This is a genomic window from Salegentibacter sp. BLCTC (genome assembly GCF_015143665.1).
GTDB classification, from domain to species: domain Bacteria; phylum Bacteroidota; class Bacteroidia; order Flavobacteriales; family Flavobacteriaceae; genus Salegentibacter; species Salegentibacter maritimus.
The window spans coordinates 1-57,671 of sequence record NZ_WYEW01000014.1 but is presented as its reverse complement, the minus strand read 5'-3'; the positions used below and the strand labels follow the sequence as shown (position 1 = coordinate 57,671).

Below are 57,671 nucleotides of genomic sequence, written 5' to 3'. Positions count from 1 at the left end.
GAGGCCTTGAAGAAAGTGTAGATGTACTAAATAATGTTGGGATAAACTCTCAGGAGGCATCAGCTCTAATTGTGGTAACCCAACATTACGATACTTTGCAGGCCATTGGTGAAGAAACCAACAGCAATCTTATTTTATTACCTAATTCCCCACAGGCGGGAAGCGATATGCTAAATAATATGGTAGCCTCTTTTACAGCATCTAACCAAATTGGAGAAGCTATGCGCAAGAAAAATGAAGAAATTGAACAGGGAAAAAAGGATCAGGATAATTCGAAAAGGAGATAAATAAAACTCTTCTTACGTAAGTAAAGTACCTCTCAGTGCAAGCCCACAAGGTATTCATTGAAAACAAATTTTTAATTTCTAGGCAAACCTCTGGATATTATACCCTTTGGCGGTACCAAATAAAAAAGGTTTGAAGCTTTATTTTTCTATCATAAGTCAATCTGAATTTATTTCAGAATCTAACTTTTTAGAACTCCAAACAAATTCCGGAGCAGGCTCTGAAACAAGTTCGAGTTGATGGGAAAAATAAACTTTCAAACCTTTCTTCAATATCTATAAGAAGTGGTCTAAGTCTTTACTTTAGCGGTTACTTTCTTTAACCCGGTAATCTTTGTTACGGCTTTAAGTATTAGAGCTTTTTGTAAAATTGATCCAAACATACTTCCGGCAAGGGATAAGGGAGATAGCGAGCTTTTAACCTGCGCTACATTCAATTTTATTTCTTCCTGATCTATTTTTGTTTGTAGCTTCAGAATTTCCAAATCCCTATCTATTTCTTTAAATGAACTGTATTCCTTCATAATAGTTAGTCATTAAAAAATTTCCTTGAAGCCTTTACCAACAGTAATTTTTCAATTGGTTTTTTTCCGAAAAGAAAGATTAATATAAAAATTAAAAAATAGAAACCTCCAACAATAAAATAACCGGCACTGGGAGAACCAATAGCCTGGCTAATTAAAATTGCCAATGCCACGGAAACGAGGATTACGGCGAAAATGAAAAAAATACCCAATAAAATACCAAACACGAGACCTGTAGCCCCTTTCATTGCCTGTTTAAAGAATTGGAGTTTATAATATTCGGAATTGCTATGTGCAAATGCCTTTAAATTATAATTTAACTCATCTATACTATTAGATAGTTTTTCAAAAGCCATAAAAATGTTTCTCTATACTACTGCTTTGTTAGGTTTATCTTTTCCATCCCCGTCTTTCTGTAATTTGGCATTTTGCTTTCTAAGCTCTTCCAATTTAGTTTCCATAGCCGAAAGAATATCATCGGCCTTATGACTTGCTGAGGAAAGGGTTTCTTCTAAACGCGTTTCAAAATCTACACGAGCTTGCTTTGCTTTTTCGGTTAAATTAGAAGAAGTTTCAGCATACTTCTTATTCAGTTTATCCTGAGCTTTTTTAGACTCATCCTTCAATTTTTTACGGGTTTTATCACCGCTATCGGGAGCATATAATATACCTATACCAGCTCCAATTGCAGCCCCGGTAATCAATGCTAATAGTGTATTTCCTGTATTTGCCATAATAGTTTTTTATTAGTTAAGTTAATACTAAATCCAAATATACAAGATGGATAAAGCGAATGCTGTTAATAACCGGTTAATATGTTAAAATGCTTTACTAAATTATTCTTAAAAAGCAACTTAACCAAATCAACACCAACTTATTTCTTTTTTGCCCAGGAATCTCTTAAGCCTACTGTGCGATTAAAAATAGGCTGCCCTTCTTTAGATTCTTTATCTACACAAAAATATCCGATGCGTTGAAACTGAAATTTATCCTGAATCCCGGCCGTTTTTAAACTAGGTTCTACATAGGCATTTATTACTTTAAGAGAATCTGGATTAACAAATTCCATAAAGTCTTTTTCTTTATCGCCATCTGGATTTTCTACACTAAATAAACGGTCGTAAAGCCTTACCTCGGTTTCGAGTGCGTGTTTGGCAGATACCCAATGCAAGGTGCCCTTTACCTTTCGCATAGATTCTTCGGTCCCACTTCCACTCCTACTCTTTGGATCGTACGTACAATGAATTTCGGTTATATTTCCTTCGGCATCTTTTACAACATCTTCGCCCTTTATTATATAGGCATTCTTTAACCTAACTTCCTTTCCTAAGGTTAACCTAAAAAACTTTCTATTGGCACTTTCTTTAAAATCTTCTTTTTCTATATAAAGCTCTCTTGAAAAGGGCAGTTCCCTGCTCCCGGCCGACTCATCTTCCGGGTTATTTTCGGCTTCCAACCACTCTTCTTTAGCTTCGTCGTAATTAGTAATTACTAATTTTACAGGATCTAAAACACCCATAACCCGTGGTGCTGTTTTATTAAGATCTTCACGGGCACAAAATTCTAAATGTGCCACGTCTATCATATTCTCGCGTTTTCCAACTCCTATAGAATCGGCAAATTTTCTAATAGCATTTGGTGTATAGCCCCTTCTTCTTAATCCCGAAATGGTAGGCATTCTAGGATCATCCCAGGATTTTACCACGCCTTTTTCTACCAATTGCATAAGCTTTCGTTTACTTACTACGGTATGGCTTAGGTTTCTTCTTGCAAATTCTCGTTGCTTGGGCTTCAATTCCCCTTCCTTACTAACTTTTTCAATAAACCAATTGTACAATTCGCGATGTGGTAAAAATTCTAGAGTACAAAAAGAATGAGAAATACTTTCAATAAAATCGCTTTCTCCGTGGGCCCAATCGTACATTGGATAAATTTTCCAGTTATCGTTGGTACGATGGTGGTTTTTATGTAAACATCTATACATCACCGGATCCCGCATAAGCATGTTAGGTGATTCCATATCTATTTTGGCTCTTAGAACGTGGCCACGTTCGGGAGTTTCGCCATTTTTCATCTGCTCAAAAAGCTCAAGATTTTCTTCTACAGAACGTTTTCTATAGGGACTTTCCTTCCCGGGTTCAGTAGGAGTTCCTTTTTGCAAGGCAATTTCTTCAGAAGTTTGGCTATCTACGTACGCATCGCCATTCTTAATCATTTCAACAGCCCAGTCGTATAACTGCTGAAAATAATCTGAGGCATAACATTCCTTCTCCCATTTAAATCCCAGCCACAACACATCTTCTTTAATGGCATCTACATACTCCTGCTCTTCTTTGATAGGATTGGTATCGTCAAATCTAAGATTTACGGGAGCATTATATTTTTCTCCCAAACCAAAATTGAGACAAATAGAAGAAGCGTGCCCAATATGCAGGTAACCATTGGGCTCTGGTGGAAACCTGAATTTTAATTCTTCTCTTTTGTGGGTATTTTGAAGATCTTCTTCTATAATTTGCTCAATAAAATTGAGTCCTTTTTTTTCTTCGGCCATAATTTATAATATCAGGAACTTCCGGGTTTGGGAAGTTAAATCACACAATTATTTATAATTTTCTATATCCCTTTTTTGAGGTGATAAAGCGCAAAGTTACCAAAAAATAGATCGCCCGGCCCAAGCTTTCCAAAACAAGAAATAATATATTTATAATCTATAAGAAAAATCAAAAACTTAGTATGCCAGAAATTTTACGTATCATTTTTTATGCGGCTTTTTCCGGAATTACTGTATTTTTTGGAGGGGTATTATCCTATTTCTTTTGGAAGAAATTTTCTAACAATAGACGAACTGAAGAAGTTAATCATTTTGTTATTGCCTTTGGTGGGGGTATTATTTTAGCTGCTCTTGCATTGGTGCTAATTCCTAAGGGAATAGAAGAATTAGAATTAGGGCCACTCATTCTGTGTTTTGCAGCAGGCGCTTTGATTTTCTTTTATCTGGATAAAAAAATAGAACAATCTGGCAGCAGGTATTCCCAACTTATAGCCATGTTATTAGATTTTATTCCTGAAGCCCTTGCCCTGGGAGCTATTTTTGCTAACGATAGAAAAACAGGTATGTTATTGGCGATTTTTATCGGACTTCAAAATTTACCCGAATCATTTAATTCCTACCAGGATCTTATAGCCAATAAATTTGAACCTAAAAAAGCACTTAGCATCCTATTTTTATTAAGTTTTATGGGAATAATCGGCGCTGTTACCGGATTTTATTTACTTCAGGATTTGCCAAAAGTAACTGCAGCTATTATGACTTTTGCCAGTGGAGGAATATTATATTTAATTTTTCAGGATATTGCCCCAAATGTTACATTGAAAAAAACCTGGTTACCGGCACTTGGCGCAAACCTTGGTTTTTTAATAGGAATAATTGGCGAAAAACTTATTCATTAATAAAATTGATAGTATGCACCTGCCAACTTATCTTTGCAAGCTATTCTTGTGTATTTTTAAGAAATAATACGGCATAAAAAACGCCAGTATTCAATAAAAAATAATCTTTTGGGAAGTATAAAATTAAGAAATATTCGGGTTTTTGCCTACCACGGCTGCCTTGATGAAGAAGGGAAAATAGGAAGTGATTATCGTGTAAACCTTAAAGTAAAAGGCGATTTATCTCACTCTGCCAAGACCGATAACCTGGCAGATACCATAGACTATGTACATTTAAATAAGATTGTAAAAGAAGAAATGGCCATTAGATCTAAACTTTTGGAAACCGTGGCCGAACGAATTTTAAATCGCGTTTTAGATGAAATAATACTGGTACAAAAGGTAAAGGTAGAAGTTTCTAAAATTAATCCTCCCATTGGTGGGAATGTGGCTATGGTGAGTGTTATTAGAAGTAAATCCCGTTAGTTTTAGGTTAAAAGCGGTGTAGGAATCATAAAATTTTGACTTAAATTAAGAGTCATTTTAAAATCGCATAATCATCTTGAAGCTGGGAGATAGTTTTATTTTTTAAACTTAAAATTTTTATTACATTTGCCAACCCTTAAACAGGGCATCGTGGCCGAGTGGCTAGGCAGAGGTCTGCAAAACCTTGTACAGCGGTTCGAATCCGCTCGATGCCTCAAAAAAGCTCCTTATTTAAAGGAGCTTTTTTTATGCCTTAATTTTAGTAAACTACCTCTGGGCATTATACCCTTTGGCGCTGCCAAAAAAATTGAATCAGAAAAATTTTATATATCCGGAAATTAGGTTTAATCAGGAATGCTATCGTTTGGGGTAATAGATTCAATTTGATCTTTAATACCATCAACCTGGTTTGGAAATACCCCCTGAAATATAAGAACACCGCCAAATACAATTAGTAAAACACTAATTCCTTTTTTCATAAGATAAATCCTGGTGGGTGTGAGTTTTCGGTTTAATTTTTTGGCTAGTAGAATTTTAAAAATATCCAGTACAAGGTAAGTACCTAAAACACTTCCGAAGAAAACCATTATTCTATCCTGCTCCATATTGAGTTTTGGGCCAAAGACAATAATTAAACCCAACCAGAAACCCAACACGCCTATATTGATAAAATTAAGTAGAAATCCTTTTACGGCTAAGCCAAAATAATCGCTTTTACTGAGCTTTCTTATCTCGGGGGTATCATCGTCCTGCTTAAGTACTTTTTTAGTCTGTACAAAGCTCATAACACCGTATGTAGCGAGAATCATACCGCCAAATAGAAATAAAGCAGGATCGTCTTTAATACGGGAAAGTAATTTTGTAGTACTTAAATAAGCGATTAAAAGGAAAACAATATCGGCAAGAATTACTCCAACATCAAACGCAAAAGCAGCTCTAAATCCTTTAATGGCGGCGGTTTCCAGTAATACAAAGAAAACCGGACCTAATAAAAAAGCTAAAAAAAGACCTAAAGGTAAGGCTGCTAGTACATCCTGAAACATACAATTGTATTATTTTACAAATGTAAACTTTTAGTTTTTTCTAACTACTTTACCGCCAAACAAGGTATTTTGGTCTATGGTTTTAGGATTACCATATACGTTTACCGTGCCTCCTGCCCTCACTTTTGCTTCTACTTTTTCACTAGCAGTAATATCGGCAACTCCACCTGCATTTATACTAATTTCGGTATTTTCAGAAAGTAGATTTTTGGCGTAAAACTTTCCACCTGTATTGATATCTACTTCCTGATCTTTGGTTTTGCCCTGCACTTCTATTTGCGCACCCGTGTTAGCATCTACATACAAATTTTTAAGATTTACATCGGCAAAAATATCGGCGCCTTCTGAGGCATTAAGATGAAGTAACTCCTGCTTTAGTTTAGAACTTATTTCTATGGAAGCGTTTTGACGGGCATCTATTTTCTCTAAGTTTTTAAATTGAATGGTGATTTGAGTATCATCGTTATCTAGAATTTCATCAATACTCATCCTTACTTTTAAAATTCCATTATCAATTTTAAATTTTACATCGGTTCTATTTTCACCGGTAACAGTTGCTTTATTTTGCGAACCTTCTTTTAAAATAACATCCAATCCGTTATAAACTTTAATTTCATTAAAGTCTTCCAAATCCTGCGTTAACTCCTGTGCGCTTAGCATACCAGCACTTAACAAAAACAGTACTAAAAAATAATTTTTCATCTTTATATGTTTTATGTGAAGCTGAAACGAGTTCAACTATTCCTATTTTAATATCAACGAATTAATTTCTAAAATAAGTTTAAGGTGAATCTATATTTTTTTAGTATTCACCTATCACAATCTGCCGGGCTTTTAGGTTTATTCTTCTTTCTTACCAATTAAGGTAAAATCCAGGTGTTTTTTTACTAAATCGGCATTTTTAACTTTTACAATCACCTCATCACCAAGCTGATATACTTTTTTTGTTTTTCTACCAACAATAGCATAATTATCTGCATCAAAATCGTAATGGTCGCCTTCAATGTCCCGCAGGCGAATCATCCCCTCACACTTATTCTCGATAACTTCTACAAAAATACCAAAATCTGTTACTCCCGAAATAACCCCCAGAAATTCCTTATCCTGGTGATCTTGCATAAATTTCACCTGCATATATTTTATAGAATCCCTTTCGGCATTAGAAGAAAGATTTTCCATTTCGCTGCTATGATGGCATTTTTCGTCGTATTCCTCTTCTTTTGCCGAATCCTTTCCGTCTAGATAACGCTGTAACAACCTATGTACCATCACGTCTGGATATCTTCTAATAGGCGAAGTAAAATGCGAATAATAGTCGAAAGCCAAGCCATAATGGCCAATATTTTCGGTACCATAATAAGCTTTACTCATGGTTCTAATGGCCAGGGTATCTACCAAATTCTGTTCTTTCTTTCCCTGAACATCTTTTAATAACTGATTTAAAGAAGAAGAAACGGTTTTTCGGTTTTTAAGGTTTAAACCGTGGCCAAATCTTGATACCAAATTGTTTAAAGAAACCAATTTTTCTTCATCGGGTTCGTCGTGACAACGATAAATAAAGGTTTTCTTTTGTTCCTGTTTCCCAATAAATTCAGCCACTTTTCGGTTTGCCAAAAGCATAAATTCTTCAATAAGCTTATTGGCATCTTTGGCTGTTTTAAAGTAAACCCCCACAGGATCGTTTTCTTCATCCAGTTGAAATTTCACTTCTACTTTATCAAAAGAAATAGCACCCTGACGCATCCTAACCGAACGCATTTTTTTAGCCATCTTATCCATTGTTAAAATTGCTTCAACAATTTCATTTTTAACGGTATAGGCCTTGTCCTGAATAGAAATTTCCTCAGGAATATCCCCTTTGCCGGTTTCAATAATTTGCTGTGCTTCTTCGTAAGCAAATCGGGCATCCGAATAAGTGACCGTTCTACCGTACCACTCGTTTACTACTTTGTTATTTTTATCTATTTCAAAAACCGCCGAAAAAGTATATTTCTCTTCATTTGGCCTTAAAGAACAGGCATTATTAGAAAGCACTTCGGGTAACATAGGCACTACTCGATCTACCAGGTAAACCGAAGTGGCACGTTCGTAAGCTTCGTCGTCCAGTATGGTACCGGGTTGCAAATAATATGAAACATCGGCAATATGAATTCCAACTTCTACATTGCCATTCTCTAATTTTTGAAAACTTAAAGCATCGTCAAAATCTTTGGCATCGGCAGGATCTATGGTTAAAGTCAATACATCTCGCATATCCCTACGTTTTTTGATTTCGTCTGGCTTGATAGAAGTATCTATTTTATTTGCAAATTCTTCTATTTCCTCCGGAAATTCGTGGGGTAAACCATATTGGGCAAGAATAGAGTGAATTTCGGTATGATGTTCTCCCGGTTTACCCAGTACCTGAACAATGTTACCAAAAGGAGAATCGGCCTTTTCGGGCCATTCTTCTAGTTCTACAACTACTTTATCGCCATCTTTCGCCTCACCCATTTTGTTCTTTTGAACAAAAATATCGGTATACATTTTTGGATCTGACATTACTACAAATCCAAAGTCTTTTTGCATTTCAAGAACCCCTACAAATTCGGTTCTTTTTCTTTTTACAATTTTTGTTACCTCACCTTCAGACTTTTTACTTCGCCTTCGGTTATAAATGTAAATTTCTACTTCATCACCATTAAAAGCAGTGTTTAGGTCCCTGGCAGAGATAAAAACATCATCTTCTAATTCGTCTACCATCGCATAGGCATAACCTTTTGTAGTCATATCTATCACTGCACGGTAATAATCGTTACTTTTTGCAATTTTAAATTTTCCGCGCCCATCTTCCTCTATTTGCTTCTTTGCAGCCAATTGGGCTAATTTCTTTATTATATTATTTCTACTCCTGGCGTCGTTAACACCCAGTTTAGCAGCAATTTGCTTGTAATTAAAGGTTTTTCCTGCATCCTTTCTTAGGATATCTAAAATACTTTTGGAAAGATTACCCTGGTATTGGGATTTGTTTTTTTTCTTTTTACTCATTTCAATATTTAAAGTATAAAATTAAGGCTTCTGCATTACATTACAGGTATTTGAGATTAAAGTTTTGTTAAGCAGGCTAAAAATGATCTTTATTTAAAAAAATTCACATTTCATTAACACAGAATAATGACTAAGTGAAAACCCTTAATTTTTGTAAATCAGGAATTAAGAGAAGTGCAAATACTTAATTTTTTCTTAATTTTAATTTAAGCTTAATTACTTGCTTTAGCCCCATCTTTGAAATACTTTTTAATCTTGTTTGTATGAATAAAGCTAAAAGAATATCACTCCTTTTTGTTCTTATTTTTCTCTTTGGATTGATAGGATTTGCTTTATCTATAAATATTTCCTTAAACCGAAAAAACAAAGTTAATATCAAATCTGCCCAACTGTATATGGATCAAACAGTTAGTTATTCTAAAAAACCGGTTTACTATTTAAATTAATTCAAAACACTTAAAAACAGACACTTAAGACCTCTATAAACTATATTTCTACCTACTTTCAGTATAGGTTATTTGTTCGTAGTTCTTTAAGCCTTATACCTCTCTCATCAATTTTAAAAATCAACCAAATTTTATTTTTTAGCATAGCAGTCAATGTTATTAACAATATATATAATTATCTTTTTTTCTTCTTTTTTTAAAAATTAAAACTAATGATTATTATAGGCTGTTAATTTGTGGCATAATTTTTTTGAGCTTTTCTTGGTTTTTAAGTTAGTTAAGTTTGATAACAACTTATTAACATACTTCTAAAACTGTAAGGAACTGAAAATCTTGGTATTTTAATATTTACTTAACAAAAGTTAATAATCGACTCTTAATATCTTATTTGGATAATTAGAAATAAAAATACTGTTTATAACCTGTTTTTATATGCTGATAACTTCTCCAAAAATAACCGACTTATTATTTGATTTACCGGCTAAAATTTCTCTATTGAAAATTAAATTCAATGGCACAAATTAATTTCTAAGTTTCTCATCAATGCTTATCCACAATATAATGTCAATACTAAAGCCTTGATTTATAAGAGTATTTAAAAAGTAATTAACAATTGAAAATAGCGGTGTTACTAAGTGGTTTTTTTACCTTTGCGCAGCTAAAACATTAATTATGAAAATTGCAATAGGAAACGATCACGCCGGTACCGGATACAAGAAAAAAGTTGTTGATTACCTTAAAAACAAGGGGATAGAAGTTATTAACTATGGTACAAATAACGACGACAGTGTAGATTACCCAGATTTTGTACATCCGGTAGCCCACGATGTTGAAAACCAAAAAGTAGATTTTGGAATTATTATTTGCGGTAGCGGAAATGGTGCTAATATGACGGCCAATAAACACCAGGGTGTACGTTCTGCTTTATGCTGGACTGCTGAAATCACTAAACTGGCAAGAGAACACAATAACGCCAATGTTTTGAGTATTCCCGCCAGGTTTGTATCAGAACCCCAGGCAGTAGATATGGTAAAAGTTTTCCTTGAAACCGCTTTTGAAGGTGGAAGACACCAAAAACGAGTAGATAAAATTCCGGTTGAAAACTAGAATTTTTTGTTATAATTGAGACTGTCTGAAAAGTATAATTTCGTCAAGATTAACTTGTTTTCAGCTTCTAACCTGTTTTGAATATCAACAATGTAGGTTCTGAAATGAATTAAGAATGACGATTAAAAAACTTTTCAAACAGTCTCTTTCTTTTATTGTTTTGGAACACATATTATAGGAAAAATATGGAGATTCTTATTAAAGATTTCAATGAACTTAGTCTTGAAGAGCTTTACCAAATATTGCAACTTAGGTCTGAAGTTTTTGTGGTAGAACAGGATTGTGTTTACCAGGATATAGATGGGAAAGATCAAAATGCACTACATATTTTAGGCATTAAGAATGGAAAAGTAGTTGCCTATACGCGCTGTTTTGATAAAGGATTTTACTTTGAAGAAGCCGCTATTGGCCGGGTGGTGGTACATAAAGCTGAACGTGCTAATGCTTACGGCCATCTTATACTAAAAGCTTCGGTAGAAGCTATTAAAGAACGTTTTAACACCGAAAATATCAAGCTTTCTGCCCAAAAATACTTAACCGATTTTTATGAAAGCCATGGCTTTGTTCAAACCGGTGAGGCTTACCTTGAAGATGGAATTCCACATATTGCAATGATAAAATAAATATAATATACTTATAATCAATATTTTAATTTTGTTATTTTAAAACTTGTGAATAGCGTTGGGGGTCGTTTAAAATAGATTTTGCCTCAAGAATTTCAGGATTGTTTTCAACATAATATTTATACAAACCTTCTTTATAGAAATAGCGTTTTATAATTTCATCGGTTAAAATACTTACTATTTCGTGTTTCTTTTCATCTAATTCTTTCATTTTTTCAGCGGCAATTTCAGTTGAAATACTCTTATAATGATTAAGGATATCCTGTTCATAACCTTCTTTGGAAGCAGTGGCAAGTAGTTCTTCAAGTTCCTGTTCTGTAGCGGTTTTATACCGAAAATTTGTACTTTTTAAGAAGCTTTTAAAATTGTTGAAATCTGTATCTGTAAACTTAAAAGATTCAGGAGACTCAAGCTCATTATTATAGTAATAATCTGTCGCGAAATTAAAAATTGCGTTCTCTGCCAGTAAAGCATTGGTAATAGCACTGTATTCTGAAGTTTCCAGTTTTACATCGGGAGAAATGCCACCTCCATCAAAAACACTACGTCCGTTTCGGGTTTTAAACTCATTAAAATCTTTTGCTGTACGTTTTATAGCTTTGCCCTCTTCATCCCTTTCAGCATAGTTTAAAGCCTGTATACAGCGGCCGCTGGGGGTATAATAACGTGAAATGGTAATTTTAAGTTGCGTACCATAGGCAAGCTCTTTTGGGCGTTGTACAAGGCCTTTTCCAAAACTTCTGGCACCAACTACCACTCCCCTGTCTAAATCCTGAATAGCCCCTGCCACAATCTCACTTGCAGAAGCGCTACGCCCATTTACCAGAACCACTAAAGGAATTTGAGTATCTATAGGTTCTTTTTGGGTTTGATAGGCTTTATTATACTTTTCAATAACAGATTTTGTAGTGGTAATTAATTCGCCTTTAGGTAGAAAAATATTGCTCACATTAATGGCTTCTGTTAATAAACCACCGGGGTTTCCACGTAGATCTAAAATAATTTCTTCTGCTCCCTGGTTTTTTAAATCTTTTAATGCCCTAATGGTTTCTGAAGAAGCTTTCGCATTAAAGCGGGAAAGTACAATATATCCTATTTTTTCGTCTATAAGTTGATAAAAAGGAACCGCTTTTATTTGAATAGCACTTCGGGTTAGTTGAGTGGTTTTAATTTCTCCCTGGCGTTTATATTTTAAATTGATTTTTGAATTTGCATAGCCATTTAATAACTCACTAATATCATTCCCATAATCGGCTACTTTTATGCCTTCTACCTCAATAATTTTATCCCCTGCTTTTAAACCGGCTTTATCGGCGGGATAATTTTTATAGGGTTCCATAATTAACAAAGTAGTGTCCATAACCTGAACTGTAGCACCTATACCCGTGTATTCGCCCGAATTACTTATTCTGGCGGCTTCTACATCCTGTTCATTCCAGTAATTGGTATAAGGGTCCAAATCTGCCAGCATAGCTTTTATTGCGGTATCCATTAAAGCTGCAGGATTGGTTTCATCAACATAATTCATATTGATTTCCTTAAAAAGCGTGGTGAAGATTTCAATTTGTTTGGCAATCTCAAAGAAATCAGATTTAAATCCAAAACCGCTGAATATGAGCGTGGCACCCAAACAAATTACCGCAATTTTTTTTGTGAGTTTCTTTTTCATTTTTAAATATTTTCAAGTAAAATTAGGGTAATTAGCGAGCTTTTTTCTCCTGTTCTATAAACCTTTCAATAAGCTTAACCATGGTTTTATTCATTTCCTGGAAACTAATTTTATCCCTGGAAATATAAATAAACATCAAAGCATAAGATTGAGGTAGATTATTGATTACAAGATACTTATTTTTTCTGAAAGCTTCCCGCATCAATCGTTTAATTCGGTTGCGACCCACGGCGGTTTTTACCAGTTTTTTAGGAACTGAAACCCCGGTTTTGCAATGGGTAATTTCAGGATTGGTGATTGGGAGATAAATAAGTTTTAACGGATATTTTTTAACCGATTTTCCCTCCTGAAATAAAATATCTATAAGTTTTTTGCTCTTTAGCTTTTCTTCTTTTCCGAAACTTTCATCCATACGTCAAAAGTAAGCATAGTTTTAAGTTCTCTATTAAAATTTTAAGTGGAAATAAATGGAATAACAAGCTATAAGGATTGAATTATATACATTAACCTGAACTTGTTCCAGAGCCTGCTCCGAAATTTTTCGGAGTTCTAGCAAATTTAGATTCTGAAATAAATTCAGAATGACGATAGGAAAACTGATATAAAAAAAGACCTCACAGGTTTCAATAACCTGTGAGGTCTAAATTCTAATTTAAAAATTATTACTACTCTTCTTCTTCCGTTGTAGAAGCTTCTTCGGCAGTATAAAGGTTGTCGTCTCTATTAACATCGGCCATTAATTGAGATTCGTCTATTTCTATACTTTCTATCTCGCTAAGTGGTTTTTCTATGTTAAGCTTGTAAGTAGGATAAGCCCAGGCCCAATCATCGGCTACGGTCCAGTTCTCATGATCGGCAGGTTTTTCCCAACGCATTAATTGCAAAGGAATATAGATCATTTCTTCTTCCCCATTGTTATAACGCACGGTAACATCTAAGGGCATTGGCATAAGTCCTTTACGCTCTAAAGTAACTGTAGTTGAATTATCACCGCCTTCCGTAACTTCTTTAATTCCATAGTCTATAGTATTGGTAGTGCGCGTCCAATCGTTTAAATACCAATCTAATTCTGCCCCTGAAACTTTTTCGGCAATCCTAATAAAATCATTTGGGGTTGGGTGTTTAAATTTCCACTCGTCGTAATAGCGTTTTATGGTTTTATCTAAATTATCTTTCCCTATTACATACCCTAATTGAGCAAGGAAAACAGCTCCTTTTGAGTAGGCTGAAGCTCCATAAGCAGCATTTAAATTATACCTGTCGGCCTGCGTGGTTTGTGGTTGTTCAACTCCAGAGTTCGCCAATTGTATATATGAACGGTAAGAACCGGTAAATGGGTTTTCGGCATAAGTTTCCATAACCTGGTTCATAGCAGCGCTGGAAATATAACTTGTAAAACCTTCGTCCATCCATTCGTGTTTACTTTCGTTGGTAGCCATTAAATGTTGAAACCAGGCATGAGCCAATTCGTGAGAAGTTACCCCAACAAGGCTTCCAAAGCTGCGTTCTCCCGTTATTAAGGTTATCATGGCATATTCCATTCCGCCATCTCCCCCCTGGGCCACAGTATATTGATCCCAGGGATATGGACCGATATTTTCATTGAAAAATGCTAATAGACCTTCGGTTTTATCCTGAAGATTTTTCCAGTTTTCTTTTATTTCATCGTTGTCTTTATAGAAAAAGTGAAGCACAGTTCCGTCGGCAGCGGTTCTTTTATCATGAATATACTCCGGGTCTGCCGCCCAGGTAAAATCGTGTACTTTTGGCGCTACAAAATGCCAGGTATGGGTATCTCCTTTTGCTTTCACTTCTTTATCGGAATATCCATGACCAATTTCATCGGGGTTTTGCAGGTATCCTGAAGCAGCAACGGTATAATCTTTATCCAGGGTTAATTTTACATCAAAATCGCCCCAAACACCGTGAAACTCACGCCCAATATAGGGTGCTGCATGCCATCCTTCAAAATCATATTCGGCCATTTTAGGAAACCATTGGGTCATAGAAAGGGCTACCCCTTCTGCACTATTTCTTCCAGAACGGCGAATTTGTTTTGGCACCTGGCCTTCAAATTCCATATTGAAAGTAGCTTTTTCTCCCGGTAAAATAGGTTCATCCAGGGTTACTTCCAATACAGTACCAACTTCTTCAAAGGAAAGATCGTTCCCGTTTTGATCCAGGCTGGATACTCTTAAATAGCCCTGTTCTTCTTCACTTAATTTAGAGATGCGATCTCCTACTCTCCTATCGGGATCATTAATAGTCCTGGACCTAACGTCCATTTCGCTTCCCGGCTGAAAAGCATTAAAATACAAATGATAAAAAACGCGGTTTAAGGTATCGGGAGAATTGTTGGTATATACCAATTCCTGAGATCCGGTATATTGAAAATTTTCAACATTCATATCTACCTCCATCTTGTAATCTACGTGTTGCTGCCAGTAGCCGGAGTTGTTTTGAGCGCTGACCAGAGAGGTTGCAACAAGGGCCAGACATACTAATAATTTCTTCATGTTATTGTGGTTTTTATAATCTACTTAAATTTTATTGGCACCGCCAAAGGTTATGATACCCCCAGTCTTGCCTTTAAATTAAAAAATTGTTTCCAACGAATGCCTCGTGGGCTTGCCCCGAGGTAGTTTACTTGGTTTGAGAGGCTAAAATAAGGGCATTGTAAAGGTTTACCATTTTACCTGACTTAGATAATTCTTTAAAGTCTTGCACGTTGTTTCTGTCCCCTCCTACAATTACATCGGCATTAGTAGTTAAGCCACTATCCATAATTATTTGCTTTACCTGTGCAGCGCTTAATTTTGGATAAAAAGAGCGAATAATTGCTGCTACCCCGGCTACAGCAGGTGCAGCCATAGAAGTACCCTGTAGGTATTCGTATTCATTATTTGGGGTTGTAGACCAAATTTTAGTTCCCGGGGCAAAAACATCTACGTTTGCTTTCCCGTAGTTAGAGAAATTAGCCAATAATTGTGCGCCATAATCAAAATTAAGAGCACCTACCGTTAAAAAGTTATTTGCGATTTCCTGAGGGGCTTCAGGGTTTTGATCGTTGGGGTAAACGGTATTTTCATCTAAATTAAGGCTTTCATTTCCTCCGGCATTTACAATTAATACATCATTTTTTTCAGCATATTTAATGGCTTCTATTACCCATTCAGGATTTGGCGAAAAGTATTTTCCGAAGCTGGTATTAATCACTTTTGCACCATTGTCTACTGCATAACGAATAGCCAGGGCAATATCTTTATCGTATTCATCTCCATCTGGCACTGCACGTATAGCCATAATTTCCACATTATTGGCTACCCCGTTTATGCCAATATTATTGTTTCTTTCTGCAGCAATAATTCCGGCTACGTGAGTACCGTGTTTAAGATCTTCTTTCTCTGGATCAGGTCCCATAACATTGCCGTTACCGTATTTGGTATCGGTAATATCGTAAGGATCGTCTCCTACGGGAGCACGGCCATCCAGTTCTAAATTAAAATGGGTGTCTAATCTACCGTCATAATAAGCAATGCCTTCATCTAATTCTTCCAGCGCTTCGGGAATATTTTCATTTACGTTATTCTGAATTTGCTGTAACATAGCTTTGTATTGAGCCATTTGCCCTGTAGCTTGCATGTCATTAAGCTCTTCTATAGTGTAATTCTCTTTACCAAGTTGCGAAGAAACAGCCTGGTGTGCAGCTACCAATTGTTTTTTTATTTGCTCATATTGATTTCTATTTTGAACCGTTTCCTGGTACTCTTTTTCGTACTCCTGTTTAGCTTCCTGGTAGTAGATAAATTCGGCGCGATCTGCTGTGCTTATAGAACTTGCGGTTTTCCCTTCATATTTTGGTTTTAAACGCTTATAAATTCGGGTATATTCCATATTTTCCTCTACGGCATCCCCCAGGAAGTTCCAGCCGTGTACATCGTCTATATAACCGTTGTTATCGTCGTCTTTTCCATTTCCGGGAATTTCATCGGTATTGGTCCAAAGAACACCTTCAAGATCTTCGTGCTCAATATCAACCCCACTGTCTATTACGGCCACAATGGTTTTTTGTCCTTTATTATTTTTAATTATTTCTGAATAAGCCTTTTCAACACTCATTCCGGGAATAGTGTCGGTTACAAGATCGGCACCCCCCCAGCCTTTTAGTTGGGTTTCAGTAAGATCATCTATTTTAAGTGGAATTGAATCTATATTGGCTATTGGGGTAGAAACTATTTTGGGTGAGCCACTTCCGCAGGAAGCCAAAATAAGCGCGCTTCCCATAGCTAATGCAGGTTTTAAAAAAGGTATCTTCATTATTTATATAAATTGTTTAATATTTACTAACGGAATTATTTAATTGAAAAGTTGGTTAAAAGTAAAGCTTTTGTCCAGCCTAACTCCTTTTTCGGTGTTTTTTACAGTGATAATCTCATTATGCGCATCGTGTTCGAGGAACAAATAATACTTTTCATCGGCCGCTTTTTTCAAGAATTTTTCTTTTTCAGACAATGTAAGTAATGGCCGGGTATCATAACCCATTACATAAGGTAATGGTATATGACCTGCGGTAGGCAATAAATCAGCCATAAAAACAAGGGTTTTATCTTTGTATTTAATGTGAGGTATCATTTGTTTATCGGTATGTCCATCTACAAACAATACGCCAAAATTAAATTCCTGTGCTGCCGTAAAAATTTCATTTTCCTTACGATTTAAAAAATGAAGTTGGCCACTTTCTTCCATGGGCAATATATTTTCGGGCAGAAAGGAGGCTTTTTCACGGGCATTGGGTTCTGTAGCCCATTTCCAGTGTTCTTTATTGCTCCAAAATTTCGCGTTTTTAAAAGCTGGTTCATAACCGGTTTTATCTTTGTTCCATTGTATGGCACCCCCCACATGGTCAAAATGAAGGTGGGTTAAAAACACATCGGTAATATCGTCGCGATGAAACCCGTATTTTTTAAGAGATTTATCTATAGAATGTTCGCCCCAGGGATAATAATAACCAAAGAATTTTTCACTTTGTTTATCGCCCATCCCTGTATCTATAAGCGTAAGTTTATCGCCATCTTCAATTAAGAGGCAGCGCGCTGCCATATTTATCATATTATTAGAATCGGCCGGATTTGTTCGGTTCCAAAGGCTTTTAGGTACAACCCCAAACATAGCACCACCATCCAGTTTAAAATTTCCTGATTCTATAGGATATAATTTCATAAGCTTTAATTTAGGTTTTGCAAATTACTAAAAGCAATACACATGCACTGCTAAAATTCTGTTAGCAGGCATGTTTTAAAGCTTAAAGTTAAGAGTAAAACGCATCGCGACAAGATAACGAGTCTAAAACGAAAGTTTTATTGGTACCGCCAAAGGCTACAATACCCCATTGTAAAATTTCAGTTTATTGGCTTACAGTTAAAAAACTATTCTAAATAGATCACTTTTTCACCTTCGGTAATTGTATCGTTGTAATGGAAAGGCCTTATAACACCTTCGGTATTAACTATAAAAAACGGCAAAATAGAATCTTTATCTCCTTTATGTTCTTTAACCCATTGGCGGGTAGAGATTTCTTCTTTAATGGTTAAGGTGTGTTCTTTAAAGTCTCCATTGCTAATTTTTAATGCCCAGGGTTCCAGTTCGGTTTTATTTGCAAAAAGTGAAGTTGCCTTAATTTTGTCTAGCATATTTACATCTGTACCGGTTTCACTGGGAGATACCAAAACAATTTTATTGGGAATATAAAATGCATCATCTGCAAGTTGTGCGGCAAGGTAATTTATTTCACTATTCCCGGTAAGGCCAATAAAGGTACCTTTTTCTATGGCGTTTGCATCTTCAAAGGTTTCTTCTTTTAGAATATTACCATACATACTGTTGAAGCCTTGTTTTTTAGCTTCAGCCACCATTTCCCGGTTAGCATCTATAAGTACCACTTCATTTTTATTCTGAAGTTTTTTTGCCATGTATAATCCAAGCGGGTTGGCACCTAAAATAATATAACCATTTCTGGATTCCTGGTGTACCAATTCGTTTCTACTCCTTAGCCATTTTGTAGTCCAGGTTAATAATAACGGAACTGTTAATGTGGTGAAAATGGCCATAAAAACCAGTATAGAAAAGATCTCACTGTTTATAATACCCATTTGTAAGCCAATACCTGCAATAATAATTTCTACAGCACCACGCCCATTCATTCCGGTTCCTACCGCAATACCTTCGCGCCAGCCATAACCACTGGGAAGGTAAAACAAGGCTGTACCGAATATTTTTCCTACCATGGCCATTAAGGTAACAACAATAAGCATTGCAAGGTCTGTTTGAAAGACCTCCAGGGTTACATTAAATCCTGCGGAAACAAAGAATATAGGAGCCAAAAAACCTATGGAAATATCGTGAAATATGTTGTTAATGTCTTTAGAAATTTGGCGATTAAACACACCATCCCTAATAAACAAACCAGCCATAAAGGCTCCTAAAATACTGTGTAAACCGGCTACTTCAGCTAGTTCTGAAAAACCTAAAACAATAATGAGAATTAGGGTAAAATGAAGTGTACGGCTATTAATTTTGGATTCCATTAAAAACCTACCCAATAATGGTAAAAGATATATCCCTGCCAGTGCTGTAAAAACAAAAAATAAGATAGCTTTTCCTGCAACCCAGGCCAGTCCAAGAGTGTCTATACTTCCTGCATCTACATAACTTATAATTCCGGCAAAAATCACCAGTGCAAGGGTGTCAGAAATAAGTGCCCCGGCCATAAGTACGTATGCTATACGGGTATTGAGTAATTTTAAATCTACTAAAATTCGACTTTTGGTAGCTAAAGAAGTGACTGCTACGGCTATGGCTACAAAAATGGCAGCCATTTGGGTTCCGCCAAAATATATAATAGTGTAATAACCTAATACAAAAGGAACTATAAACCCGCCAATAGCAGCTAAAAGTCCTGGCCAAGAGGCTTTTCCAAGATCCCTAAAATTAATTTCCATGCCTATATAAACCATAAGTAGAATAATTCCTACTTCGGCCAGCACATTAATCATTTCTGAAGTTTCGAGTAGTCCCAACATGGCAGGACCTAACACGATTCCTATGATTAATTCGCCTAAAATAGCAGGATAGCCCAGTTTTTTGGCTGCCGATCCGCCTAACCAGGCACTTGCTAAAATGATCAGTAAATTGAGAATATTTAATTCTTCCATAGAACAAAATTTAGACAATTAAGGCTACAAAATATTACTATTTTCACAATATATAGGTAAATACCTGAAATAAATGGAAGTGAAAATAAAAAAAAGTTTTTTTATTTTAAAAAACCTGAATTCCTTATATACTTGCGGTTAAATCGAGCTATTTTTGTAAATAGCAATTTATAGCTAAAACAGTGTACGCATGTTAGAACTGGCAAGTTTGGTAATATTGGGGATCCTGGCGCAGTGGTTAGCCTGGAAAATTAAAACCCCGGCAATTTTACCACTGATATTAATTGGGCTTTTGGTAGGGCCTATTTCAACATTAATTAGTGAAGATGGAACCAAGTGGGTTGAACCTATTTGGAACGGTACTGAAGGTTTGTTCCCGGGAGAAAGCCTTTTTTACTTTGTATCCCTTGCTATTTCAGTAATTCTTTTTGAAGGGGGTTTAACTCTTAGAAAGAGTGAAGTTGGCAATATTGGTCCTGTAATTTTAAAGTTAATTAGCGTGGGTACCATAGTAACTTTTTTAGGTGCAGGTCTTGCAGCGCATTTTATTTTTGATCTCACCTGGCAAATATCCTTCTTATTCTCGGCGTTGATTATAGTAACCGGCCCTACGGTAATCGCTCCTATCCTACGAAATATTCCTTTAAAAACCCATGTTTCATCTATTTTAAAATGGGAAGGAATACTTATAGATCCCATTGGTGCGCTTATTTCTGTACTTATGTTTGAATTTATTAGGGTTGAAGGTGGACAGGACTTTACACAAACGGCCTTAATTGAATTTGGTAAAATCTTACTGTTTGGCTTTACTTTTGGCTTTACTTTCGCCCATTTATTGGCGTTCTTGATTAAAAAGCAAATTATTCCACATTATTTACTAAATGTTTTTACCCTGGCAACCGTTCTTGGCGTTTTTGTTATGGCCGATATGTTTGCACACGAAAGTGGCCTTTTAGCGGTGGTAATTATGGGAATGGTAATGGGAAATAAGGACCTGCCAAACATTAAAGAGTTATTGTATTTTAAGGAATCCCTTAGTGTTTTACTTATTTCAATTTTATTTATACTACTAGCTGCAAACATTGAAGTAGAGGAGCTCTTGCTTATATTTAACTGGAACTCGCTTATTTTATTTGGAATAGTAGCACTATTGGTGAGACCAATAGGTGTAATTTTAAGTTCCCTTGGTTCTGGTTTAAAAGTTAATGAAGTGGCTTTTATAAGCTGGGTAGGCCCCAGGGGTATTGTGGCCGCAGGTATAGCATCGTTATTTGGCCTGCGCCTGGCTCGAGAAGGTATTGAAGGCGCCGAATATATTACGCCATTGGTGTTTATGATTGTACTTTGCTCGGTTTTATTAAATGCGGCTACAGCAAGGCTTTTTGCACGTTTAGTAGGGGTTTTTATTAAAGATTCTCAGGGAGTTTTAATAATTGGTGCTTCTTCAATTTCAAGATTAATAGGGAAATATTTACAGGATAATAAACGCCATGTAGTGCTGTTGGATAACAATTCAGATAATGTTAAAAAAGCACGGAAACTGGGAATTGAAGCTATTGAGGGGAGTGTCTTTTCAGATGATTTGATGAATAATATCGAGTTGAATGACATTGGTTACCTTATGGCAATGACCGGAAACAGCGATATTAATAAAACCGCCATCGCAAAGTTTAAAAAACAATTTGGTGAGAATGGTTCTTTTAGGCTTATTACTGCAGATGAAATGAATAATCCGGAAAAGAACCCAACCGAAGGCCTGTTTTCACATACCGATGATTATATAAAACTTACGGATGTTTCTAGAAATTATCCAAAAATTCATGAAGTAGCGCTTAATAGTAAGGAGCATTACGAAGGACTTATAGAGATTTCTAAAACCGATACAGATATTATTCCGCTTTTTGTGAAAAGTAAGAATGGAAATTTAACTATTATCCCATCCCACAGCTCTGAAGTTGAAATAGAAGAGGGATATCAATTGGTTTATCTTGGTAAGAAAATTCAAAGAGAAGAGGAAGTTGAAGAGGCTTATGATGAAACGATAGACGATTCAGAGACAGAAGAAGAAATAAAAACAAAGAATGAGCAGGAAAGTAACTAATCTTCCTGCTCTAATTCTGCTACTAACGCATCGGTGATTTCCATATTGTGATAAACATTCTGGACATCGTCGTCGTCTTCAAATTTTTCGGCGAGGCTTAGTATTTTTTTGGCATCATCTATTGGTAATTCTAAGGTATTCATAGGAATACGTTGAACTTCAGAAGATTTAACCTCTATATCCAATTCTTCTAATTTAGCCGCCATTAATCCAAAATCGGTAAAATCGGTATAGATTGTAATAAAATCATCTTCTTTTTCAATTTTTGAAGCACCACCTTCAATAAGTTCCAGTTCAAATTCTTCCAAATCCATTGCTATTTTTTCTCTCTCAATGGCAAAAACTCCTTTTTTGTCAAAAAGAAACTCTAATGAACCGTTGGTACCAAGGTTTCCGCCATTTTTTGAAAATATAGAGCGTACCGAAGCTACCGTACGGTTGGTATTATCTGTAGTACATTCAATAAAAAATGCTATTCCGTTAGGGCCATATCCTTCAAAAGTTACCAGTTCATAATTATCGGCATCAGCTCCACTAGCCTTCTTTATAGCGCGTTCTATGGTGTCTTTGGGCATATTTACACCCTTGGCATTGGCAATGGCATTACGTAAGCCGGGATTAGCTTCAGGGTCTGGCCCGCCACCTTCTTTTACCGCTACACTAATTTCCTTGATTGCCCTGGTAAATTGCTTTGCTCGTTTTTTATCCTGCGCCCCTTTACGGTGCTTTATATTTGCCCATTTACTATGTCCGGCCATGGTATTTGAGTTTTAAATTGGTAGACTTACAAAATTAAGAAAATGTGGAAAATAAAAAACCTCGCAGCAAGTGTGAGGTTTTTATCAATTTTTATAAGTTTTTAAGTTTAATCATTCAGCTTTAAAACTGCCATAAATGCTTCCTGTGGAATTTCAACATTTCCTACCTGTCTCATTCGTTTTTTACCTTTTTTCTGCTTTTCCAGAAGCTTTCTTTTACGGGAAATATCACCTCCATAACATTTTGCGGTCACATCTTTTCTAAGTGCCTTTACCGTTTCACGGGCAATAATTTTAGAACCTATAGCCGCCTGTATTGGAATATCAAACTGTTGTCTTGGAATTAATTCTTTTAACTTTTCACACATTTTCTTTCCAATATCGTAGGCGTTATCTACGTGTAGTAAGGCAGAAAGTGCATCAACAATATTTCCATTAAGTAAAACATCTACTTTTACAAGTTTAGACTGTCGCATTCCTATTGGAGAATAATCAAAGGAAGCATAACCTCTGGAAACCGTTTTTAACCTGTCGTAAAAGTCAAAAACAATTTCGGCCAAAGGCATGTCAAAACTCAGCTCAACCCTTTCAGGAGTTAGGTAAACCTGGTTGGTGATTTCTCCTCTTTTTTCTATACAAAGCGACATTACATTCCCAACATAATCGGCTTTTGTAATGATGGTGGCTTTAATAAATGGCTCTTCTACCCGGTTTAGGGAAGAAGGTTCGGGTAAATCAGAAGGGTTATTAACCAGAATTAGATCGTCTGGATTTTTATTGGTGTAGGCGTGGTAAGACACGTTAGGTACGGTTGTAATTACCGTCATATCAAATTCACGCTCTAATCTTTCCTGAATAATTTCCAGGTGAAGCATTCCTAAAAAGCCACAACGGAAACCAAAACCTAATGCGGCCGAACTTTCTGGTACAAATACTAAAGAAGCATCGTTAAGCTGGAGTTTCTCCATAGAACTTCTTAGCTCTTCATAATCTTCGGTGTCTACAGGGTAAATACCGGCAAATACCATAGGTTTTACATCCTCAAATCCTGCTACGGCTTCGGTGGTAGGGTTTTTGGCATCGGTAATGGTGTCACCAACTTTTACTTCCCGGGCGTCTTTAATTCCGGTAATTAGATACCCTACATCTCCTGTTTTTATTTCTTTACGCGGAAATTGCTTTAAACGTAAAGTTCCTACTTCATCGGCAAAATAGTTCTTATTGGTCGCTACAAACTTTATGTTCTGGCCTTTTTTAATAGAACCGTTAATAACTCTAAAATAAGTCTCAACTCCACGGAAAGGATTGTATACCGAGTCGAAAATAAGAGCTCTTAAAGGTGCATCTATTTTTCCGCTTGGAGGTGGAACTCTTGTAATAATTGCTTTTAAAATTTCTTCAATCCCCAAACCTGTCTTAGCACTGGCGGGAATAATGTCATCATGATCACACCCCAAAAGATCTACAATATCATCGCTTACCACTTCAGGATTGGCACTTGGAAGATCTACTTTATTAAGCACCGGAATAATTTCAAGATCGTGTTCCAGGGCTAAATATAGGTTAGAAATTGTTTGCGCCTGTATGCTTTGTGCGGCATCTACTATTAATAATGCCCCTTCACAGGCAGCGATAGAACGGGAAACTTCGTAAGAAAAATCTACGTGTCCCGGAGTATCTATAAGGTTTAAAACATATTTTTCGCCTTCATATTCATAATCCATCTGTATGGCGTGACTTTTAATGGTAATGCCACGTTCGCGTTCTAAATCCATACTATCCAGTAGCTGTTCCTGCTTTTCACGATCGGTCACTGAACCTGTAAAATCTAAAAGTCGATCTGCCAGGGTACTTTTTCCGTGGTCAATATGGGCGATTATACAGAAGTTTCTTATATGCTTCATCGGGTATTTTTAATAATTGAATTCCTAAATGGCTAATCAATAAATTTAAGTTTACAAATATAGTTTATTTCATAGTCCAAAAAAGAAAGATAGAATATAAGAATTCTAAGAAATTTGAATCCCATACTATAGATTTTGAAATTTATTTAGATAAAAAAATATTGTAACTTTTAGTTAATTATAAAAAAACTTACTTAAGTATACAGCAGTTGTAAAAAAGTTTCTTTTTTTTGTAGGAAACATTTTTGTTATAATTTTCAAAAAAGGCGTTAAGTTTAGCCTAAAATAAATACTAATATTAATTAAGAAACACACTTATGGCTGCTAATACCGCAACTAGTCAACCCAAAAACAACACCAGTAGATCTATTATCATTATTGGGGTTTTATTTTTCATCTTCGGATTTGTAACCTGGTTAAACTCGGTACTTATCCCATTTTTAAAAACTGCCAGCCAGTTAAATAACTTTGAATCTTACCTCGTGGCTTTTGCTTCATATATTTCATATTTTGTAATGGCTATACCTGCCGCCTGGGTTTTAAAAAAGATAGGTTTTAAAAATGGTATGTCTTTAGGATTAGTTGTAATGGCGGTAGGAGCCCTGGTTTTTATACCTGCTGCAATGTCAAGAACTTATGCCATGTTTCTTTTTGGTTTGTTTGTTCAGGGAACCGGTTTGGCCCTTTTACAATCTGCCGCCAACCCATATATCACTATTCTTGGCCCTATTGAAAGTGCGGCCAAACGAATAAGTATTATGGGAATTTGTAACAAGGTAGCCGGAGCTTTGGCACCTATTATTTTTGGAGCCATTTTGCTTAAAAATATGGATGCCGTAGAAGCCAGGTTAGAGGGAATGAGTGCCGTAGCAAAAACAGCCGAGTTAGATAAACTTGCCTCTCTTGTAATTACGCCATACATTATAATGGCCGTAATATTGGTAGGTCTTGCCGTACTTATTTATTATTCGGCTTTACCGGAAATTGAAACCGATGGGGAGGATGATACTGTTGCGGCTGCCAATAAAAATAAAACAAGTGTACTCCAGTTCCCCAACTTATTGTTGGGTACCCTTGCTATGTTTTTGTATGTTGGGGTTGAAGTAATTGCAGGAGATACCGTAATTAGTTATGCAAAAGACGGGCAGGGTATAGCTACAGGAGTAGCTAAATTCTTTACCACCTATACCTTAATAGCCATGATTGTGGGTTATTTAATTGGTACGGTAACTATTCCAAAATACATTAGCCAGCAAAAGGCATTGCAAATTTCAGGTATTTTAGGGATAATCCTTGGTCTATGCGCCATCTATACCGATGGTTATATTTCGGTACTTTGTATTTCCCTTTTAGGTCTAGCCAATGCCCTTGTATTCCCGGCAATTTGGCCTTTAGCGCTTAATGGTTTAGGTAGATTTACAAAAATAGGATCTTCTTTTCTAATTATGGCACTTGCAGGAGGGGCTATCTTACCTTTGGTTTACGGATATTTAGCTGATACTTTTGATCCTCAAGCTGCTTATTGGATTGTGATTCCTTGCTATTTATATATCTGGTACTTTGCTGCCAAAGGACATAAGATAAGATAAAAACTTTTTTATTATGAAAACTTTTAATATCAGGTTTAGTTTAGTGTTTTTAATGTTTTTTCAATTGGGTTTATCCGCACAAGAATCCAATATTGAAAAACCGGCAATCATCCCGCAGCCAGCAGAAGTTGAGTGGAAAGACGATTTTTTTACACTTCAGGAAAGAACAGTGGTTTGTTTTAATACCGGTGCAGAAGCATCGGCTGCCTGGCTGCATAGATTGCTGCAAAATACGTATACGCAAAGCTATACCATGAAAGGAGATAATTGTAACGGTTTTAATTTAAATCTTAACCCAGAACTAGAAGAAACCCTGGGAAAAGAAGGTTACAATTTAGATATTTCTTCAAGTACCGTTAACTTAGAAGCGGCCACAGAAGCCGGACTTTTTTATGCTATACAGACCCTGCGCCAAATCTTGCCTGCCGGGATTGAAAATGAAAAAGTTTTGGAAGAGATTCAACTTCCTCAAGTTTCAATTACAGATAGCCCAAGGTTTGCGTGGCGTGGTACTATGCTAGATGTGGCTCGTAGTTTTTTTGGTCCAGATTATATTAAAAAGCATATAGATCGAATGGCTTTTTACAAGTTAAATAAGCTTCATTTACACTTAACCGATGACCAGGGATGGCGTATTGAAATAAAACAAAAGCCTAAATTAACAGAATTAGGAAGTAAGGGTGCGGTAAAAGGAGGAAGATCTGGATTCTTAACCCAGGAAGAATATAAAGAAATTCAGGAATATGCGGCAGCAAGAAATATTGTAATTGTGCCTGAAATTGATATTCCGGGACATATTTATGCGGCTTTAATGGCTTATCCTGAGCTAAATTGTGATGATTTAAGCAATATTGAACCTAAAAGAGCAACCCCTCCGCAACTTTTCCATGGTTATGAAGTGGGGTGGAGTAAATTCTGTCTCGATAAACCTGAAATTTACGATTTTGTAAGCACAGTATTAGGCGAAGTGGCCGAAATTACTACAGGAGATTACCTACATATTGGAGGAGACGAAATAGAAGATGAACGCTATAAAGAATTTGTAATAAAAGCAGATTCTATTGTACAGGGGCTTGGAAAAACAACTATAGGTTGGGAAGAAGTAACGCAGGCTGCTGTAGATACTACGTTTATTAGTCAGCGGTGGAATGGAAAGACAAAGAGCGTTGTAAAAACCCCAGTTATAGAATCTATTTGTTCAAGTTTTTATTTTGATCACGCCAATGTTCCAGGGCAGAAAATGACCAATAATTGGTGCCAGGAAAGAGGTGTTTCATTAAAAGATACTTATACTTTTAAAGTTACTAACCCAAATACAATTGGGGTAGAGGCTCCGGTTTGGACCGAGATGGTACTATCGGACGAGGCTGCAGACGATAGATTTTGGCCTAGAAGTATTGCCATGGCAGAAGTGGGATGGACTAAGGATGAAAACAAAGATTATAATGGCTTTTTAAAACGCCTGGGCGCACAAGGGCTACGACTTGACTTTATGGATGTAAATTATTTTAGAAGTCCGGAAGTAGAATGGAACAGCGATCCTAAGAAGGGTGTTTTTTCAGATTTTATGCCAGAATCTAAATATTAATTATTTTAGATAATTTTACTGAAAACATAGAACTGTCTGAAAAGATTTTTTCGATAAGCTGAACTTGTTTCTGCTCCTGATTTATTTCTTGTAAGAAGGAAATCTTGAAATGAATTATAGAAAACGATTTAAAATCTTTTCAGGCAAATTCTTTTAATTAAACTTAATCATGGAACATACCAATCCCGATACCGAAAAAACATCTAAGTACAATAATTTAGAAAAGATGAGTACTTCGGCTTTGCTCAGCAATATTAATAAGGAAGATAAAAGTGTTTCAGAAAGTGTGGAGAAAGAGCTTCCTGCCATCGAAAAGTTGGTGGATGCCATTACTCCAAAAATGGAAGCTGGAGGAAGATTGTTTTATATTGGAGCGGGAACAAGTGGGAGACTGGGTGTTTTAGATGCTTCTGAATGTCCCCCAACATTTGGTGTTTCAAATCAGTTAGTAATCGGCTTAATTGCCGGTGGAGATACGGCCTTAAGAAATGCTGTAGAAAACGCAGAAGATGACACACAACAAGCCTGGAAAGATCTTCAGGAGTATAATATCTCAGAAAAAGATGTATTGGTAGGCCTTGCTGCCTCGGGAACCACCCCTTATGTAATTGGTGGAATAAAAGAGGCTCGTGCCAAAGGTATTATTACCGGTTGTGTTACCTGTAGTTCAGGTAGCCCATTGGCGGCAGCTTGTGAATTTCCGGTAGAGGTAGTTACCGGGCCCGAGTTTGTAACCGGAAGTACAAGAATGAAAGCCGGTACAGCCCAAAAACTTGTACTGAATATGATATCTACTTCGGTTATGATTAAGCTGGGGCGTGTAAAGGGTAATAAAATGGTAGATATGCAACTTTCAAATAAGAAACTGGTTAGTCGCGGCGTCCGTATGATTATGGAAGAATTAAATGTAGATGAAGCAGAAGCTTCAAAACTGCTACAAACCCACAAGAGCGTGAGAAATGTATTGGCTCAATATAAGGCTTAAGAAAGCTTTAGTTTTCTAAGGTTTTAATATTTTATTCTACTTTAATATTCCTGGTAAGGTTTTTTTAAAGTAATTCCAGTCCACTATTTTTATATTTTAGTAATTCAGGTGTATTCGGAGATAATTCTGTAATTAAGGAATCTACCTGAAGGGCGTCACATACCTTAAACCTATTTGAAGTATTTAGTTTTTTAGAGATGGTAAGCGACACTAATTTTTTTGAAGATTTTACCATAGCTTTTTTCATTTGGGCCACCTCCCAATCCAACTCTGTTATTCCTTTTTCAATATCCATATAGCCGGTACCCAAAAAACAGATATCGGCGGTAATTTCAGATAACAGATTAATTGCACTGCCACCTGCGGCAAGTTGCGAACCTCTTGAGAGTTTTCCTCCAATGAGGTGTACCTCATCATTTTTAGAAACATTGTTTAACAATTCTACAGCCATAGGAAGGCTGGGGGTGAAGAAGGTTAAATTCATTTTTCTGGGGATTAATTTAGCCAGTTCCAAATTGGTAGATCCACCGCTAATAAGAACTACATCACCGTGATTTAAAAGCTTAATTCCTTTTTTGGCAATAATAGATTTATTTTCATGTTCATAAATCTCCCGTGTATTATCTGAATGTATATTAAACCCATTTGAAACGGCTCCTCCGTGAACTTTTTTAAGTTGTTTTAACTTGTCCAGTTCCATAAGATCCCTTCGTACGGTGTCCATAGATACATTAAGGGTTCGTGTTAAGTCACTTAATAAGACCCTGTTGTGTAAATGCACTTCATCTAGAATAATTTGATGGCGTTCTGCTTTCTTCATATAAAATCTTTTGTAATGGCTTTTACTTAAACAACCTATTGTAAGCCTGTTAAAATGTTAATTTTTCTAAAATAAAACTTGAATTACTAATATTACTTCTTTTATTTTAAATCACAAATATGCGATTAAAAATTGCAAAAAGGATGTTATATGTTGTAAAAAACAGCATATAATGCTAATTAATGCAATATTTAATTGCTATTAATGTATTTATATAATATGTTTGTTTCCTAATCAATTGTTAATGTAATAATATGGAAAAACGATTTCGTAAATTTATTTTGGTGTTGGTCTGTTTGTTTTCAATACAGGCCTGGGCACAGGAGAGAGAGATTTCCGGGGAAATTTTTGATACAGACGGGATGCCACTTCCTGGAGTGAACGTATTTATAGAAAATACGTCTACCGGAACCGTAAGTAATTTTGATGGAGAGTTTTCTTTACGTATCCCGGATGAAAATAGTACCGTGTTGGTTTTTTCTTCATTGGGTTTTAAAGAACAAAAACTTAGCGTGGGGAGTAAAGATTACTTTTCAATTACTATGCAAATAGATACCGAAGGTTTAGATGAGGTAGTTGTGGTTGGTTATGGTAGTCAAAAGCGTAGTAACGTAACTAGTTCAATCTCTACGATAGATGCCGAAGTTTTGGATTCCAGACCAATTACTGATGCAGCCAGGGGGTTACAGGGAGCAAGTCCCGGGATTACCATAACAACTCCAACCGGCCAGATAGGCCAGGATCCTACAATTAGGCTTCGTGGTAATATTGGAACTTTAAGTCCTGGTGGTGGGGGAGCTCAACCATTAATTTTAGTGGATAATGTAGAGGTATCCAGTTTGCAGTCTATAAACCCACAGGATATAGAAAACATTTCTGTATTAAAGGATGCAGCATCTACCTCTATTTACGGGGCCAGAGCCGCCTGGGGTGTTATTTTAATCACTACTAAAAATGGTAGAAGAAGTCAGGCACCCACGGTAAATTACTCTAATAACATTTCCTGGTCTACACCAACAAATACTCCAACGGTAGCACCAGCTGCAGATGGAGCAGAAATGGCTTTTGCCGCTGTAAGAAGAAGAATACCTTCTTTAGAAGCCTTTGGTTTGGTTAATATGTATTTAGATGATACTGCTATCGAAAAAATGCGTGAATGGGAAGAATTATATGGAGATCAAGACTTAAGTGATGAAATGGTCCTTGGCCGTGATTTTGAAATAAGAGATGGGAGGTTGTTTTTTTACCGCCCCTGGAACCCCGAAAAGAAATTTGTTAAAGAATGGGCTCCACAACAAAAGCACGATCTTTCTGTGTCTGGAGGAAGTGAAAAAACTAATTATTATGTTGGCCTTGGTTACCTGGAGCAAGGGGGAGTTTATAAAGCCAACCCAGATGAGTTTGAAAGATATAACCTTAACCTTAGCGTAAATACTTCTATTACTGACTGGATGGACGTTAGGGCGAAAGTATTATATACAAATACAAAAACAACTGAACCGTTTGCATTTGGATCTGCTACTTACGATGCCTGGTATTATACCACTAGATGGCCGGCTTACTATCCTTACGGGACTTATGAGGGAAACCCTTTTAGAAGTCATGTAAATGAAGTTGCTCAGGCAAAAATGAACGAAAATGATAGAGCTTTAACTAGGATAAATCTTGGTACTACTATAAATCCAGTTGAAAACCTGGATATTAATTTTGATTATACGTTTGATGGTGTGGATAGACATGAACACCAGGTTGGAGGATCAGTTTCGGCTTATAATTTCTGGGCCACAGGGCCAGACCTAGTTTATGAACCATATACGAGTCCTAGATATGATAGGGTTGTTTATAACTCTTCCTGGAGTAGGAGAAACACTGCAAAAGCTTTTGCTACTTACGATGTGAATATTGCAGAAGATCACCAATTTGAAATTACTGCAGGTGGTGATGCCGAAGAGTTTGAATTATGGTCACAATATTCTCAACGGAATAATTTATTAAATCCAGATCAAGGTGAGTTAGGTATTGCAACTGGAGATGAATTCGCTGATGGAAGTAGAAATAATTGGACCACTTTAGGTGCTTTTGCTCGAATTAACTATTCTTATAAAGAAAAATATCTACTTAACATAAATGGTAGATATGATGGTTCTTCCAGGCTTTCCTCAAATGAAAAATGGGCGTTTTTTCCATCTATGTCGGCTGGTTGGATTGTTACCAAAGAAGATTTTATGGACGCTGTACCAGCGCTATCTTTCTTAAAACTTAGAGGGTCATACGGATCTGTGGGGAACCAAAATGCATTAATCAGAAATATTTATCGAACTATGTCTTCCTTTGATACGGGTTGGTTAATAGATGGTCAAAATAAGCTGAGCGTTAGTACGCCAGGAGCTTTACCGGCAGATCTTACCTGGGAAACGGTAACTACTTTAGATTTAGGTTTCGATGCGAGATTCTTTAAAGATAAATTAGGGGCTAGCTTTAGCTGGTACGAAAGAACAATTAGTGATATGCATAGTGCTGGGGTTACCTTACCTAATTCATTTGGTACATCCGCTCCAATTAGAAATTTTGGAGAAGTTCAAACCAAAGGTTGGGAACTAGAATTAGATTTTAGTCATACTTTTGATAATGGTCTTAGTATTAACACTAAAGCTAATCTAAGTGACTTTAAAGAAAGGGTAACTAAGTTTGCTAATACTACCGAGGGAATTAATTCTTATTATGAAGGAAAAGAACTAGGCGAAATTTGGGGGTATGAAACCGATAGGTTTTTTACAGAAGCCGATTTCGATTCTGAAGGTAATTTGGCACAAGGGATTCCTTCCCAGGAAATTTTTGAAACCAATGGATGGTTCCAGTATGGTCCCGGAGATATAAAATATAAAGATCTTAACGGAGACGGGGTAATTGACTATGGCTCTAGAACTGTAGGTGATTCTGGAGATATGAAAAGAATAGGTAATTCTACTCCTCGTTATCAATATGGACTCCAAATAGGGGCTAGCTGGAAAGGTTTCGACTTTAATATGTTTATGCAGGGAGTTGGAAAACGTGATTTCTGGGCAAACGGACCGGTATTTATCCCCGGATATCGTTATGGTGAAGCTTGGTACGCTCACCAGTTAGATTACTGGACACCAGAAAATCCTAACGCTTATTATCCACGACCTAACGATCAGCAGCAATCTAATAATGCTATGAACTTTTTACCACAGTCAAAATACTTATTAGATATGTCTTATTTAAGAATGAAAAATATCACCTTAGGATATACTATCCCAACTTCACTAACCGAAAAATTTCAGGTAGAAAGGTTTAGAATTTATGCCAGTGGTGAAAATCTTTTCGAGTTTACCGGCGCTCAGGTTCCGGTAGATCCTGAAGTAGACTATACTTCGGCCGGATTAAATGATACCTCAACCTTTGGTCGTGTATATCCTTTTAGAAGATCATTTTCTTTAGGAGTTCAGGTAACACTATAATTTTAAAAAAATAGTTATTATGAAAGTAACAAATAAAATATTTATACTTTTTTTTCTTGCCCTAGGTATTGCAGGTTGTGAAAAAGATTTTCTCGACACACCACCCCAGGATGTTCTGGTAGACGAAACCTATTGGACTAGTGAGGTAAACGTAAAAACATTTGCCTACGGTTTTTATACATCATATTTTTCGGGCTATGGCTCCGGTTATACCTGGGGAAAGTATTTTTCAGGACAAAGTTTAAACGACGATTTTGCACCTACAAATCCTCCAAGGTTTACCCAACAGGTTCCCACTTCAGGTGGCGGATGGAGCTTTGCATGGGTTCGTAAAGCCAATATTTTTATAGATCGTGTACAGGGGGTAGATATGGAAGAAGAAGCCATTAACCATTGGACTGGAATTGGCAGGTTCTTTAGAGCTTTAGAATATCACGATTTAGTAAAAGATTTTGGTGATGTTCCTTACTACGATAAGGAACTTGCTGAAAATGACAATGAAATGTTATACAGGGAGCGAGATGAAAGAACTTTTGTAATGGATCGTGTTTTAGAAGATTTTCGATTTGCCGCAGAAAATGTAAGGGACAATGTGGAAAACGAAGGTCAGGAGGTAGACAGGAGTGTAGTTCTTGGTTTTATGTCTCGAGTGTTTCTTTATGAGGGTACCTGGCAAAAATATCATGAAAACAATAATGAAAAAGCAGCCGAATATCTAGAAGCGGCAAAATGGGCGGCACAGGAGATAATAGAATCAGGTAATTTTTCTTTAGGAAATTATAGAGAGGTATTTAACTCTTTGGATTTATCTGGAAATCCTGAAGTTTTATTATATCGGGAATATGAGGAAGGAATGGTTACCCACTCCCTTAACAGCTATAACAATAAGGAACCGCAAACAGGTGTTTCTAAAGATGGTATTGAGTCATACCTTGCAGAAGATGGTCTTCCCATTGGAATTTCAACATTATATCAGGGAGATAAGGGCATTGAAAACCTTATGGCAAATCGTGATCCTAGAATTTATGAGACTTTTGTTTCAGATGAATTAAGAATTAATGGAGTAGATCCTAATTATTCAACTACAGGAATAGCTACCCATAAATTCTTAAATGAGGATATTGCCGATGAACCAAGAGGAAGTTCAAATTTAAACCCAACTGATGCCCCTATAATTAGATATGGTGAAATTTTAGTTAATTATGCTGAAGCAGCTTACGAATTATCGACAGTAGGTGGTGCTACTTTTGCACAAGAAGATCTAGATAAGTCTATTAATGTACTTAGAGACAGGCCGGGTATTAATCTTCCGTATTTAGAAGTTTCTGGAGATCAGCCTGCCGTAAATGGACAAGTTTATGATGATCCACAAAGAGATTCGGGGGTTGCGCCAATTTTATGGGAAATACGAAGAGAAAGAAGAGTAGAATTAATGTTTGAAGGGTTTAGACTGGACGATTTAAAAAGATGGAAAAAACTTGAATATATCGATATGGTCCAGTATCCAGATATTAATCGCGGTGCATGGATAGATAAATCCAATTATCCCGATGCCAATTTAGAAAGCCTTGCAGTAACCGGAGGCGGAGATAAGGGATATTTAATTCCGGCATCTGCCGAAGAAGCACTACGAACTTTTGAAGATCCAAAAGTCTATCTTGAGCCCATTCCATTAGATCAAATTACATTATATAGAGATCAGGGAGTGGAATTAGAACAAAATCCAGGTTGGTAATTATACTTATATTTACGAGGTGGAATTAATAAAAAAGTCCTTCAGAAAATATCTGAGGGACTTTTCTTTAATTGCTCTCAAAATCTTCAAACTATGAAAAAAACACTTCTTTCCCTACTTACTTTATGCTTGTTTTTTTATTCCTGTAAATCTACCCGGGAAGTCCCAGAAGCTCCAGAAGAGCCCGCTGTACCCGATACAGAAGAAATAGTTGAACCAATCCCTGAAGAAATTGAGGTTCCAGAAACACTAGACGAAGAAGAGAAAGCCTGGAACCCTAATACACCAAAGAATATTGAAGAATTTCGTGCCGCCTGGATCGCTACTGTTGCCAATATTAACTGGCCCAGTAAACCTGGCTTATCTACTTCGGCACAGCAAAAAGAAGCTTTAGAGCTGTTAGATTTTTTAGAGTCGCACAACTTTAATGCGGTTGTTTTTCAGGTACGTCCACAGGCCGATGCCCTTTATAATAGTGAGATAGAACCCTGGTCGTATTTTCTTACCGGAGAACAGGGAAAAGCTCCTGAACCTTATTACGATCCGCTTAAATTCTGGATCAATGCCGCTCATCAGCGTGGTTTAGAACTGCACGTTTGGTTAAACCCGTATAGGGCACATCATACCACCGGAAAGGAAATCAGTGAAAAATCGGTAATAAAAACCAATCCCGAACTTGTGGTAGCATTAGAAAACGGGATGTGGTGGATGGATCCTGCCCAAAAAGGCACGCAAGACCGATCAGCCGCGGTTGTGATGGATATTGTAAAACGTTATGATGTAGATGGTATTCATTTTGACGATTATTTTTATCCTTACGACTCTTATAACAACGGCAAAGATTTCCCAGACGATAAAAGCTGGAGAGCTTATCAGGCAGCCGGTGGCGAACTTTCACGTGGCGATTGGCGTAGGGAAAGCGTGAATGTTTTTATCAAAAGAATTTATGAAGAAATTAAAGCTGAAAAACCACATGTAAAATTCGGTCTAAGTCCTTTTGGTATTTGGCGCCCGGGCTATCCGGAGTCGGTACAGGGGTACGACCAATACGATAAGTTATATGCCGATGCCAAACTATGGTTAAATGAAGGCTGGATAGATTATTATACCCCACAACTATATTGGAAAATTAGTCAATTAGGGCAAAGCTTTCCCGAATTATTAGGTTGGTGGAAAAGCGAAAATACCAAACAACGCCATTTATGGCCGGGAATGAATGTTGGGGGCGATGGTGACGAGATGCATATTACAGAGGTGATAAACCAAATTATGATTACCCGGGGCATGCTTCCGCAAAGCAAAGGTGCTGTGCATTGGAGTATAGGTCCCCTATTAAAAAATAAAGAGCTTGCAAAGGCCATAAAAGAAGGGCCCTACAGGAAGAAAACCCTGGTTCCGCCAAGTCCCTGGTTAGACAATACCCCGCCCGAAATTCCTAATGTAACCGTAAATGAAAACCTGGATAAAATTGAAATGACCTGGGGCGTTGAAGATGATGCAGATATTAAAAAGTGGGTTTTGTATTTTAAATATGAAACCGGCAGTTGGGATTACAAAATTTTAAATTCCGAAAAAAGAAGTCAGAGCTTACAAAAGGAAGTAGGGAAGAAGAAGGTGCAACTTGAAAAAATAGGGATAACCTCGGTAGACCGAAACGGAAATCAAAGTGAATTTATAGAAATTAAAATAAACTAATCTATGAGCCCACTTCTCGTTTTTGGGGTTATTGCCGGTTATTTTTTGCTTTTAATGGGCATTAGTCATTTTACTTCAAAGCAAGCCGATAATAACACCTATTTTACAGCAAATAGACAATCGCCCTGGTTTCTGGTAGCTTACGGGATGGTTGGTGCTACCTTGTCTGGGGTTACTTTTATATCGGTTCCCGGTGAAGTTGGAAATTCAAATTGGACCTACCTGCAATTTGTAATGGGCAATATGATGGGCTATGCTGTTATTGCCTTTGTTTTAATACCATTGTTTTATAAACTGAAATTAATTTCCATTTATGAATATTTAAAAAATCGGTTTGGGCAGAATTCTTATTATGCCGGCGCTTCATTTTTTTTGATCTCCCAAACCGTAGGCGCCTCCTTTAGATTGTTTTTGGCAGCCCTGGTTTTACAAATTGCTTTTTTTGATGCTTTTGGAATCCCGTTTTGGGTTACGGTGTTAATTACTATTGGTCTAATTTGGTTATATACTTTTAGAGGTGGAATAAAAACTATTGTATGGACAGATACCCTGCAAACCACTTTTTTACTCTTGGCGGTGGTAATAAGTATTTTTATGATTGTAGATCATATGGGTCTTAAATTCACCGATGTATTTGCCACTGTGGCCAATAGCGAAAAGTCTACGATCTTCGATTGGGATTGGCGTTCCAATAATGCATTTTTTAAGAGTTTTCTGGCAGGAATATTTATAACAATTGCGATGAATGGACTCGACCAAAACGTAATGCAAAAAAACCTTACCTGTAAAAGTAAAGGGGAGGCACAAAAGAATATTTTTTGGTTTTCTATTGTATTTTTCTTTTCAACGGTACTATTTCTGGCCCTTGGGGTTTTGCTCTACAAATACGCCGCAGATCAGGGTATTGCCATCCCGGAAAGAACAGACGATCTTTATCCATTACTGGCATTAAACCACTTTGGAATTTTGGCCGGTATTGTTTTCTTATTAGGAATTACGGCAGCCGCTTTTTCCAGTGCAGATTCAGCTTTAACCGCGCTTACTACGTCTTTTTGCGTAGATATCCTGGACATTCAGAAAAAGGAGAAAAATCAGAAAAGAACAAGGATGCTGGTTCATATAGGCTTTACAATCTTAATGTTTTTCGTAATTATTGTTTTTAATGCCTTAAACGATAGTAGTGTGGTAAGTATGGTTTTTAAAGTAGCCGGTTTTACTTACGGTCCGCTGCTGGGATTATTTGCTTATGGCTTACTATGTAAAAACCCGGTGCGGGATAAATGGGTGCCACTTGTTTGTATTTTATCACCGGTAATTTCAGTAATTTTAGATTTTAATTCTGAAGAATGGCTAAATGGCTATGAGTTTGGTTTTGAAATATTGTTGGTGAATGCCGCAATTACCATGTTGGGTCTTTTTGCACTTTACCGCCCAAATACTGATGAGATTTCTATAGAGTAAATTACTTTGGGGCAAGGCCAGGAGGCATTCGTTGGAAACAATTTTTAATTTCGAGGCAAGCCTCGGGGTATTATACCTTTTGGCGGTGCCAATAAAATGCTAAAATAATGGAGTTAAAATTTTATCCATACAACCTGGAACTAAAAAACACTTTTACCATAAGTCATGGTTCACGGGATGTACAGCCAACCTTAATCGTTTCTTTAAGCGATCGTGGGTTTACCGGTTATGGCGAGGCTACGGCAACCTCTTATTACGGTGTAAGCATAGAAAAAATGCAGGCCGATATCCTTAAAATTGAAGACCTTATTGCTAAAAATATCCTGTTAGACCCCGAAGAATTATGGAACCTAACCTATCCTCATTTAAAAGAAAATCCGTTTGCATTATGTGCTTTGGATATAGCGATGCACGACTTGCACGGAAAAAGAAACCGGCAGCCGCTTTACAAATTGTGGGGTTTAACCTTAGATAATATTCCGCTTACCAATTATACTATCGGAATAGATTCTGTAGAAAAAATGATTCAGAAAATTAAAGAATTTCCATGGCCACTTTACAAAATAAAACTGGGGACCAAAGATGATGTAGCCATTATTAGAGAGTTGCGCAAACATACCAATTCAATTTTTCGTGTAGATGCCAATGCCGCCTGGGAGGTAAACCAGGCGATAGAAAATGCCAAAGCCCTAAAAGAATTAAATGTAGAGTTCCTGGAGCAGCCCTTAAAAGCAAACGACTGGGAAGGAATGGAAAGACTTTATAAAGAATCGGTTTTACCACTAATTGCCGATGAAAGCTGTATTGAAGAAAGCGATGTAGAGAAATGTGCGGGCTATTTTCACGGTATAAATATTAAACTTACAAAGTGTGGTGGGCTAACGCCGGGAAAACGAATGATTTTAAAAGGGAAGTCCCTTGGCTTAAAAGTAATGCTGGGCTGTATGACTGAATCTACCGTGGGAATTTCGGCCATTGCTCAATTATTGCCATTGCTGGATTATGTAGATATGGATGGTGGCCTATTAATTAAAAATGATATTGCCGACGGCGTAAAAGTTTATGACGAAAAAGTACATTTTCCTAATAGAAATGGAACCGGAGTTGAATTATATGAGAAATAGAAAAATCAAGTCGTTCTAAACCTGTTTCAGAATCTAAATTTTTAAAAAGTAAAAATAAATACCGATGAAATTAATCACAAAATCTTACCTACCTTTTCTCTTAAGCGTCTTTTTGTTCGCCTCCTGTGAGGAAACAGAAGAAAAAAATGAAGAAACTCCGCTTAAAAGTCAAATTTCGGAAGTGGAAGAGACCTATGCGCCAGATGGCCGGGTAGCGCTTTTTAAAGTTGAAGCAGCTAAAAATGGTGAAGCCTATATCTTAAAAGGAGAAACAAATACTCCCGAAGCAGCAAATGCATTAAAAGAAAAATTGGAGGCTGAAAATATAAAGTTCACCGATAGTATCAAGGTTCTTCCAGATGCTGAGGCTTTAGAAGATAAAGTTCACGGAGTAGTTAAGATTTCGGTGGCCAACCTGCGCGACGAGCCTAAACATTCGGCACAATTGGTAACCCAGGCAACCCTGGGAATGCCCCTTAAAGTATATAAGAAGCAAGACGGCTGGTATTATGTGCAAACCCCAGAGGGATATTTGGCCTGGGTAGACTATGGTGGTATTGAAAATATGACCAAAGAAGAATTCCTTGCCTGGAAATCTGAAGATAAACTTATTTTTACCGAACCAACCGGCAATTCATATTCCGAAGCAAATACCAACTCCCAAACTGTTTCAGACCTTGTAGCAGGGAATGTTTTAGAGCTTACAGGCGAGCAAAATAATTTCTATAGGGTGAAATATCCAAACGGCAAAGAAGGTTTCGTAGCGAAGGCCTATGCGCAGCCATATAGAGAGTGGCTGTCTTCTTTAGAGCAGAATAAAGAAGACCTGGTAGCTACTGCACATAAATTGATGGGTTTACCTTATCTATGGGGCGGAACCTCTCCTAAAGGGGTTGATTGTAGCGGATATACCAAAACCATTTATTTTTTAAACGGAATGGTGATCCCGCGGGATGCTTCGCAACAAATTCATACGGGGGACGTGGTTGATTCTGATAAGAATTTTGAAAATCTTGAAAAAGGCGATTTGCTTTTCTTTGGAAAACCGGCAACCGATTCTACTTCAGAACGTGTGGTTCACGTAGGAATGTGGATTGGAGATAACAAGTTCATCCATTCTATGGGTGAAGTTCACGTTAGTAATTTTGATACCGAAGCCGAAGATTTTGATGAGTATAACTACAATCGCTACCTACGCAGTAAACGTATATTAAACAAAGAAGATAAAGGCTTAATGTACCTTAAAAACACCGATCTTTTTACAACTTCTGAGCCCGAAGAAGTGAAAATGTAAATTGGTTGCCTCCAAAAAAATCCTCATAAGTTCTAAGAACTTATGAGGATTTTTTTTTGAAGAGCGTTATTTATTAACAGGAGGTTATTGGTCTTCTCTTTCATAAAGATAATAACCGCCTCCTTTATCCCAGCTGCAGAAAATTATAGTATTGCCATCCTTAGAAACCCCTATGCCACGAGGTTCGGCGCCATTTACTTCCGGCAGTTCCAACGTCCACATTTCTTGCTTTTCTTCATTTCTATAATGAATACTGGAAGGCGAAATTCCACTGGATCGTACAGCGGTATAAATAGCATCATTTACTACCTGTATTGCACTAGAGCCGGCAGAAATACTGGTAATATTTTCTTGTTTAGTATAATCTTTGGCGTTTTCACTGCTATACACCTGAATTTTAGGGCTACCGGGGTCTGGAAAAAAAAGGGTTTTGCCATCTTTGGTCATATCAAAAGTTCGTGCGAGTTTCCTGCCTTTAAGTTCAATAGTTCTTATGAGTTTAAAAGTATTTCCCTGCTGTTTTAATATATAGTTAGGATCATCGCCAAAGAGAGACATGGCATATATTTCTCCATTTTTGGACGCACGTGGTGCTGTAATTGCCCGTGCGCCTTTAGGTGCTTCCCAAACCGCAATGCCTTTTCCGGTTGTCGCGTTAATTTTAATGAGCCTACGATTAATTCCGGCTAGAATATTTCCGTCCAAATCTATTCCAATACCGTTTACTGGGCTTAAATTAAATTCTTCGCCATTAATTTTTACGGAAGTTAAAGGCGAAAAATCTGTTTCTTTGTTATTGGTGTTTTTAATAATTAAACCTTTGTTATAATCGGCCAGCCAGAGTTTTCCTTCTCCATCCCATTCGGCACCGTAACCTGCACCAGGAGCAGCCAGCTTTCCTTTAAAGACGTAATTTGCAGCCGGTATTTGGGCAAGATCATCCAGGGCTTCTTGAGATTTCATTAAATTTAAAGGGGTAGGAGAAGCATAAGAGAAATTACTTCCGTCTGTGGCTAGAATGCGATGGTAAAAGCTTAGCTGTTGGCCAATATTGGAATCTCCAAGCAATTTAAACCATTGTTTCTCTGTCATTTTTAAACTGGTTTTCCTTCCTGTTTTTTTCTGAAGAATTATTTTAGAAAAATCTTCGGTTGGAGAGACCTGATAAATATAACTAACAAAATCTCCATCCTGGTCTATGGCCGGGCTCCATTTTATTTCATAAAGTGCATCAATATTGCGTATACCATAAGTATTTTTTGGGTAATGTGATACAATTTGTGCTGCTTGTGGGGCTTTGTTTTGTGCCGGTAATAATTGAGATCGTAAACTGCCTGTTTTGGTATTTATTTGAATATAAATTCCCCCAAAACTTAAATAACTTCTAATTTCTTCGGTAAGTTTTAAATGGGTTGAAAATGTTCCATTCTTAGTGGAAGATGACTTAAGTTTTATTTCTTTTAACAATTCCCCGTCTTCGGTATGCCTTCCTTTATAAATTTTTATCGGGCTGCTATTCGAAAATTCTGAAGCTACATTAAAGTAATTCCCCGTGATTTTAAGTTTGTTGTTTTCAATTTTAGCTTTCACCTCTGCTATGCCGGCAATGTCAGCTGTTTTAGTATTTAAACCAGACAAATAAGCTTTAAATTTTTGACTTTTAACAACATCCCGGCGCATTACATAACCGTTTACGCCTATCATGGCTGCAGGTAAAGTTTTTTCGTCAAACAAAGGCATTGCTGCAGCTTGCTTTTTCTTTATATCGTAGGTGCTGTAAATAATGGAATCTTTTGAATTAAAGATATCCATGATTGTTATGGTATTTACCGGTTTTTTACTTTGCGTTAGCCATGAACGGGGCCCAGATCCGGCAGCACCGGTATTTAATAATTGTAATTTTCCTCTTTTACCCGGATAATAAGCGTGTTGATGCCCACTTATATAGGTATGTACTTCATATTTCTCAAGCAGTTTCTGTAGTTCTTTGGCATTTTCTAAAACATTGCCTTTAGAATCCCTTTCCTGCGCTACACTGTAAAGGGGCATATGGCCTATTACAAATCTATAGGTGGATTTTTTTGCTTCAGGGGTTTTAAACTGCTCTTTTAACCATTCCAGGTTTTCTTTGGTGATTTTGGAAGAAGAGGCTTCCCAGGAAACAAAAAAGTTATTTTTTGCAACAAAAGAGTAGTAGTTAGGAAAATTAGTAGCGTCTACAAATTGAAGCCCGGTTTTATATATGTTTTCATTCCAAAATTTTTTAGCAAAGTTATGTTCTATTGTATAATTTCTTGGTCCGTCATGATTGCCCAGGGTAAAGGCAAATGGAATTTTCGCTTTGTGCAAAGGAGCCATGATATGCCCATCAAAACCATCCCACATTTTTTGCAATTGGGTTGTTTTAGAAATTCCCATACCTGCAACCATATCACCGCCACAAATCACTAAATCTGGTTGCCAAATTTTCGGAATTCTATTTATTATGCTATCTACCTGCCACTCGTAATTGGCCGCTCCCAGCCCTGAATTTAAGTCGGAGATTACTGCAATACGAAAATCTCCTCGTTTTGGTAACACAGGAGAATCTTTTTTGGCTACCAGGCGTATGGCATCTACAGTAAATTTTCCTTCAGAGGCTCCAACTATTTCAAGGCTGTCTTTGGGGCCTATTTCAAAATTGCCCAGCACATTCCACTTTCCTACATTTTCCAGGGATTTTTGATTGATACTAAGAGTATCGGTTTTGGCTTCACCATGTAAAATATACAGTACTTGTTCAGAATTTTTCTGCGAGTTTACAGTAAACCACGAAGCTAGTTGGTAATTTTTGCGCGCTATACCTTTAAAAGTATAAAAAGCTTTATTTATCTTGTTTGAAGTAGCTTGCCTGGAGGCACTTTCTCCATAATAATTTACCTGGTTAGAGGTACTCCATATTCCTGCCTGAGAGAAATTGCTATCCTCAGTATCAAAAATTATTGGTTGGGTACGAGTCGAAACCTGAGTTTCAGATATTACTAAAGCCCCGGCATTTTTTCTTAAACTATTTCGGTTTCCTCCGGTAATATCTGTTGGAATATTTACTACCTCGTTGGCGGCAATCATAGCCGAGGACCCTCCGCCATCTAAGTTTACCGCTTCTTTTGCACCAACTTCTAACATTAACTGTGCTAATTCTTCCAAACTCACGCCAACACTGGCCTCCTGCCGTCCGTCTACGACCATCATAATTAAGCTGTGTTTGTTCTTGTAACCAATGGCAGTTCTTGGATGCCGCATCAGGTGGCTACCCGTAAATCCTTCTTCTTTATCGGTTACGTTAATTTTCCCATTTTTCAGTAAAACCGGTCCGCCACCTACTGCCTGACTTACATTCCAAATTTCCGATTTTGAATTGATATCTGGCGAGGCGAATTTCATAGGAATATTATTATTTCCGGAATTTACCCAGGCAACTTCCGGCTTGTTATTCTTTATTCCAAAAGCACCCCTTGCAATTTCAGTATTTGGTCCCGGTGCGATCACTTCTCCATCCTGAATAATTGTGCTTACAGAAGAATTTGCGGCGAAATAACCACCATTTATGGCTAATATTCCATTTCCTCTTTTATAGGTTTCTTTGGTGGTTTCCCTTATGGTATTACTGCCTAAAGAACGCAATTTAAGGTTAGTGTCACGCAAATCTATAATGGCATACATCGCTCTAACCGGCTTATTATCTGGTAATTTACCAAAAGCATCAAAAATCTTTATAGAAGCGGGTAGATTTATATTTAGGTCTTCTCTTGGTTGCCAATTAAGATTTATTTCCTGGCTTTGGAGCGGAAAAATGAGTAAAAGGCCTAAAATATTGATGAATATTTTAGTTAGTTTCATAACAATCTATTTTAGGGGTTATTTTAATTCTGATAGCTTTTGATATAAATTATTCCCGGGACAACTGGTCTCGGCTTGATCTCTGTGGCCGCTAATTGTCTTAGGGGAAATATCATATTCGCTGGAAATAAAGGCGATAAGTTCTTTTAAACTTTCCCACTGTTGAGGTAGAACTTTTTCTTTATTAAAATCTCCTTCTACCACAATTAGTACATGGCCTTCAAGGTTGTAATTGGTATTGGAATCGCCCTGGAAGTTTATATTCCTTCCTTCAGCAATTTTACCATTGGTTGCGATATAAAAATGGTAAGGAACGTCTGCCCAGGCTTTTTTAATGCTCCCATTGGCCATTGGAGAATTTTTTTGGGAGAAATTTTGCAAGGCCTGCAGTTTCTTTTCTATAGAAAGTTCCGGCTTTTGTGGCATCCCTGTGTGGTGAATGGTAATAAATTGCGGTTTATGCAACTTCATTTCCATAACCGCTTTTTTGGCATTCCAGTCTTCCCTTTTAAGAATAACAAAATCTTTTTTATTGCTCTTTTGGGCAGAAATTGAGAAACTCCATAAAAACACAATAAGAGCAATAGACTTGGTAATATAGCTCATGGGATTACCGCATTTAATTTTAAATTGTTCCGTTTTTTAGAAGCAACAATTATTTAAAGATACTTCTTATAAAGCAAATACAGCACTTTTATATCATATGCATTAAAAGGTTGATCCAGGTCTTCTTGAATAAAGTGTAATTTAAAAGCACTTTTTGCTGCCTCCAGGTTTGAAGTATTGTAACCTATAATTTTTAGGGCATTTTCAATATTAAAATCGGCAGGGATTATTTTAGGAAAAACCAATTTATCTATAAAAGGGATGCGGGTAGTAAGCCGGGTATTGAGATTAATAACCAAAGGATTCGGTTTAAAAAACTCGGCTTCAAGTTGTAGGTTTTCTACTTCAGCTTCATCATACCACAGTCCAAAACCTGCGTCAGCTAAGCGTTTCCATGGGAAATAAGCGTTAGGGTCTACCTTTCTGGATGGTGCTATATCAGAATGTCCTATAAAATTTTCTGCGGGAATATTGTATTTTTCTTTAATTTCGTCTAATAACTTTAGCAGACTTGTAATCTGTAAGTCGGTAAATTTTTCTTTTCCATTGTTATCAATTTCAATGCCCAGTGAAGAAGAATTTAAATCGGTGTTGTTGCCCCATTGGCCAATGCCACCGTGCCAGGCCCTAAGATAATCGTTAAGCATATGGTATATTTCACCATTTTTTGCAACAACATAGTGTGAGCTTACCTGTGTTCTGGGAAGTGTGAACGTATTTAAAGTTTGTTTTATAGAGTCTTGCGCCGTATGGTGTAAAACCACGTAATTTGGTTTGCGCATATTGAAGTTAGTAGTTCCTACCCAGTAATCGCCATAATTGAGTGCGGATTCGTTTTGGTTTTCCCGGGTAGGGAACTGCTGTAACTCTTTACTAAAGTTTTTTACCTGCTTTTTATAGATTCTGTTGGTTTTCGCATAGGGGTTAGAACTGCATGAACCAAGTATGCCAAGCATTAACAGACTAATAAAAAGCAGATAAGAACTTTTCATTTTTTAATCAAATTTCCATCTTACAAAAGCCTCCATGGCTTCGTAGTTTGCCAGTCCAAGGGCATGGTAGCTTTCAGAGGTTTCGCGGTTTCTTTCTTCTGCCCGTACCCAAAACTCCCTTTCGTCATCACCTGGGAAAACCGGGGTGTCTTTTTGGGATTGGTGTTGAAAGATAGCCTTTCTTTTGCGTTCAACTTCTTGTGGAGATAGCGGAACTGCCATTTCGATCTCGTGAACAGCAAACTCTTGCCAGGCTCCACGGTACATCCATAACCAACAGTCTTTAGTCCAGGATTCCGTTTTACGAAGCCTGTTAAGTGCTTCCAGAATTATACGGAAACAAACAATATGGGTGCCATGAGGGTCGGCAAAATCTCCTGCTGCAAAAACCTGATGAGGTTTTATTTCGTTCAACAGTTCCATAGTAAGTTCTACGTCTTTTTCGGTTACAGGGCTTTTTACCCGCTTTCCTGTTTCGTAGAATGGCAGCGCCATAAAATGGATGTTTTTATCCTTTAGGCCTGCGTAACGGGCTCCTGCAATAGCTTCAGACTTTCTAATAAAGGCTTTTACGTCTCTAATTTCATCTAAATCTATATCGTTGGGTTGTTTCTTGTCAATAAATGCACGCATCTTTTCATAAGTTGCTTCCAATTTACTGGTGTCTTCTCCGGTACTTCGCTTAAAATCTATGGCAAATTCTACATAGCGCAATACATCGGTATCCCAAACAGCTGTATTTCCTGAAGTTTGATAAGCCACGTGAACATCGTGCCCCTGGTCTACAAGCCTAATAAAAGTACCTCCCATAGAAATAACATCATCGTCGGGGTGCGGAGAGAAAATTAGCGAGCGTTTTTTCTCAGGGCTTTTACGTTCCGGACGTTGGGAGTCGTCTGCCTGGGGTTTACCACCGGGCCAACCGGTAATGCTATGTTGTAATTGGTTAAAAACGTCTATATTAATTTGGTATGCCGGGCCTTGCTCGGTAGCAAGTTGTGCCATGCCATTATTATTATAGTCTTCGTCAGTAAGCTTTAAGATTGGTTTTCCTACTTCGGAAGAAAGCCAGATTACGGCTTTTTTAATAAGGGTTTTATCCCATGCGCAATCTTTTACCAACCAGGGCGTGTCAAATCTGGTTAATTCTGAAGCCGCATCGTTATCAAGTATAAATTCAACATTATCTGAAAGTTGAAGATAGGTTGCCGGAACATTTCCTGAAATCTCACCTTCTACAGCCTTTTTAATAATTGGAGCTTTTTTTCTGCTCCAGGCCATTAAAATAATTTCCCGGGCTTTAAAAATAGTACCTATACCCATGGTTATGGCTTTGGTAGGTACATTTTCTTTACCTCCAAAATCACGTGATGCATCGCGACGCGTTAAATCGTCTAAAGTAACTAAACGTGTACCAGAGTTGGGGGCAGACCCAGGCTCATTAAAACCAATATGTCCCGTTCTACCAATTCCCAGCAACTGTAAATCTAATCCGCCGTAGAACCCAATTTTTTCTTCATAGGCAAGACAATAATCAGTAATTTCATCTTTGTTTAGGGTTCCATCGGGAATATGAATGTTTTGCCTTTCTATGTCTATATGGTTAAAAAGGACTTCATCCATAAACTTAACGTAGCTCTGCTTGGCATCTGGTTGCATTGGGTAATACTCATCCAGGTTAAAAGTGATCACGTTTTTAAAACTTAAGCCTTCTTCTTTGTGCAGTCTAATTAGTTCTTCATAAACTTTAACCGGAGTAGCCCCTGTAGCAAGGCCTAGAACGGCATGTTCGTTATTACCCTGTTTACGCTGAATTAGATCTGCAATGCGTTTCGCTACCTTTCTAGAGGCAATATGTTCATCTTCATAAACTTTTACCGGTAGTTTTTCAAAACGTGTTTCTTCTAAAAGATTTAATCTTGCCATAATTTTAGCTGATTATTGATTTATTATTTAGCTGATATGCGATTTTACCAGGTTTACCTGGTCTTTAAAAATATCTTCCATTACTGCTATGGTGCCCCCGTACAAACTGGAATGTGCACCAAGAGTAGAAAGTTCTATTTTGGTACGTTCTTTAAGTTGCATCATGCAATAGGTATTTATAGATTGTTGAATTGGTGTGGTAATAAACTTCTTTGCTTCGGCAATCTTCCCTTCTAAAATCACCAATTCGGGATTAAATATTTGAATTAGAATCGCAATTCCTTTCCCTAATTTAATTCCTATTTCAGATAAGGCCTGGATCGCGAATTGATCTCCTCTATTTGCTGCCTCTATGATAGTTTCTGGTTCTAGTTTTTCGAGCTCTTCTTTTTTAAGACTATTTAAAACCGAAGTTTGTCCGGCTTTTAAACCTTCTTTTGTTTTTCTAACCAAAGCAAGGCCAGAGGCTTCTGTTTCCAGGCAGCCACGCTTGCCACAGTGACATAACAGGCCATCTTCTGTCATGGGGATATGGCCAAATTCACCGGCAAAACCAGATTCTCCAGAGTGCATTTTGCCACCCATAATAATTCCCAGGCCAATACCCCAATCCATAGAAATCACTAAAACATTGTTTTTGTTTTTGGCTTTTCCATAGCGAAATTCAGCCAGGCAGGCACTTTTAGCATCATTTAAGATAGCTACCGGTTTTTTAAATTTTTTCTCAATTTTTAATTTAAGTGATTCTGGCTCCTGTTCGCTTAAATAATAGGTAAAGTTCTTACCGGCATCGGCAGAAACCAGTCCGGGCATACTTATACCTACACCCATAATTTGGTCTTGCTTTATTTCGGCTTCTTGAAGCAATTCCTGGCTCCATTTATATAAGAGCTCTACAATATTGGTTTCTGAAGAGATTTCTGTTGGCCAGGACTTCTCCTTAATTATTGAATGGTTATTATCAATTATCGCTAATTTAATCCTAAAACGCTCAATATGAACACTTATTACAAAAAACGATTCTTCAATAAGCCCGTAAAGATCGGGCTTCCTTCCTCCTTCAGATTTTCCACGACCTTTCTTTATCACGATGCCTTCTTCAGTAAGTTGGTTCAAAAGAGACATAGAAGTTGGCAAACTTACATTAAAACGTTGGCAAACCTCTGCGTTTGAAGTCTCTCCATTTAGAAAAAGATGCTTGATGATCTTTAATTTCTGAAGAAATTTCTTTCGCTCTACATTGTTTATTGTAGAGAGGTTTTTTTCATCTAGAAAGAAGTTATGTAGGTCTGTCGGCATAAATTTGAGTTGTCTGGATTGTAAAATAAAAGCTTTTGGAAAAATGAATTTATTTTGAATTTAAAAGTAGATAAAAAAATCATTTTTAGAAATACTTTTTCTATTTTTTTATAAAAGATCGGTTATTTAAGCAAATTTTGTATTTTTATATATTTAGTTTAATATACAATTTTTAAATCTATTTTTCTTTAATTAGTATTATAATAAGCAAGGATGGCGCTTACAAACAAATTACCGAAGGAAACAACAAGAGTTAAAAGCGAGCGATATCTTGCGTTAGATGTATTACGCGGATTAACCGTGGCCCTAATGATACTGGTGAATACACCCGGTAGTTGGTCGCACATTTATGCACCATTTAAGCATGCGCCCTGGGATGGATTTACCCCTACAGATTGGGTTTTCCCTTCGTTTTTATTTGTAATAGGAAACGCGATGAGTTTTAGTCTTCGCAAATATGAAAGTATTTCTGAAAGCGTATTTTTAAAAAAAGTTTTTAAGCGGTCTATACTCATTTTTCTCATAGGATTGTTTTTAAATGCATTTCCCTTTGTTTTTAGGCAGGAAGGAGAACTGGTTTTTAAAAATTTAGCAAATATTCGTATTATGGGTGTTTTACAGCGTATTGCCCTTTGCTACTTTTTTGCATCTCTTATTCTTCATTATTTAAAGTTGAAGAAATCGATAATCTTTGGAAGTATTATTTTACTTGGGTATTGGGCAATTATGTGGTTTTTTGGCGATCAACCCAATCCGCTTTCACTAGAGCAGAACGCAGCGTTAAAGTTCGACCAGCTTATATTCAATGATGAAAATCTATATAAAGGCTATGGCTTGCCATTTGATCCTGAAGGTTTATTGAGTACACTTCCCGCTATTGTAAATGTAATTGCCGGGTATGCGGCAGGCGTTTTTATACAAAAATCGGGAAATAACATGGCTACTGTAATCAAGCTTGGTATATATGGTGTTATCTTGTTGGCGGTAGCACAAATTTGGGATATTTGGTTTCCAATTAACAAGCCTATCTGGAGTAGTTCTTATGTGTTATATAGCACAGGTTGGACACTTTTAGTGCTTTCAGTTTTTATATTGATTATTGAAATTCTTGGCCAAAAAAAATGGACTGGCTTTTTTGAAGCTTTTGGCAAAAACCCTTTGTTTGTTTTTGTCATGTCTGGCCTTGTAGTGATGCTTTTAAATGTTATTTATGTTAACGGTCAGGCTCTAAAACCCTGGCTTTACGAAAACTTATATCTTAGCTGGTTGAACAATTATAATGCTTCGCTGCTATTTGCCGTTTCTTATATGTTACTAATGTGGTTGCTTGGTTATTTTTTGCATAAAAAACGTATCTATATTAAAGTATAAAATCAATTTTTGAATAATGGAAAATATAAAAGTTCGCTTGCTTACCTTTATAATGGTTTTTTTAGGCCTAACGCTTCAGGCGCAGGAAAACCTTAAAAAAATACCGGAATTTCTTCAATATACCAATAGTAAATGGGTAGATTCCATTATGCAAGAGCTTACTCCAAAAGAGCGTATTGCCCAGCTTATTATGGTCGCGGCTTACTCTAACCGTGACAACGCACATAAAGAAGAAATTTTAAAATTGATTAATGATCAAAAAATTGGGGGTGTAATATTTTTCCAGGGCGATCCAGAAACACAGTTAACTTTGATGAACGATTATCAATTGGCTTCAAAAGTTCCTTTGTTGGGTGCCATAGATGCCGAATGGGGTCTGGGAATGAGATTAGACAATACCATAAGCTATCCTTATCAAATGGCTTTGGGTGCTATCCAGGACGACAGTTTGGTGTATGAGTTGGGTTGTGAGGTTGCACGCCAAATAAAACGTACCGGCCTTCACCTTAATTTTGCACCGGTGGTAGATGTAAATAACAATCCCAACAACCCGGTAATTAATTACCGCTCTTTTGGTGAAAATAAAGAAAACGTTTCCCGCAAAGGAATTGCTTATATGAGGGGTATGCAAGATGCTAATTTATTGACATCGGCCAAGCATTTTCCCGGACACGGAGATACCGATACCGATTCCCATTATGCACTACCCCAAATAAACCACCCTTTTGAAAGATTAGATTCCTTAGAAATGTATCCTTTTAAAGAATTAATAGACGCCGGAATTGGAGGTGTGATGGTAGCGCATCTAAATATTCCCGCGCTAGATTCTACCGGGGTGCCTTCAACCTTGTCAAAATCTATTATTACCGGTATTCTTAAAGATAGCTTAGGATTTAAAGGGTTAATTGTAACCGATGCCATGAATATGAAAGGGGTAACCGCCGGAAACGAACCCGGTGTTGTAGATAAAGACGCTATTTTGGCCGGAAATGATCTTTTAGAGTTTACCGAAGATGTTCCAAGAGCTATTGAGGAGGTTAGTAAAGCTGTGCAGCAAGGCCTAATTACCCAGGCAGCATTAGATGAAAGAGTGAGAAAAATTTTGGCGGTTAAACAATGGGTTGGCTTAAATGAGTTTAAAGCGCAAAGCCCTAAAAATATTTTGAAGGAGATAAACACTCCTAAAGCAAAATTTTTAAACAGAAAACTGGTAGAAGCCTCACTTACCGTATTAAGGAATAAAAACAGCATTTTACCTTTAAGAAAACTGGATACTTTAAAGATTGCTTCAATATCTTTTGGAGCTTCCGGGCAAACTGAATTTCAGAAAAGCCTAAATCTTTATACCGAAGTAAAAAACTTCCAGTTAAAGGCCGGTGCAAGTGCTTCTGAAGTAGCAAAAATCAAAGAAAAACTTTCAGCATATAACCTGGTTATTGGTGGAATTCACGACGATAGCCGTTTTCCCCGCAATACGATGAAATTCTCTAAACCGGTAAAAGATTTTATTGCAGAACTTGCCGGGGAAGAGCATACGGTTTTTAGCTATTTTAAAAATCCATATTCCTTAAATAAACTTGATGGGATTGAAAATGCTGCCGGTTTGGTTTTAACCTACCAGGATACCAAAACCACACAAGACCTTGCCGCCCAGCTCATTTTTGGTGGGGTAGGAGCCAATGGAAGACTTCCTGTGAGCGTTGGTGAGAAGTTTAAATCTGGAGACGGATTGGATGTTAAGGGGAAAATAAGGTTAAAATATACACTACCTGAAGATGCCGGGATGAATTCTAATGTGCTTTATGGAGGTGTAGATTCTTTAATGCACGAAGCCATAAAAAAAAAAGCGACGCCGGGAGGACAAATTTTAGTCGCTAAAGATGGAAAGGTAGTATTGCATAAAGCCTATGGTTTCCATGAATATAGCGATACCATAAAAGTAAAAAAAAACGATATCTACGACCTGGCTTCGGTAACCAAAATTTCTTCGGCTTTACCGGCTTTAATGAAGTTACACGATGAAAGGAAATTTGAACTTGATGCCGGTATAGAAGATTATTTACCCTATTTTAAGAATTCAAATAAAGCAGAGGTTCCTTTTAGGCAAATCCTTGCTCACCAGGCCAGGTTTAAGCCCTGGATTCCTTATTGGAGAAATACGCTTCGTGAAAACGGAAGTCACAAATGGTTTACCTTTAAAAAAGATTCTTCCAGGCGCTTTCCTGTAAAAGTGAGTGAAGATTTATGGTTACATCGCAATTACCAGAAGAAGATATTTAAAGCTATTAAAAAGTCAGACTTGGAAGACGAGGCGAAATATAAATATTCGGGTCTGGTTTTTTATTTATTGCCCTCAATAGTTGAAGAGATTTCCGGGGAAGATTTCAGAAAATATATCAATGAAAATTTTTATAATAAACTGGGTGCTAAAAGCTTAGGTTATAACCCGCTGGAGCGCTTTGAAAAAAGCCGAATAGTCCCTACCGAACACGATTATTTATTCCGAAAAAAACCAATTCATGGAATGGTGCACGATGAAGGTGCAATAATGATGGGTGGTATTTCTGCCAACGCCGGACTTTTCTCTAACGCCAACGATCTTGCAAAACTGATGCAAATGTACCTTAATATGGGCGAATATGGAGGGGAGCGTTATATTGAAGAAGAAACCTTAAAGGAATGGAGTACAGCCCAGTTTCCCGAAAATAACAATCACCGGGGGATAGGTTTTGATAAACCTTATTTAGAATATAAAGGCGAAAGCAGCAATACGGCAAAGGATGCCAGCAAAGCCAGTTTTGGCCATACAGGCTTTACGGGAATTTATGCCTGGGTAGACCCTGCCGAAGATTTGCTTTACCTGTTTCTTTCTAACCGGGTTTTACCTACAAGGGAAAATACAAGACTATACCAATTAAATACCAGAACTAATATACAGCAGGTTTTATATGATGCTATAGAGGAATAGTGTTTTAAGATTGGTTTATTGGCACCGCCAAAGGATGTAATAACCCTGGGCTTGCCTCGAAATTAATAATTTGTTTTCAACGAATGACTCGTGGACTTTTTTCAAGGTGATTTATTAATAAATATTCTGAATTAAAGAATAGATTCCTTAAACACTTTACATATTATTTAATAAAGTATATATTTGTTTGAATTTTTCGCAAACCATTCGAAGTATATGAACCGTAAATGCCCCCCCATCCTAATTACCCTACTACTTCTATCTTCTAACCCTTTTTTTGCACAAAACAGCTTAAAAGGAAAACTGGTAAATGAAGCCAGTGAACCGGTGGCATTTGCCAATGTTATTTTATTAAATTCACAAGATTCTACTTCTGTCTATAAAGGGGTTATTTCAGAAGATAATGGGGAGTTTTCTTTTAAGGAAGTTCCATCTGATAAATACCTCTTAAAAGTGAGTTTTGTAGGATATGAAGAATATCTACGCGAGATTTCAATAAATTCTGATAAAAAATTAAAGAAAATAATCTTAAAAGAAGCTGCCTCAAACTTAGATGAGGTAACTATTAAAACCCGTAAACCAAATATTACACGAAGCATAGACCGTATTACCTTTGATGTTGAAAACTCAACACTTTCCAGCGGAAACAGCTGGGATATTTTGCGACAAACCCCGGGAGTAATTATAAACCAGGGGCAATTGCAGGTTAGGAATGCCGGGGTAAGTGTTTATATAAACGATAGAAAAGTACAATTAACTGCCGATGAACTACAAAACCTTTTACAAAGTTATTCGGCCGAAAATATTAGTTCGGTTGAGGTAATTACCAATCCGCCGGCACGTTATGAAGCTGAAGGCGGTGCTATTCTAAATATTAATACCACTTCAGCTATATCTCCCGGTTATAAAGGAAGTATAGAAGGAGCATACACACAGGGCATCGTTCCTAAATACCTGTTGGGAACCAGTCATTATTGGAAAGGCGAAAAGTTAAATGTGTTTGCTAATTATACTTTTAGCCCCCGAAAGGAAATAAAGAGGGACGATAATTATATTAATTTCCCCTCTGATTTTGAATTCGATCAAAGATGGCAAACCGATTTTGAAAGAATAACACGTTCCCAGGCGCATAACGCCAATATTATTTTCGATTATGATTTTGATGAAAAGAATAAGTTAAGCTTTTCTTCTAACCTCTTGTTCTCTCCCAATAAGACATTTGATAATTCAGTAAGCACTGATATTGCTACCCAGGCAAATACAGCTTTTTCTAATTTTAGAACCAATAGCGGTGTAACTACCGATGATAGTAATGTTGCATTAGATTTAAGTTATATTCACAGTTTTGAAAATGGGGGAACTATTTCGGCCGGCGCTCACTATACCAAATTTAACCAGGAAAGAGATCAAATGGTGGAAACCAATTATTTCGGAAATGGTGAATTGGTGAATAATATTGCCTTTAGTACCGAAGCAATTCAGGATATCAACATTTTTACCGCCCAAATAGATTTAAGTACGAGTCTTGGGGCAACCGCATTTGAAAGCGGACTTAAATTATCGAGTATAGATTCAGAAAGTGGGATCGATTTCTTTAATGCCGAAAGCCTGGAAGAATTGTACGATAATCTTTCAGACGAATTTCATTACGATGAAAATGTGTATGCATTGTATGCCAGTGCCTCCCGCGACTGGGAACAGTGGAGCGCAAAGTTGGGGCTAAGAGGAGAATATACCGATCTTTTAGGAATGTCTTTTTCAACTGATGAATTAAACAGTCAGGAATATTTTGAATTATTTCCTACCGCTTACCTACAATACCGGGCTTCAGATAATCATAGCTTTACCCTGGATTACAGCAGAAGAATTGAACGCCCACGTTATGAAAGTTTAAATCCATTCCGCTATTTTCTAAATGAAAACGATTTTAATGCGGGAAACCCGAATTTACGTGCTGCAATTAGTAATAATTTCAACCTGAATTATACCTTAATGCAGAAGTATTTTTTTGATATTTATTATAGGGATAATGGCAGGTCTCCGGCTAGTTTGGCCTTTCAGGACAATCAAAATTTAACCATTAGAAGAATGCAGGCAAATCTTTTAGAGAGTAAAAGTTACGGCCTGGATATGCTGCACGGGCGTTCTGTTTTTGGCTGGTGGTATACACAATTATATGCCTCTTTATTTCACGAAGAAAATAAATTTCTTGCTGTAGAGAGTGATAATGCCAAAGTAACCAACGAGATTGATGCGGTTTATACCCAGTTATACAATTCTTTTACACTATCAAAAGATGGTACTTTTTCGGGTAACTTAAGCTTTACCTATGTTTCAGATTTTATTTCCGGCTCTTATAATTTTGATCCTTTTTCAACCTTAAATATTGGTTTTAGAAAAACACTTTGGAACAAGCGTGCAGAATTAAGCCTGAATATCCACGATATTTTTAATGATACTAATACCAGGCTTACTTCCCGGTATCTAAACCAGGATAATTCATTTTTTGCCTGTGAGGAAATGCGTTATGTTAGGCTTGGGTTTAAGTATAACTTCGGAAACTTTAGGCTGAAAGATAACCAACGTAGCATAGAAGCCGCCGAGAGGGATAGGTTGTAAAGGGCCGAATATGCTTTATTCCGTCAAGCTGAACTTATTTCAGCTTCTAAACCTATACTGAAATTATATCTTGTTAGATCCCCGATAAAAAATCGAGGCAGGCTCTAAAATAAATTCAGGATGAGGGTTTATAGAGAAAATCCGATTTAACTCCCTGCTTTTGGGAGGCTTGGGGTGGGCTTACTTTTTTTGTACTTTTGCACTCCAAAATAAATTAAAGTGGCTAAAATAGGAAATATAGATGTAGGAGACTTCCCGTTGCTGTTGGCACCGATGGAAGATGTGAGTGACCCGCCATTTCGGGCGCTTTGCAAAGAGCAGGGAGCAGATGTGGTTTATACCGAGTTTATTTCTTCAGAAGGGCTTATTCGCGACGCCGCGAAAAGTACCATGAAACTTGATATTTATGAAAAAGAACGCCCGGTAGGTATTCAAATTTTTGGAGCCAACCTAGAATCTATGCTGCAATCGGTAGAAATTGTAGAGAAATCCAATCCCGATATTATTGATATCAATTTTGGTTGCCCTGTTAAAAAAGTAGTTTCCAAAGGTGCCGGGGCCGGTATTTTAAAAGATATAGATCTTATGGTTTCCCTTACAGAAGCCATGGTGAAACATACTAACCTGCCGATAACCGTAAAAACCCGATTGGGTTGGGATAATGACTCTATAAAAATTGTTGAGGTTGCCGAAAGGTTACAGGATGTAGGCTGTAAGGCCATTTCTATTCACGGAAGAACCCGTGTACAAATGTATAAGGGCGAAGCTGATTGGGCACCAATTTCCGAAGTGAAGAATAATCCGCGAATGCATATTCCGGTTTTTGGAAATGGCGATGTAGATACGCCCGAAAGAGCAGTGGAAATGAGGGATAAATTTGGTCTGGACGGTGCCATGATTGGTCGTGCGGCTATTGGTTATCCCTGGTTTTTTAGAGAGGTAAAACATTATTTTGAAACCGGAGAGCACTTAGCGCCACCAACAATGATAGAACGTTTAGATGCCGCAAGGCGTCATTTACAAATGTCCATTGACTGGAAAGGGGAAAAGTTGGGTGTTTTTGAAACCCGTCGCCACTACACGAATTACTTTAAAGGAATACCACATTTTAAAGAATACCGAATGAAAATGGTGACCAGCGATGATGCTGTAGATGTTTTTGCGGCTTTTGATGAGGTAGAACGCGACTTTTCTGATTTTCAGTTTGCTTAAACATAATTTAGTCATCCTGAACTTGTTTCAGGATCTAATACCTTAAAAATAGTATTTCGGAAGTTTACTTATTTTTTGAAAAATAAAAAGAATCCTTCTCCTTATTTTAAGGCTAGTTGGAGGGGTTTTATGTTGCAGAATTTTTGCGTTCTTAATTTGTTGGGTGTTTAACCACCCCCTTCTTCAGCTACACTGAATTCATTCCCCTCCTTGAGAAGGAGTGGGAGCTGTTATCTCTATCATCGTGAATTTATTTCAGGATCTAATCATTTAACAAGTATGAATTCCGATGTTATTTAGCATCAATGAAAAAGCAGTAATCGAGTATCTTTAATATTCACCATAAAAACTAAAGATATGGAATCCCGAGTTACTGCCCAACCAAAGTTATTCATAGGAATCGACATCCACAAG

Annotated in this window: 40 protein-coding genes and 1 tRNA gene (1 of these 41 running past the window's edge); 20 read left to right on the top strand and 21 right to left on the bottom strand. The window is 37.0% G+C overall.

From position 1 onward, the window contains the following. A protein-coding gene (locus GUB10_RS15085; protein ID WP_193712296.1) for an SPFH domain-containing protein crosses the window boundary here: on the top strand, nucleotides 1-287 show its 3' end. The gene continues 676 nt to the left of window position 1, outside the view; only the last 287 of its 963 coding nucleotides appear in the window; the start codon falls outside the window, past its left edge; its stop codon occupies nucleotides 285-287. 287 nt (nucleotides 288-574) lie between these two features. Here GUB10_RS15085 and GUB10_RS15080 read toward each other — a convergent pair whose 3' ends face one another. From GUB10_RS15080 to GUB10_RS15065, 4 genes are all read right to left on the bottom strand, one after another. Then, on the bottom strand, nucleotides 575-808 hold the full coding sequence (locus GUB10_RS15080; RefSeq protein WP_193712295.1) for a DUF6327 family protein: 234 nt from the start codon (nucleotides 806-808) through the stop codon (nucleotides 575-577). 5 nt (nucleotides 809-813) lie between these two features. Next, nucleotides 814-1,164 carry a phage holin family protein gene (locus GUB10_RS15075; RefSeq protein ID WP_193712294.1) on the bottom strand — a complete coding sequence of 117 codons (351 nt, stop codon included), beginning with the start codon at nucleotides 1,162-1,164 and terminating at the stop codon, nucleotides 814-816. Nucleotides 1,165-1,176: 12 nt separating this feature from the next. Continuing rightward, entirely contained in the window at nucleotides 1,177-1,542 is a 366-nt protein-coding gene (locus GUB10_RS15070; protein WP_193712293.1) for a YtxH domain-containing protein, read from the bottom strand. A 140-nt stretch (nucleotides 1,543-1,682) separates the two neighbouring features. Then, nucleotides 1,683-3,359 (bottom strand): glutamine--tRNA ligase/YqeY domain fusion protein, encoded by a 1,677-nt coding sequence (locus GUB10_RS15065; RefSeq protein ID WP_193712292.1) that lies wholly within the window; start codon nucleotides 3,357-3,359, stop codon nucleotides 1,683-1,685. A 182-nt stretch (nucleotides 3,360-3,541) separates the two neighbouring features. Between GUB10_RS15065 and GUB10_RS15060 the strand changes: the two genes are divergently transcribed. The 3 genes from GUB10_RS15060 to GUB10_RS15050 all read left to right on the top strand — a co-directional run bounded on the left by GUB10_RS15060 (nucleotide 3,542) and on the right by GUB10_RS15050 (nucleotide 4,938). Then, nucleotides 3,542-4,258, top strand: a complete 717-nt coding sequence (locus GUB10_RS15060) for a ZIP family metal transporter (protein WP_193712291.1) — start codon at nucleotides 3,542-3,544, stop codon at nucleotides 4,256-4,258. 108 nt (nucleotides 4,259-4,366) lie between these two features. Further along, nucleotides 4,367-4,723 (top strand): dihydroneopterin aldolase, encoded by a 357-nt coding sequence (folB, locus tag GUB10_RS15055; protein WP_193712290.1) that lies wholly within the window; start codon nucleotides 4,367-4,369, stop codon nucleotides 4,721-4,723. A gap of 144 nt (nucleotides 4,724-4,867) precedes the next feature. Then, nucleotides 4,868-4,938 (top strand) — tRNA-Cys (locus GUB10_RS15050). Nucleotides 4,939-5,067: 129 nt separating this feature from the next. Here the strand turns inward: GUB10_RS15050 and GUB10_RS15045 are convergent. The 3 genes from GUB10_RS15045 to rnr all read right to left on the bottom strand — a co-directional run bounded on the left by GUB10_RS15045 (nucleotide 5,068) and on the right by rnr (nucleotide 8,793). Beyond that, nucleotides 5,068-5,766 carry a LysE family translocator gene (locus GUB10_RS15045; protein ID WP_193712289.1) on the bottom strand — a complete coding sequence of 233 codons (699 nt, stop codon included), beginning with the start codon at nucleotides 5,764-5,766 and terminating at the stop codon, nucleotides 5,068-5,070. Nucleotides 5,767-5,796: 30 nt separating this feature from the next. Then, nucleotides 5,797-6,468, bottom strand: a complete 672-nt coding sequence (locus tag GUB10_RS15040) for a head GIN domain-containing protein (protein WP_193712288.1) — start codon at nucleotides 6,466-6,468, stop codon at nucleotides 5,797-5,799. 138 nt (nucleotides 6,469-6,606) lie between these two features. Further along, the gene (gene rnr, locus GUB10_RS15035; protein ID WP_193712287.1) at nucleotides 6,607-8,793 is read right to left on the bottom strand and encodes a ribonuclease R; all 2,187 of its coding nucleotides are present in this window, start codon (nucleotides 8,791-8,793) and stop codon (nucleotides 6,607-6,609) included. A 1,118-nt stretch (nucleotides 8,794-9,911) separates the two neighbouring features. On the opposite strand from rnr, the gene rpiB reads away from it, so the two are divergent. Continuing rightward, a complete protein-coding gene (gene rpiB, locus GUB10_RS15030; protein WP_193712286.1) occupies nucleotides 9,912-10,346 on the top strand; it encodes a ribose 5-phosphate isomerase B in 435 nt (144 codons plus the stop codon). Between the two features lie 185 nt (nucleotides 10,347-10,531). Continuing rightward, entirely contained in the window at nucleotides 10,532-10,969 is a 438-nt protein-coding gene (locus GUB10_RS15025; RefSeq protein ID WP_193712285.1) for a GNAT family N-acetyltransferase, read from the top strand. A gap of 34 nt (nucleotides 10,970-11,003) precedes the next feature. Here the strand turns inward: GUB10_RS15025 and GUB10_RS15020 are convergent, their stop codons facing one another. From GUB10_RS15020 to GUB10_RS14995, 6 genes are all read right to left on the bottom strand, one after another. Next, nucleotides 11,004-12,638, bottom strand: a complete 1,635-nt coding sequence (locus GUB10_RS15020) for a S41 family peptidase (protein ID WP_193712284.1) — start codon at nucleotides 12,636-12,638, stop codon at nucleotides 11,004-11,006. A gap of 31 nt (nucleotides 12,639-12,669) precedes the next feature. Beyond that, complete coding sequence (gene rnpA / locus GUB10_RS15015; RefSeq protein WP_193712283.1) at nucleotides 12,670-13,050, bottom strand: ribonuclease P protein component; 381 nt, start codon at nucleotides 13,048-13,050, stop codon at nucleotides 12,670-12,672. Between the two features lie 253 nt (nucleotides 13,051-13,303). After that, on the bottom strand, nucleotides 13,304-15,154 hold the full coding sequence (locus GUB10_RS15010; RefSeq protein WP_193712282.1) for a M1 family metallopeptidase: 1,851 nt from the start codon (nucleotides 15,152-15,154) through the stop codon (nucleotides 13,304-13,306). A 127-nt stretch (nucleotides 15,155-15,281) separates the two neighbouring features. Continuing rightward, a complete protein-coding gene (locus GUB10_RS15005; RefSeq protein ID WP_193712281.1) occupies nucleotides 15,282-16,955 on the bottom strand; it encodes a S8 family peptidase in 1,674 nt (557 codons plus the stop codon). Between the two features lie 39 nt (nucleotides 16,956-16,994). Further along, on the bottom strand, nucleotides 16,995-17,858 hold the full coding sequence (locus GUB10_RS15000; RefSeq protein WP_193712280.1) for an MBL fold metallo-hydrolase: 864 nt from the start codon (nucleotides 17,856-17,858) through the stop codon (nucleotides 16,995-16,997). A gap of 206 nt (nucleotides 17,859-18,064) precedes the next feature. Continuing rightward, nucleotides 18,065-19,849 carry a cation:proton antiporter gene (locus GUB10_RS14995; protein ID WP_193712279.1) on the bottom strand — a complete coding sequence of 595 codons (1,785 nt, stop codon included), beginning with the start codon at nucleotides 19,847-19,849 and terminating at the stop codon, nucleotides 18,065-18,067. 190 nt (nucleotides 19,850-20,039) lie between these two features. Here GUB10_RS14995 and GUB10_RS14990 point away from each other — a divergent pair, with 190 nt between their 5' ends. Continuing rightward, a complete protein-coding gene (locus tag GUB10_RS14990) occupies nucleotides 20,040-21,950 on the top strand; it encodes a sodium:proton antiporter (RefSeq protein WP_193712278.1) in 1,911 nt (636 codons plus the stop codon). Here the strand turns inward: GUB10_RS14990 and GUB10_RS14985 are convergent. Further along, on the bottom strand, nucleotides 21,947-22,708 hold the full coding sequence (locus tag GUB10_RS14985; RefSeq protein WP_193712277.1) for a YebC/PmpR family DNA-binding transcriptional regulator: 762 nt from the start codon (nucleotides 22,706-22,708) through the stop codon (nucleotides 21,947-21,949). The two genes, GUB10_RS14990 and GUB10_RS14985, sit on opposite strands and share 4 nt — an antisense overlap. Nucleotides 22,709-22,815: 107 nt before the next feature. Beyond that, nucleotides 22,816-24,612 carry a translation elongation factor 4 gene (gene lepA, locus GUB10_RS14980; protein WP_193712276.1) on the bottom strand — a complete coding sequence of 599 codons (1,797 nt, stop codon included), beginning with the start codon at nucleotides 24,610-24,612 and terminating at the stop codon, nucleotides 22,816-22,818. 317 nt (nucleotides 24,613-24,929) lie between these two features. Between lepA and GUB10_RS14975 the strand changes: the two genes are divergently transcribed. The 3 genes from GUB10_RS14975 (at nucleotide 24,930) to murQ (ending at nucleotide 28,774) form a co-directional block, all read left to right on the top strand. After that, the gene (locus GUB10_RS14975) at nucleotides 24,930-26,201 is read left to right on the top strand and encodes a sugar MFS transporter (RefSeq protein WP_193712275.1); all 1,272 of its coding nucleotides are present in this window, start codon (nucleotides 24,930-24,932) and stop codon (nucleotides 26,199-26,201) included. A 13-nt stretch (nucleotides 26,202-26,214) separates the two neighbouring features. Further along, nucleotides 26,215-27,789 carry a beta-N-acetylhexosaminidase gene (locus GUB10_RS14970; RefSeq protein ID WP_193712274.1) on the top strand — a complete coding sequence of 525 codons (1,575 nt, stop codon included), beginning with the start codon at nucleotides 26,215-26,217 and terminating at the stop codon, nucleotides 27,787-27,789. A 169-nt stretch (nucleotides 27,790-27,958) separates the two neighbouring features. Then, on the top strand, nucleotides 27,959-28,774 hold the full coding sequence (murQ, locus tag GUB10_RS14965) for an N-acetylmuramic acid 6-phosphate etherase (protein WP_193712273.1): 816 nt from the start codon (nucleotides 27,959-27,961) through the stop codon (nucleotides 28,772-28,774). A gap of 64 nt (nucleotides 28,775-28,838) precedes the next feature. Here the strand turns inward: murQ and GUB10_RS14960 are convergent, their stop codons facing one another. Then, on the bottom strand, nucleotides 28,839-29,594 hold the full coding sequence (locus GUB10_RS14960) for a DeoR/GlpR family DNA-binding transcription regulator (protein WP_193712272.1): 756 nt from the start codon (nucleotides 29,592-29,594) through the stop codon (nucleotides 28,839-28,841). Between the two features lie 254 nt (nucleotides 29,595-29,848). Here GUB10_RS14960 and GUB10_RS14955 point away from each other — a divergent pair, with 254 nt between their 5' ends. From GUB10_RS14955 to GUB10_RS14930, 6 genes are all read left to right on the top strand, one after another. Beyond that, nucleotides 29,849-33,076 carry a TonB-dependent receptor gene (locus GUB10_RS14955; RefSeq protein ID WP_193712271.1) on the top strand — a complete coding sequence of 1,076 codons (3,228 nt, stop codon included), beginning with the start codon at nucleotides 29,849-29,851 and terminating at the stop codon, nucleotides 33,074-33,076. A gap of 19 nt (nucleotides 33,077-33,095) precedes the next feature. After that, nucleotides 33,096-34,811 (top strand): RagB/SusD family nutrient uptake outer membrane protein, encoded by a 1,716-nt coding sequence (locus GUB10_RS14950; RefSeq protein ID WP_193712270.1) that lies wholly within the window; start codon nucleotides 33,096-33,098, stop codon nucleotides 34,809-34,811. A 93-nt stretch (nucleotides 34,812-34,904) separates the two neighbouring features. Continuing rightward, nucleotides 34,905-36,506: a glycoside hydrolase family 10 protein gene (locus GUB10_RS14945; RefSeq protein WP_193712269.1), complete on the top strand. Its 1,602-nt coding sequence runs from the start codon at nucleotides 34,905-34,907 to the stop codon at nucleotides 36,504-36,506. A gap of 3 nt (nucleotides 36,507-36,509) precedes the next feature. After that, nucleotides 36,510-37,967 (top strand): sodium:solute symporter, encoded by a 1,458-nt coding sequence (locus tag GUB10_RS14940; protein WP_193712268.1) that lies wholly within the window; start codon nucleotides 36,510-36,512, stop codon nucleotides 37,965-37,967. A gap of 107 nt (nucleotides 37,968-38,074) precedes the next feature. Further along, nucleotides 38,075-39,091, top strand: coding sequence for a dipeptide epimerase (locus tag GUB10_RS14935; protein ID WP_193712267.1), 1,017 nt, complete (start codon nucleotides 38,075-38,077; stop codon nucleotides 39,089-39,091). A 64-nt stretch (nucleotides 39,092-39,155) separates the two neighbouring features. Further along, complete coding sequence (locus tag GUB10_RS14930) at nucleotides 39,156-40,385, top strand: SH3 domain-containing protein (RefSeq protein WP_193712266.1); 1,230 nt, start codon at nucleotides 39,156-39,158, stop codon at nucleotides 40,383-40,385. Between the two features lie 84 nt (nucleotides 40,386-40,469). On the opposite strand, the gene GUB10_RS14925 is transcribed toward GUB10_RS14930, so the two are convergent. The 5 genes from GUB10_RS14925 to GUB10_RS14905 are packed head-to-tail and all read right to left on the bottom strand — an operon-like array spanning nucleotide 40,470 to nucleotide 49,087. Beyond that, nucleotides 40,470-44,264, bottom strand: a complete 3,795-nt coding sequence (locus GUB10_RS14925) for a phosphodiester glycosidase family protein (protein ID WP_193712265.1) — start codon at nucleotides 44,262-44,264, stop codon at nucleotides 40,470-40,472. Between the two features lie 18 nt (nucleotides 44,265-44,282). Beyond that, nucleotides 44,283-44,870, bottom strand: a complete 588-nt coding sequence (locus tag GUB10_RS14920; protein ID WP_193712264.1) for a peptidoglycan recognition family protein — start codon at nucleotides 44,868-44,870, stop codon at nucleotides 44,283-44,285. Between the two features lie 53 nt (nucleotides 44,871-44,923). Beyond that, complete coding sequence (locus GUB10_RS14915; protein ID WP_227740436.1) at nucleotides 44,924-45,862, bottom strand: N-acetylmuramoyl-L-alanine amidase; 939 nt, start codon at nucleotides 45,860-45,862, stop codon at nucleotides 44,924-44,926. 3 nt (nucleotides 45,863-45,865) lie between these two features. Beyond that, nucleotides 45,866-47,788: a glucosamine-6-phosphate deaminase gene (gene nagB / locus GUB10_RS14910; protein ID WP_193712263.1), complete on the bottom strand. Its 1,923-nt coding sequence runs from the start codon at nucleotides 47,786-47,788 to the stop codon at nucleotides 45,866-45,868. A 27-nt stretch (nucleotides 47,789-47,815) separates the two neighbouring features. Continuing rightward, nucleotides 47,816-49,087: an ROK family transcriptional regulator gene (locus GUB10_RS14905; protein ID WP_193712262.1), complete on the bottom strand. Its 1,272-nt coding sequence runs from the start codon at nucleotides 49,085-49,087 to the stop codon at nucleotides 47,816-47,818. Nucleotides 49,088-49,300: 213 nt separating this feature from the next. On the opposite strand from GUB10_RS14905, the gene GUB10_RS14900 reads away from it, so the two are divergent. From GUB10_RS14900 to dusB, 4 genes are all read left to right on the top strand, one after another. Then, nucleotides 49,301-50,458 (top strand): acyltransferase family protein, encoded by a 1,158-nt coding sequence (locus GUB10_RS14900; protein ID WP_193712261.1) that lies wholly within the window; start codon nucleotides 49,301-49,303, stop codon nucleotides 50,456-50,458. Between the two features lie 16 nt (nucleotides 50,459-50,474). Beyond that, nucleotides 50,475-53,426 carry a glycoside hydrolase family 3 N-terminal domain-containing protein gene (locus GUB10_RS14895; RefSeq protein ID WP_193712260.1) on the top strand — a complete coding sequence of 984 codons (2,952 nt, stop codon included), beginning with the start codon at nucleotides 50,475-50,477 and terminating at the stop codon, nucleotides 53,424-53,426. A gap of 216 nt (nucleotides 53,427-53,642) precedes the next feature. Continuing rightward, complete coding sequence (locus GUB10_RS14890; protein WP_193712259.1) at nucleotides 53,643-56,045, top strand: outer membrane beta-barrel family protein; 2,403 nt, start codon at nucleotides 53,643-53,645, stop codon at nucleotides 56,043-56,045. A gap of 219 nt (nucleotides 56,046-56,264) precedes the next feature. After that, complete coding sequence (gene dusB / locus GUB10_RS14885) at nucleotides 56,265-57,257, top strand: tRNA dihydrouridine synthase DusB (protein WP_193712258.1); 993 nt, start codon at nucleotides 56,265-56,267, stop codon at nucleotides 57,255-57,257. The last annotated feature ends 414 nt before the right edge of the window (nucleotides 57,258-57,671 follow it).

Coding starts and splice junctions, on each gene's coding strand:
- GUB10_RS14920 (WP_193712264.1), bottom strand. CDS start 44,870: ATGAGCTATATTACCAAGTCTATTGCTCTTATTGTGTTTTTATGGAGT.
- GUB10_RS14900 (WP_193712261.1), top strand. CDS start 49,301: ATGGCGCTTACAAACAAATTACCGAAGGAAACAACAAGAGTTAAAAGC.
- GUB10_RS14970 (WP_193712274.1), top strand. CDS start 26,215: ATGAAAACTTTTAATATCAGGTTTAGTTTAGTGTTTTTAATGTTTTTT.
- GUB10_RS14960 (WP_193712272.1), bottom strand. CDS start 29,594: ATGAAGAAAGCAGAACGCCATCAAATTATTCTAGATGAAGTGCATTTA.
- GUB10_RS15010 (WP_193712282.1), bottom strand. CDS start 15,154: ATGAAGAAATTATTAGTATGTCTGGCCCTTGTTGCAACCTCTCTGGTC.
- murQ (WP_193712273.1), top strand. CDS start 27,959: ATGGAACATACCAATCCCGATACCGAAAAAACATCTAAGTACAATAAT.
- GUB10_RS14930 (WP_193712266.1), top strand. CDS start 39,156: ATGAAATTAATCACAAAATCTTACCTACCTTTTCTCTTAAGCGTCTTT.
- GUB10_RS14945 (WP_193712269.1), top strand. CDS start 34,905: ATGAAAAAAACACTTCTTTCCCTACTTACTTTATGCTTGTTTTTTTAT.
- GUB10_RS14955 (WP_193712271.1), top strand. CDS start 29,849: ATGGAAAAACGATTTCGTAAATTTATTTTGGTGTTGGTCTGTTTGTTT.
- GUB10_RS14905 (WP_193712262.1), bottom strand. CDS start 49,087: ATGCCGACAGACCTACATAACTTCTTTCTAGATGAAAAAAACCTCTCT.
- GUB10_RS15080 (WP_193712295.1), bottom strand. CDS start 808: ATGAAGGAATACAGTTCATTTAAAGAAATAGATAGGGATTTGGAAATT.
- GUB10_RS15070 (WP_193712293.1), bottom strand. CDS start 1,542: ATGGCAAATACAGGAAATACACTATTAGCATTGATTACCGGGGCTGCA.
- GUB10_RS14985 (WP_193712277.1), bottom strand. CDS start 22,708: ATGGCCGGACATAGTAAATGGGCAAATATAAAGCACCGTAAAGGGGCG.
- GUB10_RS15060 (WP_193712291.1), top strand. CDS start 3,542: ATGCCAGAAATTTTACGTATCATTTTTTATGCGGCTTTTTCCGGAATT.
- rnpA (WP_193712283.1), bottom strand. CDS start 13,050: ATGGATGAAAGTTTCGGAAAAGAAGAAAAGCTAAAGAGCAAAAAACTT.
- GUB10_RS14995 (WP_193712279.1), bottom strand. CDS start 19,849: ATGGAAGAATTAAATATTCTCAATTTACTGATCATTTTAGCAAGTGCC.
- GUB10_RS14915 (WP_227740436.1), bottom strand. CDS start 45,862: ATGAAAAGTTCTTATCTGCTTTTTATTAGTCTGTTAATGCTTGGCATA.
- GUB10_RS15075 (WP_193712294.1), bottom strand. CDS start 1,164: ATGGCTTTTGAAAAACTATCTAATAGTATAGATGAGTTAAATTATAAT.
- GUB10_RS14895 (WP_193712260.1), top strand. CDS start 50,475: ATGGAAAATATAAAAGTTCGCTTGCTTACCTTTATAATGGTTTTTTTA.
- GUB10_RS15065 (WP_193712292.1), bottom strand. CDS start 3,359: ATGGCCGAAGAAAAAAAAGGACTCAATTTTATTGAGCAAATTATAGAA.
- rnr (WP_193712287.1), bottom strand. CDS start 8,793: ATGAGTAAAAAGAAAAAAAACAAATCCCAATACCAGGGTAATCTTTCC.
- GUB10_RS14935 (WP_193712267.1), top strand. CDS start 38,075: ATGGAGTTAAAATTTTATCCATACAACCTGGAACTAAAAAACACTTTT.
- GUB10_RS14975 (WP_193712275.1), top strand. CDS start 24,930: ATGGCTGCTAATACCGCAACTAGTCAACCCAAAAACAACACCAGTAGA.
- rpiB (WP_193712286.1), top strand. CDS start 9,912: ATGAAAATTGCAATAGGAAACGATCACGCCGGTACCGGATACAAGAAA.
- lepA (WP_193712276.1), bottom strand. CDS start 24,612: ATGAAGCATATAAGAAACTTCTGTATAATCGCCCATATTGACCACGGA.
- GUB10_RS15025 (WP_193712285.1), top strand. CDS start 10,532: ATGGAGATTCTTATTAAAGATTTCAATGAACTTAGTCTTGAAGAGCTT.
- GUB10_RS15040 (WP_193712288.1), bottom strand. CDS start 6,468: ATGAAAAATTATTTTTTAGTACTGTTTTTGTTAAGTGCTGGTATGCTA.
- GUB10_RS15045 (WP_193712289.1), bottom strand. CDS start 5,766: ATGTTTCAGGATGTACTAGCAGCCTTACCTTTAGGTCTTTTTTTAGCT.
- nagB (WP_193712263.1), bottom strand. CDS start 47,788: ATGGCAAGATTAAATCTTTTAGAAGAAACACGTTTTGAAAAACTACCG.
- GUB10_RS15005 (WP_193712281.1), bottom strand. CDS start 16,955: ATGAAGATACCTTTTTTAAAACCTGCATTAGCTATGGGAAGCGCGCTT.
- GUB10_RS14990 (WP_193712278.1), top strand. CDS start 20,040: ATGTTAGAACTGGCAAGTTTGGTAATATTGGGGATCCTGGCGCAGTGG.
- GUB10_RS15020 (WP_193712284.1), bottom strand. CDS start 12,638: ATGAAAAAGAAACTCACAAAAAAAATTGCGGTAATTTGTTTGGGTGCC.
- GUB10_RS14940 (WP_193712268.1), top strand. CDS start 36,510: ATGAGCCCACTTCTCGTTTTTGGGGTTATTGCCGGTTATTTTTTGCTT.
- GUB10_RS15000 (WP_193712280.1), bottom strand. CDS start 17,858: ATGAAATTATATCCTATAGAATCAGGAAATTTTAAACTGGATGGTGGT.
- GUB10_RS14950 (WP_193712270.1), top strand. CDS start 33,096: ATGAAAGTAACAAATAAAATATTTATACTTTTTTTTCTTGCCCTAGGT.
- GUB10_RS14890 (WP_193712259.1), top strand. CDS start 53,643: ATGAACCGTAAATGCCCCCCCATCCTAATTACCCTACTACTTCTATCT.
- GUB10_RS14925 (WP_193712265.1), bottom strand. CDS start 44,264: ATGAAACTAACTAAAATATTCATCAATATTTTAGGCCTTTTACTCATT.